Genomic DNA, 49,555 nt, shown 5'->3' with positions numbered 1-49,555 from the left:
GGTATTCCAAGAGCATCATCATCAAGGGCGCGCGCTCGCCCGAGCGGCTGCTGGACGAGGTCACGCTGTTCCTGCACAGCGTGGAAGCATCCTTGCCGTCCGACCAGCAGCGCCTGCTCAAGGAGGCCCGGCAGCGCGACGCCATGCTTGATGGACGCAGCGTGCTGCTGGCCGAGGACGACGTCAGGAATATCTTCGCGCTCACCAGCGTGCTGGAGCCCCTGGGAATAAAGCTGGACATCGCCAGGAACGGCCTGGAGGCACTCGAGCGGCTGGAGCAGGGCGAACCGGACCTCGTCTTGATGGACATCATGATGCCCGAGATGGACGGGCTCACGGCCATGCGGCGTATCCGCGCCGACCCGCGGTGGAAGGAGCTGCCCATCATCGCGCTGACGGCGAAGGCGATGGCCAACGACCGGGAGTCGTGCCTGGAGGCTGGTGCGAACGATTACATCGCCAAGCCCATCGACATCGACAAGCTGGTCTCGCTTTGCCGCGTATGGTGCTCGCGGCGATGACCGACGAAACCACCGAGCTCTTCGATATCGAATTGAAGTTGCTTTTGGAGGCGGTGTACCTGCGCTACCACTACGACTTCCGCGGGTATGCGATGAGTTCGCTGCGCCGGCGCATGCGTCATGCCATGGCGCGGTTCGAGTGCGGGAGCATGGGCGAATTCCAGCACCGCATCCTGCACGAGCCGGCCTTCTTCGCCGAGTCCATGCAGTATTTCACCGTGCAGGTCTCGGAAATGTTCCGTGATCCCTCCTATTTCCAGGCCCTGCGCGACCACGTGCTGCCGATGCTGAAAACCTATCCGTCGATCAAGCTGTGGGTGGCGGGGTGCAGCAGCGGCGAGGAAGTCTGGTCCCTGGCCATCCTCCTGGCCGAGGAAGGATTGCTGGAGCGCTCGCTCATCTACGCCACCGACATCAACCCGGAGGCGCTGGCGAAGGCGGAGCACGGCACCTTTCCGGCTGACCGGCTGCCGCTCTTCAGCCGGAACTACCTGGCCGGAGGCGGGCGCCGTTCGCTATCGGATTACTACACCTCGGCCTATGGACACGCCATGTTCGACCGCCGGCTCAAGAAGCCGATGGTGTTTGCCGACCATAGCCTGGCCACCGATTCGGTGTTTTCCGAGGTGCACCTGGTGTCGTGCCGCAACGTGCTGATCTATTTCAATCGAGAGCTGCAGGATCGGGCGGTCGGGCTTTTTCGCGACGCTCTGGTGAGGAAGGGTTTCCTCGGTTTGGGCAGCAAGGAATCACTCCAGTTCGGGGCGCATGCGGAGATGTTCGCCAGCTTCGTTCCGCATCAACGCATCTACCAGAAAGTGGCGTCGTGAACGTCGTTGCCGAACTGCCGCACCGCCTGGCCGCGGTCGTCATCGGTGCTTCGGCCGGTGGCGTCCAGGCGCTGCGCGCCGTCCTCGAATGCCTGCCGGCGGATTTCGAAGCGCCCGTCTTCGTCGTCCAGCACGTACCCAGGGACCAGCCCAGCGGCATACCAGCACTCCTGGCCGGCTATTGCGCCTTGTCCGTCATCGAGGCCGACGACAAGCAGCCGGTCCTCGGCGGAAGGGTCGTCTTCGCGCCGCCCGATTACCACCTGCTGATTGAAAACCGCGACACCGTCGCGCTTTCCATGGATGAGCCCGTCGTGTTCTCGCGTCCTTCCATCGACGTGTTGTTCGAATCGGCCGCCGCCGTCTTCGCCGACGAGCTCCTGGCGATCCTGCTGACGGGCGCGAGTTCCGACGGCAGCGAGGGCCTGGCGGCCGTCCGACGGGCAGGCGGGAAGGCCTGGGTGCAGTGCCCGTCGGAGGCGGCCGCGCCCGCGATGCCACGTTCGGCGCTGGCTCACGCAGGTGCCGATGCCATTCTTCGGCTGCAAGAGATGTGTCACCGGCTTAAGGGGAGCGCGGAATGAATCTGGAAGTAGAGCGGGCCGTCGAGCCCTCGTCCGCGCAGGGCGTCACCCATATCCTCATCGTTGACGACGTGCCGCAGAATCTTACGGCGCTCGAGGCCCTGCTCGCGGACGAGCGCGTGGGTGTCCTGAAGGCGGGTTCCGGAGCCGAGGCTTTGGAGCTGCTGCTCCGCTTCGACGTGGCGCTGGCACTCCTGGATGTGCAGATGCCGGAAATGGACGGCTTTGCCCTGGCCGAGTTCATGCGCGGCTCCTCGCGCACACGCCACGTGCCCATCATCTTCCTTACCGCATCGCCCGACGATCCGGCGCGATCGTTCAAGGGTTACGACTCCGGCGCGGTCGATTTCCTGCATAAGCCCATCGAGCCGCGCATCCTGCTGGGCAAGGTGAATGTCTTCGTCGAACTGCACCGGAAGGGGCTGGAGCTGAAGGAACGAAATGAGCGCCTCGAACGCTCCCTGCAGCTCAATGAAACGATGGTCGCCGTGCTCACCCACGACCTGCGCACCCCGCTGTCGGCCATTACGCTCTGCGCGGAGCGGCTCAGGGATGAAGCAGAGGGCACGCCGCTGGCACGGACGGCCTTGCACGTCGGCAGCAGTGCCTCGCGCATGGCGCGCATGATCGATCAGTTGCTGGACTTCTCACGCATCCGCTCCTCGATCCTCACCCTGGACTTTCGCCGCGGGCAGCTCGGACAGGTCTGTGAGGAAGTGGCAGCCGAAATGCGCCGCGCGCATCCCGGCCTCGAGATCGAGCTGGCCATCACCGGCGATCTCGATGGCATCTTCGACGTGGTCCGCATGGAGCAGGTCCTTGCCAATCTTCTGGGCAACGCCGCGCAATACGGATCGGGAGGACCGATCAGGGTTCATGCGGACGGCAGCGAACCAGACTGGTTGATCCTCTCGGTCCGCAATCCGGGACAGCTTGCCGATGCCTTACTCATGCGCATCTTCGAGCCCTTCAAAGGCGGCTTCCATTCGAGCCGGGGCCTGGGGCTCGGACTCTACATCGTCGACCAGTTCGTTCGCGCGCACGGCGGCACCGTCAGGGCGGAAAACGAAGCGGATGGCGTGTGTTTCGAGCTCAGGCTCCCGCGCTTCGGCGCGGCGGTGTTCGCTCCGGACGCCGCCTGAGCGAACGGTTACATCGTGCGGAGAGTTCACGCTGCCTTCGGCCTGGGCGATCTTCCGCGTATCCGTGATATCGGCCGGGGTATCGTTACTTACGTCCGCAGCGCACGTGGCGCCTGGAGCGGCAGTCAAGATGCTGGCGCAGGAACTTCCGCTAATTGTGTCGAACCTCGTGCATGTCGCCACGATTGCACTGATTTTTAGTCGCCAAATCTAATCGTTCGCGTTGAAGCGCATCTGCGCTGGTCCTTTGAAATCCGTCGATGACGCGGCTCGAAATACGTTCATGCAATGAACTTGCGTGGCAAGTACTACCTCATGCCGACACCAGTTCGTATGCGTGGATTGCGGATGAGGTCACATAACTAAATTGATTGCATTGACGGCAACAATGTGGCCTGTAACGATTTGCCTGACAAATACATCGTCATACAATGATTTTGTTCGGGTGTCTGTGTTCTGCGTCCCCACCTCGCTCAGCACAGCGCCAATGTGAGTACCCAGGAACTGCGGCTCAAGGATTAGATATGGCTAGCTGCGCAAAGAAGCACGTCACGACGACCCGCCTTCGTTTCTACCGATTATCTGCTTGCTCAGATACGGCATGAACATTTCTTTATCCACCAGACACTGCCTAGGCGTGGACTAGGCGGAAACTCTCATCTGGAACCGGCACCGACACCAGCGCCTTGGCGCGATGGTGCGGGGAGTTTCGCCTGCGTAACGAGAGAAGCCATGCGTTTGATCTGGTCCACCGGCGAGTTCAGGCTTAGGGGTGCTGTGTATGAAGGATTTCCCATCCTGCTCGACTCTCATCTGGTCGGCATCGCGTCGGCCAATGCGTTCCTACGGTTTCATCTGCTTCGCGGCAACCGGATCGCGTCACGAAGAACGTGGGCGATCTATGGGAAGTCCTTGTATGACTACTTTCGCTTTCTCGAGACCCATGAACTTCCGTGGAATTGCTGTGAACTCGTGACGGAACCTTCTGCCGTGGCCTTATATCGGGCGCATTGCCTGTTTGTCAGGAACCTGAGCAAGAACACCGTCAGGCAGCGTGTCGGCCTCGTATGTCGATTCTATCGTCACGCGCTGGAGAAGCAGTGGATTTCCCGGATGCCGTCCTCTGCGGAAGAACCACGGGACGGCCAGGACGACGAATGGCATTCCCGCGACGTGGAAGTGCGCACGCGCGTCCTGCGTGCTTTGACTCGCTGGACGGAGGCTCTGCGATGGCGCTGTTCTGACGAAGGGGCCGCCGGAGCAGCATGAACAGACGGCGTCTCCCGTCCACGGAGCGAGGTAACCAGCTCAGGATGGCCATAGCAAGGATCGAACGGGGGCAGGCTGCGACAGGCGCGACCAAACTCACGTTCGCGGCGGTGGCGAAGGAAGCGGGCGTCAGCCCTTCGCTCATCCACAACCATCACAAGGAGATCGCTGACCTGATCCGCGCCAGGCAAGGGCGATCGAGCCGCTCCAGCGCAGGATCGACGAGCAGCGGAGAGCGTAAGGGAAGAAATGACAATGACAAGCTTCGACGGGTCATAGAGGAGCTGAAAAGAGAGATCGCGAGGCTTGCATCGATCAACGAACTCCAGGCGATGGCGATCGATGACTTGCAGGCACACGTCAACTGTAAGCGAAGCTGATCGGTAAGCCGCTTCGGCGGTAGTTAGCCAGAACCGCGTAAACGAAGGGTTCGCTCGCGCAAACGCGAGCCACAACAGACCACGGCCACTAGCGCAGATCGCGCTCGGTGCGACGCCTAACGCCCGCGCTGTGACACCTCTTTGCGATGAGCAGAACGGTGTTCCATTCGTGGTGCTCAATCGGAGGAAATGGCATGAACAAGACCCACGGCAAAGTGTGGAATCGCGCTCTGAATCAACTCGTGGTCGTATCCGAAATCGCAAGCCGCCGACGCGGGGGATCATCGGGGCAAATGGCGGCGCCCCGCTTATCGTTCCGCGATCTGGGTGCAAGGATCAAACTGATCCTCCTGGCGATGGGTGTCGCTGCCTTGCCACAAATCACGAGCGCGCAGAACTACCAGGCCGGGGGTGGAACCGCGACCGGAGGTAACTCGGTATCCATCGGCCCCGCCAGCCAGGTGACTACGTCCAGTGGCGCCGGTGTGGCGATCGGGGCCAATGCCACCGCGGTCTCTACTTCAGGTGGCGGGTCGCCGGTCGCCATCGGTCCCGGAGCGATAGCCAGCGGAGCCGCGGGCACGGCGCTTCCCAATGGGTCGACGACTTTCGAAGCGCTCGCCATAGGCAACAGTTCCCAGGCGATGGGGCAGGCCAGCACCGCTGTGGGCGTCGTCAGCGTGGCCACGGGATACCTGTCCGCGGCCATGGGCAGCTTTGCAAACGCAACGGCGTTGCAATCCACCGCCGTGGGCGGGTTGGCGCAGGCCACCGGCGCATACGCATTGGCGGCCGGCTCGGGCGGCGCCAGCGCCGCTACGGCCGTGCGTGCATCGGGCGCAGGCGCGCTGGCGCTCGGCGGTGACGCCACAGCTGGCGCGAACGCCTCGGCGGCCAACGCGATCGCGCTCGGCGGGCAATCCAACGCGACACAGGCCAATGCCATTGCCGTGGGACTGACATCGGCCGCGGCTGGAACCAATTCCGTGGCACTTGGCACCCAGGCAAGCGCGGCGGCGAATTTTTCATTGGCGATCGGTGACCAGGCCGCCGTGGCGGCGACCGGCGTAGACGGCGTCGCCGTCGGCCACCAGGCGCAAGCCGCAGGCTCGAGCGGCGCCGCGTTCGGCCCTGGCGCAAATGCCTCGGGCAACGGTGGCACGGCATCTGGCCTGCACGCGGCAGCGACGGGCGTAAGCGCCACGGCAAATGGCGCTTACGCCTCGGCCTCTGGGGCTAACTCGACGGCCATCGGTAGCGGCGGTGACCTGTTCGGCGCGGCCCCCACCCGCGCGTCGGCCGCCGGTGCGATCGCCATCGGCGGTAATGCGACCGGCGGCGCGTCCGCGCTTGGGACAAATTCCATCGCGACGGGTGGGCAGTCCCTCGTCGCAGCCGCGGCGACCTCTGGTATTGCCATAGGACGCGGCGCGACGGTCAACGGCGTGTTCGGGATCGCTCAGGGCGATGGCACCGTGAGCGGTGCGACCGGCCAGAACGTGGCGATCGGATCTTCCGCAACCGCCGCAAACTCCAGTACCGCCGCGGGCGGGGCAGTGGCAATCGGTCGGGGCCAGAAGGCGACGGGCGACGGTGCCGTGGCCATCGGCGACCCTAACGTGACCAATGGCAACGGTGCCGTGGCGATGGGCGCGAACAACATTGCAGCGGGCAATGCCGCAGGCACGACGGCGGCGAACGGTGCAGTCGCCATCGGCAATGGCAACCAGGCGCTAGGGCAGGGTTCGGTGGCGCTTGGCAATACAGCCAGCGCGCTGGCCGCCGGTACGATCGCCTTGGGCAATCTGGCCACGGCGAACAATGTAAACGATGTGGCACTGGGTTCCGGCTCGACCACGGCGGCTGCCGTCGGCACGGCAAATACGACGATCAACGGCACCACCTATACCTTCGCAGGCCAGGCCCCGGGCAGCACGGTGAGCGTGGGTGCGGCCAACGCCGAGCGCACGGTCACTAACGTGGCCGCCGGTCGCATCAACGGCGCCAGCACCGATGCGATCAATGGATCGCAGCTGTTCTCGACCAACCAGGCCGTCGGCACGATGGGCACCATCGTGACCAATCTTGGCGACACCATCGCCACCAGCATCGGAGGCAACACGACTTACGATCCGGCAACGGGCACCGTGAGCACCAACATTACCTACGGCGGAAACACCTTCAATTCGCTGCAGGATGTCTTCAACCAGATCGGTGGTGCCGTGAACGGAGGCGGCATCAAGTACTTCCACGCCAATTCCGTCCTGGCAGATTCCGTTGCCGGCGGTACCGACAGTGTGGCCATCGGACCGGTTTCCAACGCAACCACGGCCAATGCAGTCTCCATCGGCAATGGCGCCACCGCGGGTGCCAACGTGGGTGACGTGGCACTCGGCGCCGGTAGCAACACGGCTGCCGTCGTCGCCACGCCGGGCGGTACCATCGCCGGTACGAGCTACACCTATGCCGGCGTATCCCCCACGTCGACGGTGAGCGTTGGCACCGCAGGCGCGGAGCGCACCATTACCAATGTCGCCGCAGGCCGTGTCAGCGGGGCCAGCACCGATGCGATCAACGGTTCGCAGCTGTTCGCGACCAATCAGGCACTCGAGACCTTGAACAACACGGTAGTCGCCGGCGCCACTCACTACTACAGTGTCAACGACGGGGGCACGCAGGGCGGCAATTTCGCCAACGATGGTGCGACGGGCTTGAACGCACTGGCGGCGGGGGTGGGCGCCAGTGCATCGGGTGTCGACGCCATCGCGATCGGTCATGGCGGTTTCGCGTCAGTGGATGGTGGCGTGGCACTGGGTGCGGGAGCAGTCTCCGACCGGGCGATCGCGCCGACTTCCGGCACGATCACCGCCGGTACGGGCATCGTTCCCTTCAACACGACCGACCGGAATTTGCGGGGTGCGATTTCCCTTGGCAATGCGGCCGACTTCCGCCAGATCACGCAGCTGGCAGACGGTACGGAAGACCAGGACGCGGTCTCGCTGCGCCAGTTGAAAGGCGCACTGAGTTCGTTCGCCGTCACCCCGGCCAAGTACTTCCATGCCAACTCAGCCGCTACCGACTCGGCAGCGATCGGTGCGGAGTCCGTGGCGGTCGGTCCGCAGACGATCGTGAACGGCGACAACGGCATAGGCATCGGTAACGGAGCGATCGTTCAGCAGACCGCCCCGGGCGGCACGGCAGTCGGCCAAGGTGCCACGGTGAACCTCGCCGACGGCGTGGCCGTGGGCACCGGCGCGACATCGAACGGCATCCAGGCCTTCGCGCTGGGCGCAGGCACGCAGGCAAGCTTCGCCGGCAGTGTCGCCTTGGGTGCGGCCTCCACGACAGATGCAGCGGTAGGCACCAGTGGCGTCACGCTGAACGGTACGAACTACGCCTTTGCCGGTGCTACCCCTGGCTCGACGGTGAGCGTGGGCAGCGCCGGGGCCGAGCGGACCATCACCAACCTCGGCGCCGGCCGAATCAGCGCCACCAGCACGGATGCCATCAACGGTTCGCAGCTCTATGCGACCAACCGTACCGTAGAGCTGCTCGGGTCGCAGATCATCAGCCTGTCCAATACGGTCAACAATTTTCCGACAGGGACCGGCGGCGGCAACAGCACGAATAACACGTACAACAACAGCGCTGATAACAACGCGCCTTCAACCGCGACGGGCAACAACTCGACGGCTGTCGGCGCAGGATCCAGTGCAAGCGGCGACAACAGCGTCGCCATCGGTGCCGGTTCGGTAGCGAATGGCCCCAACACGGTGTCGGTGGGTTCGGTCGGTCATGAACGCACGGTCACCAACGTCGCGAACGGAGTAGCTCCGACCGACGCCGCGAACGTCGGGCAGTTGAACCAGGCGATCGAGGAAGCCAAGAACTGGTCGAAGGATTATGTCGATCAGCGTTTCCAAAGCGTGGACCACGACCTGAATCGCATTGGTAACCGGGCAAATGCAGGCGTCGCTTCGGCAGTGGCCATGGCGGGGCTCCCGCAAGCCTACCAGCCTAACCAGAGCCTGGCGTCCATGGCCGTGGGCACCTTCCATGGCGAGACCGGGGTGGCCATTGGCGTCTCCACCATTACCGAGAGTGGCCGCTATGTGCTGAAACTCAACGGCAGCACCAACTCCCGTGGCGACGCAGCGGCGAGCGTGGGCGCAGGTGTGTCTTGGTAAGGCGGATACATCCGATGCATAACAATCAAGGAGTCCGATCCATGTCCACTTTCTCCAAGGCGATCGCCGGCATCTGGCTCAGCGCCGCGCTGGCTGCTTGTGGCAATGTCAGCCATGACATCGCGAAAGACGGCCAGTCTGCGGGTGAAATCGTATGGCCCACGCCCGATGCGGTCACACCCATGCACAAAGGCGGCACGTATCCCAACCTGTCCAACCTGCGGCACGTCCGTGATGGCCTGAACAAGGCGCAGGTCGCCGATCTCATAGGCTATCCCCATTTCCTCGAAGGGGTTTGGGGCGTACGCGAGTGGAACTACCTGTTCAACTTCCGTGTGCCCGGCAGCAGCGAAGTGATGGTCTGTCAGTACAAAGTGCTTTTCGACGAGAACCGGATCGCGCGAAGCTTCTACTGGAAACCCGATTCGTGCGCCTCCGTCCTGGAGGAACGCGCGGCTCAGGTCCCGCCGCAAGTCGCGGCGGTTCCGTCGAAGGAAGTGGTCACCTTGTCGGCGGACGCATTATTTCCCTTCGCCATGGGAGGCGTGAAAGACATCACACCTGCCGGTCGCGCACAACTGGATGCGCTGGCGGCCCGGCTGCGCGGCAAAGGCGACGAGGTCCAGGCTATCCACGTCGTAGGCTATACGGATAGCATCGGGAGCACGAGGTACAACCAGGAACTGTCCGAACGCCGCGCGAATGCCGTTCGGGAGTTTCTGGTCGACGCAGGAGTGCCGTCGGCCAAAGTGACAGCCGAGGGGCGCGGGGAGGCCGACCCGACGACGCATTGCGACGAAGCGACCCGAGCGGCGCAAATCGCCTGCCTTGCGCCCAATCGCCGGGTGGAAGTGCGGGTAGAGACCACCGAATGAGGGTAACGGGTCGTCATCTCTCGTGATGACGACCGTCCTTAAGATCCGACGACAACCGGCAGCCCGGCTTCTTACTGGTGCGGAGCGGTTTTCCGCGTCCGCATCAGCTCATGATAGCCGGGCGCCGTCACCGCCCGCTGTTCCAGCGACGTGCGGTAGTTGCCCTGCATCACCAGCGAAACCTGGCCAAGGCCACCGTCATGCGCGGTACTCCAGGCGGCGATGGCAATGGTGTTGTCGCCGCGCTGGTTCAACAGGCCCGACGGCAGTTCGAAATCGGTCTGCGGTCCGACGTCGCTGATGTAGCGGCCGATCTGCCAGCCGTTGATAAAGACGATCGCCCGGTAGTGGCGGGGCACGAGGTCGTGGATGCGCAACGCGATCGGCACGTCCTGCCCGGCAGGTAGGTCGAGATGGAAGCTCGTGCGGTACCAGTCGACGCCGGGCGTATCGGTGTCGTGCGGCAGCGTGGTGGCCTTCCATCCCGCATCGGCAAATCCGGGCAACTGCCAACCCATGCGCTCGCCGTACAAGCCGCCGGCATTGAACGGGCCACGCACGGGATCAGGCAGGTCTTCGCCGCCGGTGTTGCCCTGGATCTTCCAGTGGATATCGGGAGAGGCACCGGCGAAGGTCGCCGATATGAGACCGCGCGGCTCGCGGAACGTGCCGCTGCGCTCCTCCTGGAGATGACCGTGATTGTCGACCAGCACCGAGATGACATTGTCGCCGCTCTTGTTCAGCCAGCCCGGGTCGATGGCGAACTGCTGCGCGCCACTGGGGTTGTTGCCGAGGAAATGGCCGTTGAGCCAGGCGGTGAAGATGCCATGGTTGCCAAGGTGCACGCCGGTGTTCGCGGACAAGCGTATGCCGTATTCGTGGCCCGTTGCGCGGAAGTGGCCGCGATACCACACGTTGCCGTGGTGGAAACCGTAGGCATCGCTGTCGAGGATCGGCAGCTGGTGGTTCCAGTACGGGTTCGGCGAACTCCTGCGATCGGCGGCGAGCCAGTCGCTGTCATTGAAGGCCGGCGCGATCTCCGGTGCGCCATCGTGAACGCGCCAGTCATCCAGCCGGGGCAGGGACACGGGTGCCGGCCCGTCGACGCGGCCGAGCAGGCTGGCAGATGCGGTCGCGCTCGCGTCGACCGATGCGCCGTTCCAGGAGAAGCCCCGCGTGCCGGGAAAACCGAATAATTCCACCTCGGTCGCCTGATCGGTATCGCCCGCGAGTGCGATCTTGTCGCCTGAGCGAACGGCCCCGCGCACGAGATAGGGGCCGCGGACCAGCACCGGGCCGTCCGCCGTGTCCAGTTGCCAGAAGCGGATCGCCGCCGCGTTGTCCCCGATCAACAGGAGCAGTGAGGTGTCGCCCTGATCGATGGCGACCCGGGCCAGGCCATCGTGGCGGTAGTTGAGCCGCAGCGAATGCGCGGCCGCATCCCAATGGGTTGTGACCTTACCCTCGAGGACACGAGTCGTCGGCTTGGCCGCATACCGCAAGACCGTCTCGCCGTCTTCGCCGTGGCGGCCATAGAAAAGGGCGAGGTCTCGTGTGCCGAGGTGCAACTGGGTCATCAGTTCCGACGTGGAATAGGCGAGGCTCTGCTTCCCGAAGCGGTAGTCGGCCAGCAATACCTTGGCGTCGCGACCGTTGATATGGATTGCGGTGCCAGGCTGTTGCGGAACCGTGGTGAGACCCTTGCCGTCCAGTGCGATCTTCAGGTGCGTGGCATCGTCCGTCGTATCCTGGGCCTCGGCATGGCGCAGGAAATAAAAGCGTGTGCCGTCGTCGGGATTGATGCGCGCGCTGACCTGAAGGCGGCGGTTCTCCGGCACCGGCGTGCCGGTCGCATCGGTGCGGGCCAGTGGCGCCACGGCGCGCGCCATGTAACCAATGAGCTTCTGCTGGTCATACTTGGGCGTGAGCTGGCGGCTGGCGGTGATCGCGGCGCCGTAGTCGTACGACGTATAGACCCCTGGCGACGACAGCCAGCCCCAGTTGATGCCGCCGTAAGTCATGTAGAAGTTCTGCATGGTCGACCCGGACGCCATGGTCGATTCGTAGAACACCCGCTCGAAGGCCGGACCGGTGAATCTGCGGCAGGCCTCGTATCCAGGCCCGCCCCAGACGTCGAACGCGCCGCCCTGGTATTCGGGGAAGAACAGGGGCGTCCGTGTCAGCTCGCGGCGTTCGGCGCTGAAGTCGTAGATGGCATTCCAGCGTTCCGGGCGCGTGCAGTCGAAGTCCAGCGGGTAGGAATCCTGGCCCGGTATATCGGTGGCGCCCAGGCCTTCCACGAAATTGCCGTTGTGATTGCCGGTGAGCGGCACGGTGATGCCATCGGCTCGCGCCTTGTCCTCGAGCGCCTGCATATAGCGGCGGGTGTCGTCGGACTCGTCGTAGAGTTCGTTCTCCACCTGGTAGAGCAGGACGGTACCGCGACCGTCGGTGACCTGATGCCGCGCAATGATGCGGTTGATCTGCGTCATCCATTCACGGTACGCCGCGGTGTATTCGGGAGAGTCCGAGCGTGGCTTTCCCGCGGTCGTCACCAGCCATCCGGGGAACCCGCCTGCGTCGGTTTCCGCATTGATGTACGGGCCCGGGCGCGCGATGACGTAGATGCCGACGTCGCGGGCCATGTCGAGCAGCCGGTCTACGTCGCGGATGCCGGAGAAGTCGTAGACGCCGCGCCTGGGCGAGTGATAGCCCCAGTGGAAGTAGATTTCCACGGCATTGAAGCCGGCGGCCTTCATCTTCTGCAGCACGTCGAGCCAGAGGTCGGGGGAGGGCAGGCGCCAGTAATGGAACGAACCCGACCAGAGGTACGTGGGTTTGCCGTCGACGATGAGCGAGTAGCGGTCGTAGGTGACGGTATGGCTGGGCGTCGCGATGGCACTCGATGCGCCCAGTACCGCCAGCACGAGACCAGCCCAACGAAACGAGACCATACCCACCCCTCCATCGAAGACAGCGCGCCATGCGGCGTCGGCGAAGGATGGGTGACTTTGGGTAGTTATGCAACTTTGTGGGGTTTGTGCCTGAGCTGGGTGGCCGGATCGGGGACGTACAGCGTGCACAGGCCCGCGATGAGCAGGCTGGCCCCGCCCAGGCCGAGGGCCGCGATGGGCTGTCCGTGGAAGCACAGGCGCAACAGCAGGCCCAGGATGCTCGCGGCGAGCACCTGCGGAATCACGATGAAGAAATTGAAGATGCCCATGTAGACGCCCATCTTCGTCGTCGGCAGATGGTCCGACAGCAGCGCATAAGGCAGCGACAGGATCGACGCCCAGGCAAAGCCGACACCGACCATGGAAGCGAGCAGCCAGCGCGGGTCGCGGATGTACAGGAACGACAGCAGGCCCGCTCCGCCAAGGCACAGATTGATCATGTGGCTGATGCGCAGGCCCCACCGGCGGACCATCAGCGGAATGACCACGGCGGCCAGCGCGCCGAACCCGTTGTACGCGGCGAACAGCACGCCGACCCAGTTGGCGCCCTCGTTGTACGCGGATGAACCGGTGTCGGCGGTGGCGTAAATCGTCTGCGTCACTCCCGCCGTCGTATAGATCCACATCGCGAACAGTGCGAACCAGGAGAACAGCTGTACGCCCGCCAGCCGCCGCATCGACATGGGCATGCCATAGAGGTCGCCCATCACCTCACGCAGCATGCCGTGGCTGCGGGTACGGCTGAGCCAGGTGAGCAGGAGGCCGAACGCAAGCAGCCCGCCGGCCAGCAGGTACACCTCCTTCTCCAGCGCGAAATGCCTGATCGCGAACAAGACCGCGATGCCGGCGGCCAGCAACAGCACGCCCGGTCTTCCGGCGCGCGCTACATCCACCGACGGCCCTTCAGGCACGTTGTCGGTGAATGCACGCAGCTGCGCCGGCGGGTATTCGCGCGTGGTCAGCATCGTCCAGAGCACCGCACCCAGCAGTACCGCACCGCCGCCGTAGAACGCGTACTTCACCGTATCGGGGATGCCTCCGTCCGGCGCAACGTTGGCGACGCCGAAGCGTGCCAGTACCCAGGGCAGGATCGAGGCGACCACGGCACCGGCCCCGATGAAGAAGCTTTGCATCGCAAAACCGGTAGGGCCTTGCTGCGTGGGCAACTGATCGCCGACCAGGGCACGGAACGGTTCCATCGAAACGTTGATGGACGCATCCAGGATCCAGAGCAGGCCGGCGGCCATCCACAGCGCCGGTGCGTTCGGCATCCACAGGAGCGCCAGCGAGGCGAACACTGCCCCGGCGAGGAAATACGGGCGGCGCCGGCCGAGCCGGTTCCAGGTGCGGTCGGAATAGTGACCGACGATCGGCTGCACGATCAGCCCGGTCAGCGGCGCGGCGATCCACAGCGCGGGAATGTCGTTCACGTCCGCACCCAGGGTCTGGAATATGCGGCTGACGTTGGCATTCTGCAGGGCCAGGCCGAACTGGAGGCCAAGGAAGCCGAAGCACATGTTCCATATCTGCCAGAACGTCAGGGGCGCCCGCTCCCTCATCGGCGCCCGACCTTCATGCCCGCGAAGTCGTGGCCTGCGGCAAGCTCCGTCGGCGATAGGCTCAGCATGCACGCAGCCGGTCTGCGCGTTGGTTGATCCAGGTCATGGGTAGGTCCTCCAGCGACAGTTATGTCATGGGGCCGGGCTTCCCGCATGCTGCGCCCGCAGCATCCGCGGTTCCCATCACCCTTGTAAACGGGGCGGTTCCGGCGGCATAGTCGATCGACAGTGTGAGGAAAGCGGAGAATCCATGCGGGTACGCCTCGAAGATGTGGCGCGCGCAGCGAACGTATCGCCCAAGACCGTCTCGCGCGTGCTTAACGACGAGGCCAACGTGACGGAGGCCACGCGGCAGCGTGTGCGCGCCGCCATGGAGGCGATGGACTATCGCCCGCATCCGTCGGCGCGCAGCCTGGCCGGCAACCGCTCGTTCCTCGTGGCGATGCTGTACGACAACAACGACAATCCGTCCTCGACCTACCTAGCGGAAATCCAGGACGGCGTGCTCGAGGCGTGCGACGCGCATCGTTACAGCATGATGGTCCGGCCGCTGCGCATGCGCGATGGCGATTTCATCCGCCGTTTCGACGCGCTGATCTCGGACCACCATCCTGACGGCGTGGTGCTGACGCCGCCGATTACCGACTATGCGCCGCTGCTGAAACGCCTGCGTGAGCGCAACGTACCGTATGCCAGCGTGTCGCCGTTGCGACGTGGCAAGACCCTGGGCGTGACGATGGACGAGCAGCGCGCGGCGCGTGCCGTCGTGGAGCATCTACTGGAGCTGGGCCACCGGCGGATCGCCCATGTGGTCGGCATCGCTAATCATGGCGCCAGTCGCTGGCGGCTCGCCGGTTACCGCGAAGCGATGACGGCCGCAGGCATCGCCGAGGATCCGGCCCTGGTGGTGCAGGGTGCTTTCACGTTTGCCTCGGGCGTGGCGGCGGCGCGACAGCTGTTTTCGCTGGCCGCGCGTCCGACGGCGGTATTCGCCGCCAACGACGACATGGCCACCGGCGTGATGTGGGCCGCGAGCGAGTACGGCCTGAAGCTGCCGCACGACCTGTCCGTCTGCGGTTTCGACGACACGCCGCTGTCTCGCCAGCTCTGGCCGGCCCTCACCACCGTGCAGCAGCCGAGCCGCGAGATGGGAAAGATAGCCGCCGAGCAGTTGCTGAGCGAACTGCGCAATCACGGCGCCGGCCGGCTGGTCCAGGTGCCTTTCTCCCTGCAGGTCCGCGGCTCTACCGCCCCCGCCCCCTGAGCATTCGTCGGCGCGACCGGCGAAGTCGATGTTGCAAAGCAAATTGACAGCGCTGTCATTCCTGCCACCATGCGCTCCGGAAGCGTGCCGCCGGTACGCCAGCCTGGAGCCTTGACGTGCCGTTGCTGCAGCGATCGAGCGTGTTCTTGCGAAGCCTTTCCGTGGCCCTGACCCTTGCCGGTGCCTTGCCGATGACCGTTCCAGCCCAGGCGGTCGATACCGCCGTCGCGCATCCCGACAACTGGCCGAAGGCCAGGTCGCCGCTGCCGCCGGACCCTGCCATCGAGTCCCGCGTCCGGGCACTTCTGATGAAGATGTCGGTGGAAGAGAAGGTCGGCCAGATGATCCAGGCCGACATCAAATACGTGACCCCGGACGATGTGCGCGAGTACCGGCTGGGCTCGGTGCTGGCCGGCGGCAACTCGAAGCCGCCGGGACAGCCATACCCGGTCGCCACGCAGTGGCAGGCGCTGTCGGATGCGTTCTACCGCGCGTCCATGGATACGTCGCGCGGAGGGAAGGCGATCCCCGTGTTGTTCGGCATCGATGCCGTGCATGGCCACAACAACCTGGTCGGCGGCACGCTGTTCCCGCAGAACGTCGGCCTGGGCGCCGCGCGCGATCCGCAGCTGATCCACGACATCGGTGCGGTGACCGCGCAGGAGCTGCGCGCCAGCGGCATCGGCTGGACCTTCGCGCCCACGCTCACCGTGCCACAGGACGGACGCTGGGGGCGTTCCTACGAGGGCTACTCGCAGGACCCGGCACGGGTGGCGGAATACGCCGCCGCCGTGGTTGGCGGACTGCAAGGCAAGCCGGGCACTCCGCAGTTCCTCGACGCCAGTCACGTGATCGCGACGGCCAAGCATTTCCTCGGCGACGGCGGCACGCAAAACGGCAAGGACCAGGGCGATGCGCGGATCAGCGAAGCCGTGTTGCGCGACATACACGCAGCCGGCTACGTGCCCGCGATCGAGGCAGGCGTACAGGTGGTGATGGTCTCGTTCTCCAGTTGGAACGGGGTGAAGATGGCCGGCAACAAGTCGCTCATCACCGGCGTGCTGAAGGAGCGCATGGGCTTCGATGGCATCGTGCTCGGCGACTGGAATGCGCATGGGCAGGTGCCCGGATGCACCAACGAGGATTGCCCCGTCGCGTATAACGCGGGGCTGGACATGCTGGAAGCGCCCGATTCCTGGAAGGGGCTGTACAAGAACACGCTGGCCGAGGTGAAGGCCGGGGTGATCCCGATGAGTCGGGTCGACGATGCGGTGACCCGCATCCTGCGGGTGAAGATGCGCCTGGGCATGTTCGAGGCCGGGCTGCCGTCGGCCAACACGCTGGCGGTCAGGTCGGCGGAGGTGGTGGGCAATCCGTCGCACCGCGCGCTGGCACGCCGCGCCGTGCGGGAATCGCTGGTGCTCCTGAAGAACAACCGTGGGGTGTTGCCTATTGATCCGCGCAAGCATGTCCTCGTTGCCGGCGATGGCGCGGACAACATCTCCAAGCAGAACGGCGGCTGGACGCTGACCTGGCAGGGCACGGGTCTGACCAATGCGAATTTCCCAGGGGCCACCTCGATCTGGGCCGGCCTGCAGGCACAGGTGAAGGCGGCTGGCGGTACCGCCGAGCTTTCGGTGGAAGGCGACTACAAGCGGAAACCCGACGTCGCCATCGTGGTGTTCGGTGAAGACCCTTATGCGGAGTTCCAGGGCGACCGGCCGAACCTGGCATACCGTCCAGGCAACGACCGTGACCTCGATCTGCTGCGCAAGCTGCGCGGGCAGGGCATTCCGGTGGTGGCGGTGTTCCTGACCGGCCGGCCGTTGTGGATGAATCGCGAGATCAACGCCTCCGACGCGTTCGTGGTGGCGTGGCTACCGGGAAGCGAAGGGGAAGGTATTGCCGACGTGCTTCTGCGTAGCCCCCAGGGCAGCGTGGCGCATGATTTCCGCGGCAGGCTTGCCTACGCGTGGCCACGCAGCGCCGTGCAGATACCGGTGGCCGCCGCCGCACGAGGGGAGCAGGCGCAGTTCCCGCTTGGCTTTGGCCTGACCTATGCCGATCGGGCGGACACCGGTACCTTGCCCGAAGATCCGGGACTCGTGCTCAGCAACGAGCAGGCCGGCGTCTACTTCACCCGCGGCAAGCCCGCGCAGGATTTCATGCTGCGCCTTACGGGGGCAAACGGCGTGGGTATCGATGTCGCCGCCGTGCCGGCCGCCACCGCGGACGGCAGCCTGCGCATCGGCGCGCTCGATTACAAGGCCCAGGAAGACGCACGCAGTCTGAGCTGGACCGGCAAGGGCGCAGGCACCGCGCGCGTCGAACTCGTGGCGCCGGCGCCGCTCGACGTGGAGCGCGAGACGAACGGCGACGTGCTGCTCGTGACCACGTTGAAAATCGATGCGGTACCGCCAGGGGATACTTCCACCGTGGGGATCGGCTGCGGTGCCGGGTGCAGCGGTAGCGTTCCTGTCGGACAGCAGCTTTCCGCCTTGCCCAAAGGGCAGTGGTTGCGCGTCGGCGTCCCCTTGAAATGTTTCCGCGCCGCCGGTGCGGACATGAGCAGGATCGACAGGCCCTTCGAGTGGTCCAGTCATGCCGGTGCATCGATTGCCATTACCGACGTGTCGCTGGGCACGGTCGCGGACCGGACGCTGACGTGTCCGGCTCAGGGAGGGAAGCCATGAGGGACTTCGTCGTGGACATGCTGCCATGCGGCAAGCATTCGTCGTCCGGGGGTTCTATGATCCAATAATGACAGCGCTGTCATTTCGGGGTTGGCGGCGTACCGGTCTGAGAGTTGGGGAAATCTTTGTCATGGCCGGCACAGGCGGCCGACAACACGTATTCGAACGCTTGATGGGGAGAGCAAGATGAGTCTGCATCGCAATCTGTTGTATGTCGCCATATCGCTCGTGATCGCTCCGGGCACGCTGCTCGCAGCGGACCAGGAGGCCACGGGGCAAGACCCGTCGTCGAAGAATCCAACGGCCGCCGACAGGAAGGTACAGAACCTGGATGCCGTGTCGGTGACCGCGACCAAGCGCGAGACGCCGCTGCAGAAGACGCCGGTGGCGGTTACGGCGATCACCGTCGACACGCTCGACAGGGAGCGCGTGATGACCGTGCAGGATCTGACCAAGCTCGTGCCGGGTCTGCAGGGCACCTCGCAGGGCGATCATGGCGTGGTGACACTCACCCTGCGCGGCATCGGCAACGACAGCGCCAAGACCGAGTACGCCGATCCGGAAGTCGCGACCTTCGTCGACGGCGTGTACGCGCCGCGCGCCGAAGCCGCGTCGGGCCTGTTGCTGGACATGGAAGGCGTCGAGACGCTGCGCGGCCCGCAGGGAACCTTGTGGGGCCGCAATTCCACCGCCGGCGCCATCAGTTTCCAGACGGCCAAGCCTGACATCGGTGCTGGCTTCTACGGCAACGCGCAAGTGGAGGCAGGCAATTACAACCAGACCGGCGCGCGCGCCGCGTTCAACCTGCCGATCAGCGATACCTTCGCCATGCGTGTCGCCGCGGTGCACCAGCAGCACGACGGCTACGTCGATTATCAAAGGCCGTCGGGCCAGCTGCCTTCGCTGGCGCAACAGCAGCAGGCATACCTCGCTTCTCCGGCCTCCGGTGGCACGCTGGCCAACTTCAGGCCGATCGATCCCGGGCAGTACGTGCAGGGCGGCGACAAGTACAACGCTCAGGACCAGTCCGCCGCGCGCGTCAGCGCGTTGTGGCAGCCCAGCGACGCGTTCAAGTGGAACCTGTCGTACGAGTATTTCACCGATCGCGGCACGCCCAGCCTCAGCCTGATGCAGACGCCGCGCCAGGGCCAGGATTTCTGGTCCGCGCTGATCGACACCGCGCCCTATCTGGACCGTACCTCGAAGACGGTGCGCAGCCGCATGGACTGGAACATCAGCGACGGCGTGCAGCTCAGCTACATCGCCGGCTACAACAAGTATTCGGGCAAGAGCGACTTCGACCAGGACGTCGGCGTGAGCGTGCCCACCAGTTTTACGACCAATGGCGTGTACCAGGACGACCGCACCAACGACTCCAACTACAAGAGCTGGAGCCAGGAAGTGAACCTGAAGTCCGTGGGGGAGCAGAACGTGGACTGGATCCTCGGTGCGTACTACGGCTACGAGGACAACGACATCCGTTTCGACATCCCCATCATGAACGGTACGCGCTACGGCACCGTGAACTGGCAGGGTTCCTTCATCCAGCCGAAGGAAACGGTGAAGTCGTACGCCTTGTTCGGCCAGGCCACCTGGCATCTCAGCGACCACTGGCGCCTCACCGGTGGCGCGCGCTGGTCGCATGACACCAAGGAGAACAAGGGTGGCATCAACTGGGGCTGGGCGTACGATCCGGCCGTGCCGCAGGTGCCGATCTCTCCGGACGTGTACCCGGATCCGTCGAACGGCTTCGCCATCTCGCAGCGGAACACCGCCAAGTACAGCAAGAGCAAGCCGACCTGGTTGCTGCGCCTGGATACCGACGTCAGCGAGAACGGCTTGCTCTACGCCAGCGTGTCCACCGGCTACAAATCGGGCGGCACGCAGGACGCGGGCACGCTGTACAAGCCCGAGACGTTGACCAACTACGAAGTCGGCAGCAAGTTCACCTTCCTCGATGGCCACATGACCTGGAACTCGGCTGTCTATTACGAGGACTTCAAGAACTTCCAGCTCTCCGCGCCCATCGTCTATCCGGACGGCAACCACGGCCTGGGCTTTTCCAACGTGGGCGGCAGCACCAAGGTGCTCGGCTTCGAAACGGAACTGGCGTATCAGCAGACGGACGACCGCTTCAACCTGATCTTCTCGGCGATCCCGAAGAAGGAACTGGGAAGGCTGGTCTACGCCGGTTCGAACGACTATCAGGGCCTGCCGGCGTGTCCGCCGGAGTCCAACCTCGCCAACTGCATGAACGTGACCGGCAACGACCTGCCGCATGCGCCGAATATCTCGCTCACCGGCATCTACGAGCACACCTTCCACCTTGCCAACGGCGGACGGCTCACGCCGCGCGTCAGCGCGCAGTACCAGAGCTCGCAGTGGCTGAGCTACTTCAACCTGGGCTCGGGCGACCGGCAAAAGGCGTATACGCGCGGCGACGTCTCGTTGCGCTACAGCGAGCCGGGCGACAAGTGGTGGGTCAATGCGTACGTGCAGAACGTGTCGGACGGAAAGATCCGCACCAGCGCCGGCCGCTTCCTGATGTCCGACGGCTCGCTGCAGTACGTGTCGCAGTACCTGGCACCGCGTACCTACGGCGTACAGTTGGGTGTGTGGTTCTGACGTTTGCCGTTCTGCCTGTTCTCCCAATGAATGGCTTTTGCCGGGTCCGCGTGGGGCGGCCCGGCATTTCTTCTCAGCATTTGCGGGACACATCATGGCGCGCCTGAAGAAAGTATTGATCGTGGGCGGCGGCACCGCCGGCTGGCTGGCGGCCTGCTACCTGGCCAAGGCCGTCAACGCGGCCGATCCCCGCAGCGTGCAGGTGCATCTGGTGGAATCCCCGGACATCGGCCTGCTTGGCGTGGGCGAGGCCACCTTTCCCTCGATCCGCGGCACGCTGTCCGCCATCGGGCTGGATGAGCGACGTTTCCTGGTCGGCGCCACCGCGACGTACAAGCAGGGCATCCACTATCGCCACTGGGTGCGGCCGCCGGGAACGCCCGGGCCCGATCACTTCTTCCATCCGTTCAACGTGCCGAGCCAGCGTCCCGGCGGTCCGGAACTGCTGCCGTACTGGCTGCTCGGTGTCGCGCCGGAGGGGATGCCGTTCGCCGATGCGGTGTCGATGCAGAGCACCCTGGTCGATCACTCGCGCGCGCCAAAGCGTGCAAGGGATGGGGATTACCAGGGACCGATGAACCACGCGTTCCACTTCGACGCCGCCTGCTTCGCCCGCGTGCTCGCCGAACACGGCCAGCAGGCGCTTGGCGTGGTCCGGCATGTGGCGACGGTGGAGCGCGCCGAGCTGGACGAACATGGCGCCATTGCCCGGGTGGTGACGAAAGAGGAGGGCGAGCTCACCGCGGACCTGTACGTGGACTGCACCGGCCTGCGCGGCATGCTGATCGGCAACACGATGCAATCGCCGTTCCGCAGTCGTGCCGACGTGCTGTTCGCCGACCGGGCGGTGGCCATGCAGGTTCCGTACGACACTCCCGATGCGCCGATTCCCTCGTACACCATCTCTACCGCCCAGGAGGCTGGCTGGATCTGGGACATCGGTCTGCAGAAGCGGCGCGGCGTCGGCTACGTGTATTCGTCACGGCATACAACCGACGATCGCGCCGAGGACATCTTCCGGCACTACCTCGGCCGTGCCGGCGAGGGCCTGAAGGCCATGCACATCAGGTTCGAGACGGGATACCGCCCCGAGCACTGGCGCAAGAACTGCGTGGCCGTTGGCCTGGCTGGGGGCTTCGTCGAGCCGCTGGAATCCACCGGCATCGCCTTGATCGAACTGGCGACCTACCTGCTCACGCACCTGCTGCCCGGCGATACCGGCGACATGGAAGGCGCGGCGCGTCATTTCAATGAAATGATGGTCGCACGCTACGACCGCATCATCGACTTCATCAAGATGCACTATTGCCTTAGCCAGCGGCGCGATTCGTCTTTCTGGATCGACAATGCCGATCCGGCAAGCATCCCGCACACCCTGCAGGACAAGCTCGCGAAATGGAAGCGACGTCCGCCGCACCGGCTGGACTTCGTCACCGACCTGGAAATGTTCATGACCGCCAGCTGGCAATACGTGCTGTACGGGATGGAGTTCCAGACCGACCTCGAGCCCATGCGCAGCGCCTATCCCCAGGTGGAAGCGGCGCGGCAGGAATTCGCTATGATCCAGCAGGCCGCCGCCCGGGCGCTCGACGATCTGCCCGACCACCGCGCGCTTGTCGAACAGCTGTGCGACGACTCACCTCGGCGTAAGGTGGTACAGGCCGCCCGGTGAGCCGTCTTCCAGCATCCAGAGGGATCCATCCGGCCCTTCTTCGATATCGCGGACACGCTTGCCGACATTCCAGCGCTGGACCGCGGTGGCTCCGCCCTTGTGATCGAACGTGACGCGAACGATGCCAAGGCTGACCAGGCCGCTCAGCAGGGCGCTGCCATTCCAGTCCGGGAACAGTTTGCCCTTGTAGAACATGAGATTGCCGGGAGCGATCACCGGGTCCCAATAGATGACCGGCTTGACGAGGTCGGGGCGCGTATCGGGGCTGGGAATAGGTACGCCGTTATAGTTGATGCCGTACGAGACCAGCGGCCAGCCGTAGTTCTTGCCGCGCTGGATCAGGTTCAGCTCGTCGCCACCGCGCGGGCCGTGCTCGAGTTCCCACAACCGGCCGTCGGGCGCGAAGGCCAGGCCGTAAGGCGTGCGGTGGCCGACGCTCCAGGTTTCAGCCGGCGTGAGGTTCGGACCGGGGAACGTATAAGTGCTGACGACGGGCGCCGTCTTGGCCTTCTCGGTATCTGATGCCGGATCGATCAACGGGATGCTGCGGGCACCGACCTTTCCTGCCCATGGATTGCCCGGCGCGGGTTTACCGTCGAGCGTGAGCCGCAGGATCTTGCCCACGGGCTGGTCGGGATCCTGCGCGGGGGTGAAGCGCTGGCGATCGCCAAGCGTGAGGAAGAGGTACTTGCCGTCCGGCGAGAAAGCGATCTGGCCGCCAGGCTGGCCGCCTTTGCCCGTGGGTACCTGCCGCCACAAGACCTGGAAGCCTTCCAGCCGCGGTTGCTTGTCGTCGAGCACGAGCCGGCCGCGGCCCAAGGCCACCCCGCCGCCGTAGTCGCCGGGTTCGACATAGGTGAGATACACGTTGTGGTCGGTGGCGTAATGAGGCGAGAGGAAGACGCCCAGCATGCCGTTCTGACCTTCGAAATAGCTGGCCGGTACACCTCCAAGCTCGGTCTTCGCGCCCTCCGGAGTGATCAGGGCAACGCGGCCCACTTTCTCGGTCACGAGCATGCGGCCGTCGGGCAGGAAGGCGATGCGCCAGGGCAGGTCGAGGCTCGCCACCCTGGTGATGGTGAAGGGAAGGTCGGCGTCCGGTTTTTGGTCGCCTGCATTGGTCTGGGCATGGGCGACACCCGTCAGCAGCGTTGCAAGAAGGACTCCGTTCGCCAGCTTCATCATTTCCACGTTTCCCCGCATCCGAATGATTCGGACATCTTAGCGTTGGGGTTGGGGGCGGGGCATGACGGTTTCTTTATCCGAAAGAAACACGCGGCGCGCCGCTTGCAAACCGCGGAAGCCTGTCCTACAGTGAACCATATGGTTCACTATAAAGCGTCTCTCGACACCACGTTCGCCGCGCTCTCCGATGTCACCCGGCGCGGGGTTCTGGAACAGCTTGGTGGGGCGGACGCCTCGATCTCCGATCTCGCCCAACGGTTCCACATGACCCTCACGGGCATGAAGAAGCACGTCAGCATCTTGGAACAGGCAGGGCTGGTGGTTACGGAAAAGGTTGGCCGCGTGCGGACCTGCAAGCTCGGGCCCCGCCGGCTGGAAGAGGAGGCGGCCTGGATCCAGCGGCATCGCCAACTCTGGAGCGCACGCTTCGACGCGCTGGACGAACTGGTCGAGCACCTCAAACGCAAGGAGAAGACAGATGAGCACAGCAAGCGAAGGTAATCAGGGCACCGTGAACCGCACTGCCGTCGAACGCAAGTCCGACCGCGAACTCCTCGTGACGCGAACCTTCGATGCGCCCGTGCACATCGTCTTCGAAGCGTGGAGCAACCCGGAACTGTTCAAGCAATGGTGGGTTCCAAAGTCGGCAGGCATGTCGCTGGTTTCGTGCGACATGGATATTCGCACCGGCGGCACCTATCGCCTGGTGTTCCGCCATCCGGCCTTCGACCAACCGATGGCGTTCTTCGGCACGTACAAGGAAGTCACGCCGCAGAAGCGCCTCGTCTGGACGAACGAAGAAAGCGAGCAGGGCGCCGTGACCACCGTGACGTTCGAAGAGAACGCCGGCAGGACGCTGGTCACCCTCCACGAAATCTATCCCACCAAGGCGGCTGCCGACGAAGCCATTGCCGGCTCGGCGGAAGGCCTGCCCGAGCAGTTCGCGCAGCTGGATGAATTGCTCGCTGAGAGAACGTGAGGCCGGTAGCCTTGCCGGCGCCGGATCAAGTACTGAAACCGCTCAAAGGAAGTCCAGGATGACCGTGGTACGTGTGGTGCTCAACGTCGAAACGGAGCGGCCCGACTCCGCGAAGGCGTTCTACGAAGACATCTTCGATATGACCGTTGGGATGGACCACGGGTGGATCGTGACGCTGATCGGCGGGGGAACCAGCATCCCGCAGATCAGCTTCGCGAGCGAAGGCGGCTCGGGCACGCCGGTACCGGATATTTCGATCGAGGTAGACAACCTTGACGAGGTCCTCCGTCGTCTGCAGGCCCGGGGTCACCAGATCGAATACGGTCCGACGTACGAGCCGTGGGGCGTGCGCCGGTTCTTCGTGAGGGACCCGTTCGGTCGTCTTCTCAATGTGCTGGCGCACGGCGTTCGTCCTTCCGGCTCTGCAACGGACCAGGCATAGTCAGTCATCGTTGGCTTCAGGGACATGTCGTGGGCTACGAACTTCACATCACTCGCAACAAAGATCTGTTTGACGAGGGTGGGGAAAATATCTCTCCGGTGGAATGGAAAGCTTATATAGCTTCCGACCCTGAAATGCGCCTGGACGGTTATGCTGAGGCGAGCGTAGCGGGTGGCATTCTTCGCGTAGAAGACGACACACTGGCGGTATGGACGGCTTACTCCGGACACGGCGTCGGCGGCAACATGGCGTGGTTCTATCTCGGACCAAGCGGGATAATCGTCAAGAATCCGGACGAAGAAATCCGCCGGAAGATGTATGAGATTGCCTGTGCACTCAACGCGTGGGTCATCGGCGATGACGGCGAGGAGTACGGGGCAGACGGTGAAATCGTTGCGCTGGACGATGACGTCTTTGCGTCAGACGATGACATCGGATCTCAACACGCAGCTGAAACGAAAGCACCAGCGCGCCGTTGGTGGAAATTTTTCTGAACACTATCGTCAGGCGCGTGCTGCTTTCGCTGGCAGCCGGGGCGGTTGCTACGTGCTTGCTCATTGGCGCGTCGTCCGCTGCCGATTCCGTAGGTTTTCCTGCTATCGCCAAAGCACTGTTCTGGCAGAACACGCTGCTGCAGGGTTGCATCCCGTTGCTCAACATAGGCACCGCAGCGCGTCCGGCCCACGAGGGGTCACCTCTCAACATCCTCGCTTTCCTGGCGAGTATCCCGCTCGGGCTCATCATTTACAGTGCCGTGGCATATTCGTTGATTGCCAAGGTGCGTCGCCGGGGAAACCCGGCCGGGACGCGCCCGTGAAAATCCATCGAGGCAGCAGTAGTTCGCCCGAAATGGTATGCAGAATGGCTGTCCATAAGGGGTTTCCTGGCCTGAGGATCGCCATGAAAATATGGATTATTGCCCTGTGTCTCGTGGCAGCCGGCGCCATGGCCTGGCAGCCCACGTCAGGCCAGACCCAGATGCCCCTGTGGCAGGGTAAACCACCGGGCGCCAGGCCGATGCCGGGGCCTGAATACACCAGGACAAGCACCAAGCTGATCGGCGGAAAAGCCGTGGTCAGCGTGAGCAATGTGTCGCAGCCGACGATGACCGTCTACGAACCCAAGGGAATCAACACGGGCACTGCCGTGGTGGTGTTTCCCGGTGGCGGCTTCGAGCTCCTCGCGATGGACCTCGAAGGAACCGAGGCGTGCGACTGGCTGACCTCACAGGGCATCACCTGCGTGCTGCTGAAATATCGCGTGCCGAGTCTGCCGTACGTACCGGAGTGCGACTGCCGGCCGCACAATCTCGCCTTATCGACGCCATCCCTGCAGGACGCGCAAAGAGCGATCCGTCTGACGCGCCTCCGGGCGGCCCAATGGCATGTCGACCCTCACAGGATAGGCGTGCTGGGCTTTTCGGCGGGCGGTTTCCTCGTCGCGGAAGTCAGCACGACCTTCCATCAGAAACTGTATGCACCCGTGGACGACGCCGATAAGGAAAGTGCCCGGCCGGACTTCGCCATCCTGGTTTATCCCGGCCATCTCGCGACCAAGGATGATAAGTTCAATCCGAATCTGCCGGTGACCGCGGAGACCCCACCGTCCTTTTTGGTACAAGCTGAAGACGACTACACGGACGGCGTGCATCAGTCGCTGGCCTACTACGCCGCACTGGCCAAGGCGCATGTGCCGGCGGAGATGCATCTGTACGCGCACGGTGGCCACGCATTCGGACTGCGGAAGACGAACTCACCGATTGGCGATTGGCCTGCGTTGGCCGGCAGCTGGATGCGGACCATCGGTGTTATCAAGCACTGAGCGGTGCGTGTTCAGGTCTGCAGCTGTCTACAGCCGAACTGTGGAGCGCCGACCGGGGACAATCTGCCGATGGACGAGTGCTATAGATGGTGGTTGAATTGAATCAATTCCGCCGCATGACGGTCGGGCGCGATGCTTAGATGAGGATTTCCGGTGAAGATGATGAGTGCTTTGCTGATGGTGATGGCTCAAGGAAGCGGCTCAACCGCTCCCGCACAAGTGGTGCACCCGGCTACGCCTTCCGAAGTTGCGGTGATAGCACGAGGCCTCCAAGCCGATCTTCCCGGAGTCACGGCCTCAAGCCTGTCGGACTTCCTGGTGTCGGACGCGAGCCCTGAAAGCGGGGAGGCTTGCGGATTCGTGACCGCCAGACTCCCGTCTGAAGGCGCCGTCCGGAAGCATCTCGTTCACGTGCAACTGTTCGCGGACGAAAAAAAGGCGTGGCACGCCTATATGTTCTCGTTGGATGACGCGCTCAATCGCACCTCGTGCGAAGCGCTTCGGCTTGCGCCAACCCGGGACCACTCGTGATTGATATGACTCTGCCAACAAACGCTCGAAAGTACCTTTTGAGTCTGGCCATCGTTGCGACCGCCATGCCGGAACTACCCAGCGTGGCGGCCCCAGCGCCAACGCATGCCCCGCCGGCGGTCGATCAGGCATTGCGTCGCGAGCCGGTGTATCCTGCCGCGGCTGCCGCGCGTGGGGAGGAGGGGACCGTCGTGCTTCGGCTGACCGTGGCTCCGAATGGGAAGGTCGAGGACGCCGAGGTCAAAACCAGCAGCGGTCATGCCGAACTGGACAGGGCAGCACTTGACGCAGCGCAGTCGTGGTCATTCAAGCGGGGTGAACTGCCGCGACGGTCTTCCGCCAATCCGTGGCTACTTGTGCCCATCACCTTCGTACACGACGGACTCAAGGTCTCTTCACCGCTATGACGATTCGCGTCTGGGTGCTCTGCCACACCGGACGCGGCCAACGCATCGTCCGCGCCGAATGATCAGTGCGACGGAGCCGCCACGGTGTCCGGATTAAGCAGGCGCCGCAAGGTGCCCTCTACGCAGGATCGGCCTTCGACCGACCGGACTGTTTAAGAAGTTGCGTCCCACTGCAACCGAGGGCATCACCTGCATACTTCTGGGCAATCGGAATGATCCGGTACTGAGGAGGGCTTCCGTCGCGTTCTGAGGACCTGGCGGTGGCCGAGTCAGGCGAGCACCGAGCCCGCGACGAAGTCAATGGCCGCGTCGATCACCGACGGGTGATCCAACAAGCGGTTGTGGCCGAGTCCTTCCGTGCTCATCATCTGCGCATGCGGCCACAGGCTCGCGTAAAGCCGGCCGTGTTCCCATGGCGTCATCCGGTCCAACCGGTCGTGAATAATCAGCGCCGGGCGGTCGATGTGCGGGATGCGGCGTTCGGCATGGAAGTTGGCGAAGCGCTCGCCGGTGTAGTCCTGGAACCAGTCTTCGAAGGGCTCGAACACCCGCGGCGAGAAATTCATCGCAACGAAGCCCAGTCGTACGCTCTCCTCGGCAGAGAACATTGGCGCGATGAGCACGAACCGCTCGGGACACCAGGCAGGCTCCTCGGCGAACACGATGGACGACGCGCCCATCGAGTGTCCAATAAACGCGTTGGGTCGTCCGAAGCGGCGCCCAATGGTGCGCAGAGTGAGCACGAAGTCCGGTAACGAGCTGATGCGTCCCTCGCTCATGCCGTGCGCACGCTGGTCGAAACCGACGACCGCATAACCTAGCGCACGCAGCCGCGGTATCCAGGCCGCGAAGCGCAGGGCGTAGCTGGACCATCCATGGCTGAGCAGCACGTACGGTTCGGTTGCCGGATCGCCCCACTGGTAGGTGACGAGCCTGTCGCCTTCGACGTTCACTTCACTTCGCCTCACGGAGGGAACCATGGCCAATGCCTCGGCGGCACGCCGCTTGCCACGCGGGTCCGGCGTGAGGAATCGTTTCGCCAGCGCACGTGCGGTGATCGTCGGCAGCAGGTGGCTCATGTTATGCGTGCACAGGCCCAGCAATCGCCGGTAGAGCGGGTGGCGTTTTGTCTTCACGGGAACTCTCGGATAAGACGGCGATGGCGTCAGGGCTTAGATGCGCAGAGGCCCCAAAGCACAAGGCACGTGGCGACGGTGATGGCGAGCGAACCACCCGCGATCAACGCCGTGACCACGGCTTCACGCGGCGGGCTGGCTTGGTGGCCGGCACCTGCGATAGGCAGGGAGCGGCTGGCGCCCCACAACGCGGCGAGGAGCATGCTGACGAAGATGGTGTAGAGCCCCGCGATGGCAAGTACCTGCGTCATGCGCTGCGCGCCGACCGGCAGCGTGACGTGCTGCCACATCAGGCCAAGCGCCCATAGCGCCAGTCCGCTCTCCAATCCGGTGGTATGCACAGACACGCCCATGCGCGGGTTAGGCAGGGCAGGTATGACTATGCCAACGAGGAGGCTGAGGAGGAACAGCACCGTGCCCCAGATAAGAAGCTGCTGCGGTATGGAAGTCATGGCGTTTCTCTGCAGGTCTCACTCGGCAGGTCCTATTTTCCGCCTGTCAAACCCCACATATAGAGACACTTCGAGCATGCGTGGGGAAACTGTACTGGCCGGAGTTCCAGTACGGAATGGACACACTTCGAGGCTGGAAAATAGGTACACTTCGTTAAGGTCGTACCGGTGAGATGCGATGCGTACACTCGACGGTAACAAGCGAGTCACGCGTACCGAGGTGGCGATGGCGGCCATCCGCCAACGGATCGCTGTCGCGCCCGGTGCCCGGCTCCCTTCGATCCGAAGCCTCGCGGAGCAGCAGAAAGTTTCCAAGTCGACGATTGTGGAAGCGTATGATCGCCTGCTTGCCGAGGGCGAAGTGGAAGCGAGGCAGGGCTCCGGTTTTTTCGCCACGTCCCGTCCACGATCGCTCCACCTTGCGCATGAACGCATCCGTCGCGATGGCGCAATCGATCCTTTATGGCTCATGCGCCAGGCGCTGGCCTCACGCCATGACGTATGGCAGCCAGGTTGTGGCTGGTTGCCTGAGGATTGGCTTCCCACCGATATGTTGCGGCGCGTGTTCCGCAGTGTGATCAGTCAAGAGAACGCCAACCTCACTGCCTACGGCTTGCCGCAAGGCTTTCCACCGCTGCGGGAACAACTGGCACGGCGGCTCAACGAACGCGACATCGGAGCCGACCCCGACCACCTGCTCATCACCGATTCGGCGACGCACTCGATCGACATCGTGTGCCGGTTTCTCCTGCAACCCGGCGACACTGTACTCGTCGACGATCCGGGTTACTTCAACTTTCGCGCGTTGCTGGAAGCACAGGGCATACGGTTCGTCAGTGTCCCGTACGAGCCTGACGGGCCCGATCTCGACCGTTTCGCGGCGGCGTGCGTGGAATATCACCCGAAGCTCTACCTGACGACCTCGGTGCTGCACAACCCCACGGGGATCAGTCTGAGCGCGGCTTCGGCCCATCGCCTGCTGAAACTCGCCGAAGCGCACGACCTCATCATCGTGGACGACGGCATTTCCGCCGACCTTGAAGCGCATCCTTCACCCGGGCTTGCGTCACTGGATCGTTTCGAGCGCGTCGTGCTGGTGGGGAGCTTTTCGAAGACCCTGGGCGGAGCGGTTCGTTGCGGTTTCGTCGCGACGCGTGCGGACTGGATCGACGGGCTGACCAACCTGTCGCTGGTCACCAGTTTCGGTGCGGACGAAATGGCATCGCAGACCATTCATCGTCTTCTCGTGAACGGCAGCTATCGACGCCATCTCGATGCGCTGCGTCCGCGCCTTGCCCATGCGATGGGTTTCGCGGCGGAACACCTGGAGCGGCTGGGCTTCACGCTGTGGAAGCGGCCAGAGGCTGGCATGTTCCTATGGGCCCGATTACCGGGCGAACTCGACTCCGCCGAGGTCGCGATGCGCGCACTCGACCACGGGATGATGCTTGCGGCGGGTAATGCTTTCAGTCCCACGCAGACCTCGGGCCGCTATCTGCGTTTCAACGTCGCCCAGTGTACCGACAGGCGCCTATTCGACGTGCTCGGCAAGGTCATGGAAGGTTTGGATGATTTATGACGATGTAACGCAGACTATCGGGTGGACACCGCTCGTCAGGTTGGCGAGGCTTGCCGACGGGCTTTCCGGGCACTTGCTTGCAAAGATGGAAATGCTCAATCCGGGAGGCAGTGTGAAGGACCGCGCCGCTCTGGCGATGATTGAGGACGCCGAGGCTAGTGGGCGCATCTTCCGGGTGCCACGCTTATTGAAGCGACTGCCGGCAACACAGGTATAGGCCTGGCGGTGGCAGCCACCGTCAAGGGATACTGCTCCGGGGGTAGGGCGGGGCAGCATCGTATCCCCGGTAAACGCCATCGTGACGATCTTGCCGGATGCCGGCGATCGCTATGCGAGTTCGGGGCTTTTCGAAGGGACTTTAGCGACTCGATCTGAACGCTATGGGCTCTCGCGCTGCGATCAGTGCGACGGAGCCGCCGCAGCGTCCGGATTGAGCAGACGCCGCAAGGCCCCCTCTACGACCTGAGTGAACTTCTGCGGCTGGCCGTAGGCGCGGGCGAGGATCATCGCACCGTACACGGTGGACATGAACGACTCGGCCTCGGCGCTGGCGGCGCCCTTCAATCGGAAGACACCGCGTTGCGCGCCGGCCGTGAGCACCGTTTCCAGCCAGCAAGACAGGTCGCGGAAGTGCTCGCGCACACTCTCGGCAAGGTCGCCGGGCAGGGTATCGAGTTCGCTGGCAAGCATGCCTGCGACGCAAAACGGCGCAGAGGCATCGGCGATGCACTTCTCCCAATACCCGGTGTACGACTGCAACTGCAGCAGCGGATCGAACGCCTCGCTCTCCATCTTCCGTATCTGGTCGCGGATCATGCCGCGCGACTGTTCGACCACTGCGCGGGCCAGATCCGACTTGGCGGGGAAATGATGGTGGATGGATGCCTTGCGGACCTCGACCTGTGCCGCGACGTCCGCGTAGCTGAAGCCGCTGTAGCCGCGGGTCTGGATCAGGTAACGGGCGGAATCAAGAAGCTTTTCACGGGTGCTCATGCCGTAAGCCTACCATTAGGTAGGTGCAGTTTTCAAATGGCTACCCCTCAAAATGCCGTGGCTAAACAGTCCTTGACAGGATAGCCTACCTACTAGTAGGTTATGAGCTCCACTAGAGGACAAACCGATGAATTCCCTGACGAGCTACTATTACCTTCGTGCCGCCGTCTCTTTCGGATGGGCGGCCCTGGTCGTGCTTTTCGCCCAACTCCATCTGCCGTTCGCCCTGAGCGCCACCCTGCTGGTGCTCTATCCGGCCTGGGACGCCGTGGCAAATGTCCTCGACGCCCGACGCTCCGGCGGCTTGCACGCGAACCCCGGTCAACGCATGAACGCCGTAACCAGCACGGCGACCACGGTCGTGCTGGTGGCTACCCTCATCATCTACGGGACGGCAGGCGGCATCCTGGTCTTCGGGATCTGGGCGTTGCTGGCAGGACTGTTCCAGCTGTGGGTGGGCATCCGTCGCCGCAAGCTCGGCGGGCAGGTGTTCATGATGCTCAGCGGGGCGCAATCCGCGGCTGCGGGCATATTCATGACGGTTCAGTCCTTCACTCACGAACCGAGCATCGCCGGGCTGGCGCCGTACGCCGCGTTCGGCGGCCTGTACTTCCTCCTTGCCGCACTGCGCCTGAGCTTCCGCACTGCCCGGGCATAATCCGGCAGTGGTCGACCGCCTCCCTGCGTCGACCAGCCAACCAGGACATCTCATGACGATCGAAGTACGGAACAGGACGGCACTCGTTCTGGGTGCGACAGGCGGCATCGGCGGCGAAGTCGCTCGTCGGCTGGTGGCGGAAGGATGGCAGGTACGGGCGCTCACGCGTCGCAGGGAGAACTCCGGCAAGGTCGTGGACGGCATCACCTGGCTCGCTGGCGACGCCATGAAGAGCGCCGACGTGAACCAGGCTGCCGACGGCTGCTCGACGATCGTGCACGCGGTCAATCCGCCTGGCTACCGGCACTGGGCCGAACAAGTCATCCCCATGATCGACAACACGCTTGCCGCGGCGGTCTCGCAAGGCGCGACGGTGTTGTTGCCGGGAACGGTATATAACTTCGGGCCCGATGCGTTTCCGCTGTTGCGTGAAGGTGCTCCACAACACCCGGTCACGCGCAAGGGCGCCATTCGCGTCGAACTGGAGAACAGGCTGCGTGATGCCACCTCGCGCGGCGCGAGGGCCATTGTCGTGAGGGCAGGGGACTTCTTTGGCCCGCGGCCAGGCAGCAGCTGGTTCTCGCAGGCGCTCATCACCCCTGGCAAACCCGTGAGAGTGGTACGCTCGCCTACGCGGCCCGGGGTGGGGCACCAGTGGGCCTACCTTCCGGACGTGGCGCGAACGATGGTTGCACTACTGGAACGGCAAGGTGACTTGCCGCCGTTCTGCGACGTGCATACCCAAGGCCATTGGGATGACGACGGCACGAAGATGGCGGCATCGATCCAGCGAGTGGTCGCCAGATACGGCAGACCTCCCGTCATCAAGGCGTTCCCATGGGGAATCATGCCCTTCATCGCACCGTTCGCTCCCACCGTTCGCGAATTCCTGGAGCTTCGCTACCTCTGGAAGACGCCTGTTCGCATGTCCAACGAGAAGCTCCTGGAGATCCTTGGCCAGGAACCGCACACGCCATGGGACGAGGCAGTGGAGGAAACGCTGATCGGACTCGGGTGCCTGCCCAGTCGCTCATCTCGATAATGCCGCCCGACCACGCGGCGGATGCACGTTGATGACGCGAACCCGAAGCATGAAAATTCCCCAGCGGGCGATAGCCTTTCCCGAGTCCATCAGCGCGGAGGCACGGGCGGCCCTCGAGCGTCTCGTCGCCGATGACGGGACGCCCCTGTACGCAAGCTACGTCATGCCGTCTCCTGACGATCATGCGGCCTGGATGAGCATGAAAGCCGCGGCCGATGCGCAATATGCCGGCGCGATGAAGGCCCTTGCGGGAAGCATCCATGCCACCGTCACGACAGTGCACGTGGGCGATGCGACGGTCCACGTTGCGACACCGGACGCCCCATACGATGAGCATCACGCTGTCATCGATCTTCACGGCGGAGCCTTCGTGTTTGGCGGTGGCGAAGCGTGCAGGGTTGGCGCTTGCCGGCAGGCCGACCGGCACGGCGTTCGCTGCTACGGCGTGGACTACCGGATGCCGCCCGAGCACCCCTTTCCCGCCGCCCTGGACGACTGCATCGCTGCCTATCGGCTCGTCCTGGAGCGCCACGCGCCATCCCGGGTTGCCGTGTGCGGCAGGTCGGCTGGGGGCAATCTTGCTGCGGCCATGCTGCTGAGGGCACGCGACGAAGGTCTGCCGATGCCGGCTTCCCTGGTCCTCCTGTCACCCCAGGTCGACCTCACCGAGTCGGGCGACAGTTTCCAGACCAACCAGATGATCGATGTCGTGCTGCCTCGATCACCGGGGCCGAACAACCTGTTATATGCCGACGGCCGTGATCTCACTGATCCGTACCTGTCCCCGCTTTTTGGCGATTTACAAGGCCTTCCGCCCACGTTGTTACAAACAGGCACCCGTGACCTGTTCCTCTCGAACACGGTCCGAATGCATCGGGCGCTGCGGAAGGCAGGCGTGGCCGCCGAGTTGCATGTCTTCGAGGCCATGCCACATGGGGGATTCGGAGGAGGAACGCCGGAAGATCGCGACCTCGAGGAAGAAGTGCGCCGGTTCGTTCTCGGGAACTGGACTGCGCTCTGAGAAGATCGTCGGGCGCCTTCTTGGATCGGCGTAATAGCCGTGCTAACGTGCCCGTGTCGGAAAAGGCAGACTTGGTTTGGTAAGCCCAAGTCCTTTCGGTAACGAAAGCTCTGGTCTTTGGCTTCGTGCCTGAGATCCCCGCGACGGATATCGGACGCCATGCGCGTCCCTTCATTCGTCCGTGGGGGTTCTGGTACCGAGGAACGCTCCGGTCGAACATCGAGTCGACACAGGAGTCGTTCATGCATAGCCGCTATCCGAAATCCCACGATGTCGTTATTGCCGGCGCCGGTCCCGTCGGATTGTTTCTCGCCTGCGAACTCAGGCTTTTCGGCCTGTCGGTCGTTGTGCTGGAGCAGGCCGCGGATCCACGCTCGCCTTTCAAGCGATTCCCGTTCGGCAGGCGGGGCCTATGGGCGCCCACCCTCGACGCGCTTTACCGGCGCGGGTTGCTGGACGCCGTCAGAGACGCGCAGCCGTCGAGCGAGGTTTCCGGAGCCATCCCGACGGCAGCTCACTGGATGCAGGGGACAAAACGCCCCGCAGGTCATTTTGCCGGCATCCCGTTCTTCGACGAGCAGATCGACAGCTCACGTTGGCCTTACCGCCTGCCGAGCCCCGCGGGCACCGGCCTGATGGTGGAAATGGAGGCCTTCGAAGCCGTGCTTGCGACCCGCGCAAGCGCCTTAGGCGTCGATATCCTCCGCGGCGTTGCCGTGGCGGGATTTGTCCAGACGGAGGAGGAAGTCATTGTCCACACTGGATCCGGAACCTTCCAAGGCCGCTGGCTCGTCGGATGCGATGGCGGCCGCAGCAAGGTGCGCAATGTGGGTGGCTTCGACTTCGTGGGCACGGCCCCGGAGTTCACCGGCTATTCGGTCGAAGTCGAGATGGAAGATCCGGATGCATTGCAGCCGGGCCGCACATACACGCCGACGGGCATGTACACCTACGCCAGGCCCGGTGTCATTGCCATGGTGGAATTCGATGGCGGCGCCTTTCACCGCACGCAGCCAGTCACGCTCGAGCATGTGCAGGCGGTGCTGCGTCGCGTTTCCCAAACGGACGTGACGTTGAACGCCTTGCAGCTCGCGACCACCTGGACCGATCGGGCGTACCAGGCAACGACGTATCGCAAAGGGCGGGTCCTGCTCGCCGGCGACGCCGCGCACATTCATTCGCCCTTAGGCGGTCAAGGGCTCAATCTCGGGCTCGGCGACGCAATGAATCTCGGGTGGAAGCTCGCTGCCACGCATCGCGAGGACGCGCCTGCCGGTCTGCTCGATAGCTATTCGGTCGAGCAACATCAGATAGGAAAGCAGGTTCTGGACTGGTCACGCGCCCAGGTCGTGCTCATGCGACCAAACCCAGGTTCGCGTGCGCTCGAAGCCATAATCCGCCAGCTTGTCGACACGCGAGACGGTGCGACTTACTTCGCGGGGCGCGTGTGGGGCGTTGATCTCTGCCATGATCTCGGCGTTGATCATCCATTGGTCGGACGTAGCGTTCCTGACTTCGTGATGTCCAACGGCGTGAGGGCCGGTACCTTGCTCGCGCAAGGGAAGGGGCTGTGGCTGGATTTCGATGCTCGTGCGCCGTGCCGGGACCTCGCTAGCCGCTGGAACGATCGGGTCATGTATCTTGCGGGCGAGGTCGAGGAAAGCCTTGGCCTGCAGTCGGTGCTTGTGCGTCCCGACGGCATCGTTGCATGGGCCGGGGAAGGGGGTTTTGACCCTGAGGAAGCGGCTCGGATGGCGTTGCGGTGGTTTGGTGAACCCGCGTAGCGCGCTTTGTATCCGTACTGCAAGCAGCGGGCTCGGATTGCTCTCGGCTGCCTATTGATCTCTTGCGAGGCATCCGGCAAATCGCGAAGATACGCCGTACGGGAGAAGGACTCTCGACGTATCCAGGGGAAACATGCGCGCTTTACTTCTTTCCATGACGGCGGCCGTCGGTATGCTGGCGACCAGCGGTGCACTCGCAGTAGACCAATGTCCTTTGGCCTTGTCTCTTAAGATAGCTCCGGACGCGCTCGTTGCCAAACTAAGTGAGATGCCATCCTTTCGCACCGATCGGAAGCCGCAGAACCCTTTTCTCGCAAAGTGCACTTATCAGGCGTCCAGCTTCGTGCAGTTCGCCATGCCGCCGAATGGCCTTTGCTCTGTCGAAGGTCAGCCAGCGGTCGGATCGATGGTTGAGATCCTAGACAGCGAGGCGACCGTGATTTCATACACTTTCCTGGTGATCAGGTCCGATGAATCACTGGCTGCCGTGCGTTCTGCATTGGCCAAGATCGCTACCCCGGTAACACCGCAGGCCGACCCTGGTGCTTGGAAAACGGACCACTACACAGTCATCGATGGCGTTTTTGCGCATGATGACGACATGTGGATAGTCTCGCATAAGCTGACTGACCCAGGCGTCGTGCGGACGGCTCCCGACGTGCTTATGGTGACCCACGTCCGTCGAAATTGGCTCGACTTTGCGCGGCGGGATCTCAATAGCTGCAAGGAACTGCCGGCGGAGAAGCAATGATTTCTATTGGAGGATCCGGCCATCGGCGCGTCGGTGACGTGATAGGCAGGTGCGCTATCCAAAGCCGCCTCAGCCTCCGTCGACTCCTGGACCTCAGGGAGGTTCATTAGAATGAGTATTCAAGTGCCAATGGGAATGGAGCAAGCCCGTCGGTCATTCTTTCTTGAAGATGAGGCGGCCGAGGACAGAAGTGGATTTGTGAAAGACGGCTGGCGCGGGGCCGTCCTTGACCGCGACAAGTATGATTGGCACGCGATGCCCCGATTCCTCTGGGAAACCTTGCAAACGGCGGCGGAAGATTCGCGCTGGTGGATTTGTGGCTACGCTGCGGAGGGGGCGCCTCCAGAGTTCGCCGTCTCGTTTTCCTTCGACTGGGACGCCTTTCTCGCGTTACCTGACAATCCGGCTCGGGAATCTCCTGAATGGGTTGCATACAACGAGTCCCAGACGATTGCCATCCTTGCTGAGTTTGACGTCACAGTCGTAGGCGCGTCGCGGTCGATGGCTGACGATATCGACATGATCCTCCGGACATCTAATACGAGCTTGCGAGAGATGACGTGGGTGGATTTCCCCGAACCTGAGCGCCTGGCGACTTTCATTAAGTAGTGACCAAGTAGCGCACGGCCAGCCAGGGCCGTTGAGCCACAATGGTCGTTATGCACCAGCTGATGCAACATTCCACGTTAGCGCCGCCAGTAGCTCGTGCGTCTACCGGATGCCGTGGCTAAGCGAAAGACGCAGGTCGGACTTCACGGGAGTCCGTGTAACGGAATTTGTGAGGTCAATTGTGTCGTAACCGATTGATTTAACGTATTTCAGCGCCGTCAACTCACTATATTAGTTGGACATGCCGCAAAGCAATTGTGTGAGCCCTGGCGAGAGCAGACCAATTCAGTGAGTTTCTGCGGTTGGAAGCAAGCCTGTGGCACTATGGTTTCGGACAGGTGCAGTCGGCGTAACGGCTTCGCCTAGGCCTGAAACGCGCGGATCGCTTCGAGGTCGTCATACGACACTACGGGTGCCGCCTCAGCGCGCGCGCGCAAGCGGGCAACGACCGCGCTCAGCGAGTCATCTGTGGCCCCATCTTGGAGATCAAGCAACTGCTTCTCCAGTTCACGAGACACCCAAGGGTGAAACGAGACGCGTTGCTCCCGTTCCGGGGTCATGCGCCCATCGTAGTCAGGGGCGTTGTATCGAAGGGTCGCATCGCCTGCGGCGTCGAAAGCCATGTTGTATGCGGCCTGTCGGATCTCGACCAAGCGTCTTTCATCCCGGCTCCGGGCGAAGTCTACGAGCAACTGCAGTGCTTCGAGGAACGATTCAGCGTACGGGGACTCTAACGTGACGGGGCCATCCGTTGAGGGATACAGCCCCTCGACCTCATCCATGGGAGGAAGCGGTTTAGCTTCAACGACAAAATCCCATACGCAACGCAGAAGATCTTCGCTCGAGGCGCGGCCGCCGGCCTGGGACGCCCAGACGGCATAGCCCACACGCATCCGGTCTAACGCAGCCGCGGCAACCGCAATCCGCTTCGCGGGATCAAGTCGCGCGAGGTTCGCCTTGTCGTGCTCTTCATCGAATTGCATGCTCATTGGCTGTCGCGAAGTTGCGTTGTGTGTATCGATGAGCTCCCATATCGCTGAGTAATCTCGTTCCGATACATCGTGCAAATGTACCGATATCGAAAATCCACACAAGGGTCGCCCAAGACTCACGCGAAACCCTCGACACCCGGTCTGCTATTCGCGCTGCCTCTCTTCTACCATACCGATAGTCTGCTCCGAGAGAATGGGTTCATCAGCTGCTTTCATGCGCAGAGTTGCGACTAGGCCCGGCAGGTCATCCGAAAGGCGTGCGTTCTCGAGGTCGCGCATTTGCCTTTGCAGTTCGGATTCCACCCATTCGTGGTTGTTGATCTCACGCTGGATATCGGGGCTCACCAAACCGTGGAAAGATGGATCGCTGTACGGAATGAGGAATTCACCAGCCGCGTGGTCTGCCAGGTCGCACGCCGCCTGGAGCACATCAACCAAGCGCTCCAATGCATCTTCGCCGAACGAAAGAAGGAAGAGGTCCACAGCCTCGAGGAAATTTTCGGCGAACGCGGATCTGAGAGTCACCGTGCTCTCTGGATCTGGGTAGTAGCGGCCGAGGTCGCGAAGTACCTCAGGAATTACCTCGTGATCAACCAAGTTCCAAACCGCATCGCAAATCGTTGCGGCGTCCGGCTGCCCCGGAGACGCGCCGATCCAGGCGTCGTATACAGGGCTCATCCGCTCAATAGCGGCTGCGGCGACAGCCCTCTGCTGCGGAAGGGCAAGAGTGGAGAGTCCCCGGCCAAAAATTTCCCTTGCGGTTCTGGCGTCCATAGTCTTACCACGCCGCATTATGGCTATCGAGTAGCGTACCAGAGCGATTGACCGTTTCCTCCGTGCACATCGGGCACCGCGCCGCCATGCTCGAGCTGCCAGTTCACCGCTGATAAACTCGGAGTAAAGATCGTTCAGCCGCTCTAAGGTGTCGTTATGAATTTCGCCCACTGTCGTCCAAGCTCGCCAGAGGAACTTGCATCTCTCGTCGAGAGATTTCTCGCTCTAAAGAGATCTCCGCCTGACATGCGGACCGTACCGTACATTGCACTGGCCTTTTGTAAAGCCTCTGGTATCACAGTAGACAGTCGGCAGCGGAGGGCACTCTAGGTTGCGTCAAAGTTTCTCCATGGAGACGACGGCGATCATGCGGCTTGTCTCGACGAGTTTGCCCAGCACATGGATAGAACGCCGCACGACAAGACCATTGGTCCGGTTGAAAAGGCCTTAGATCGGCTTGTTTGGTGTGCGCTAGTTACGAACACAGAGCTGTCCGGTTACGCATGCGAGTTCGTGATTGGCCTTGGAGCTGATGTCGGTATCGGGATCGATAGCATGACCGACATTGTGGTCCGGGCGATTCCGGGGATGGCTGATTGGTGTAGTAACGGTCATTGACGGCTCGTTGCGGAACGCCCTGTAATTAGGCGCCACCACGCGGGCGCACGTATGTGCATAATCGTATTCTTGGTAATTTCGGATGGTGTTGCGTAGCGATTCCTTCGCAATCCAAGGCTTCCAGAACGCACTTGCAGCGTTTTTCTGTTGCAGCCCCGACTACAACCTGTCTGTTGCGCAGGGCTGGTGGGACACGCAACGCTTTTGCGCAGTGCTGCTGCGAATTTCCGCCCGTGTGTTGCGCCGCCCTAGGTGCGCGAACCGTGACTAGCGAATCTCTCAGATGCATTTCTTGCCGAAACGGCTCATATGGGAATAGGGAGCTGGCTTTGCTGTGGACGGTTAGTGCCCAATACGGTGACTCGGTACCTTGACAGCTGGTGGAGAAGACTGGCAGTCGGCTAGCGGCAAAGCGGGCGAGTGCCGCGTCGGCCTCGCGGAGCCATATAGAGAGTGAAATGGCATCGGAATGAGCCTCTATAGCGAACGCCCGAGCCGCACTGGCCGACGATGCCGAGGCTCTCCAGTCACGCCTCCTTGAAGATGGGCTCGCCGCTGCGTCCCAGGCGAACCAAGCGCGTCTCATCGCCGAGCAGCGTCTGGAGGATCTGACGGGTGTCGCCGCTGAACTGCGCTTGCAGCTGACTTGAGCCACGACCTCGCTTGACGCTGCCGAGGCACGCGCTAACAGTCTGCAAGACGAACTCAGGGCCCACGTTCAGCAACTGCAGACATGGGAAATCGATTTTCCGAGGAACGACGCCTTCAAGCGGAGCATTTGCGTGGGGTGGAGAATCGCGCGCATACGGAAATTGACCGCAAAATTAAGTGGGTCCCGACACCCGACACCGACGGCCGGCGGCGCGCGTATGTGTGTATACGCGCGCATAATGTATATTATGTAAAATAACGAATCAGCATCACCAGCATCCGTGCAGCCATCTCGGCCGTGCCCTTCAGGCCTTAGGAACTCCGGCTGCCCCACACAAGGCACGAGCAGAAGCCAGCAACACGTCGGTGGCCTCCTCTGGCTTGAGCACGCCGGCGCTTACGAACGCGCCGTTGATCAGCAAAGCGAGTTGTCCGCCGAGTTGCTGCGGATTTGCCACCGCCAGCCGGTGCGCCAATGCATCCATGACGTTGCGTAGCGCCCGCATGTGCGCTCTGGCTACGAGGCGAGCCGAATGATCCGGATCGGCGAACTCCGCCGCGACGTTGATCTGGGGGCAACCGCGATAGTTCTCGCGTTCGAGTTGCTTTCCTATCCGGCGGATGTGTGCTTCCAGTTCGCTCATCGGATCGCTGGCGTGCTTCCGGGCATCTGCTTCCCACGCTGACCAGAAGTCCACGTCCTCGCGCTCGAGGAAGGCCACGATCAGGTCGTCTTTCGTTGGGAAATAACGATACAGGCTGGTCTTGGCCACGCCGGCTTCGCGGATGACCAGGTCGACGCCCACCGCACGCACGCCCTGTGTGTAAAAGAGTGTCGAGGCGGTTTGGAGGATGTGCTCTCGCAGGTCCTGCGGTGGATTAGCGCGGGATCTGCGGTCGGCTTCGGCGGGTTGTCTGGTGACCATGGAAAGAAATCCAAAAAATTTCAGTTGACATGATACAGACCCGTCCGTAGCTTAGCGAACAGACCGGTCTGTAGCATCGGGAGCAAGGGAGCTTTAAGTGAGTGATATGCAGACTGCCGTCGCGGTCTATGGTGCAGGCGGCCACACCGGTAGGTTCGTCGTTGCAGAGCTGCGTCGCCGGTCGATTCCGGTCATCGCTGTTGGCCGGGACCCTACCCGATTTCCGCCTGGCTTCCCTGGACGTGTGGCCGTACTCGACGATCCGGCGGCGCTCGACCGTGCCTTTGCCGGATGCGCCGTGGTCATCAATTGCGCCGGACCGTTCCTGGACTCAGCCGAGCCGGTGGTGAGTGCCGCGCTGCGTGCTGGGTGTTCCTATCTGGACGTCACTGCCGAACAGGCCAGTGCCCAGTCCACGCTGGATACGTTCGACGGTGCGGCTTCAGAAGCCGGCGTGGTCGTCATCCCCGCAGCCGGTTTCTATGGCGGGCTTGCGGATTTGCTCGCCACCGCGCTGATAGGCAAAAACACCGTGGACGAGATCGTTACCGCGGTCGCGCTCGACCACTGGTGGCCTACTGAGGGCACCCGCAAAACCGGCGAACGCAACCAGGTGCCGCGCGTGGCCGTTGAAGAGGGTCGACTCGTGCCCATCAATCTTCCGCCCTCCAGCATCGCATGGACTTTTGGAGCCCCTCACGGAACGCAGCCGGTGGTCGAGGTGCCCCTCAGCGAGATCATCACGCTTTCTCGTCATTTGCCCGCGCGAAGGATTCGCAGTTATCTCGGGACTAATGCGCTGAGCGACCTGCGTAATGAAGATACCCCTGCACCGTTGCCTGTCGACCCGCAGGGACGCTCCGCGCAGCAGTTCGAGATGCAGGTTGTCGCCGTTGGCGCGGCCGGCACCGGAAGAGCCGTTGCCCGTGGCCAAGACATCTACGCCGTTTCGGCTCCCCTGGTAGTTGAGGCGGCAGCGCGTATTCGCGCTTCGTCGTTCGACCGCACCGGTGCGCTTACGTTGGGTCAAGCGTTTGATGCCAACGACTTTTTGGTTGCTCTCCGTCCCGCTCTCATCGCGCTCGAATTCCAGCGCCCCACTTCTTCGCTCTCGAACTTCCGATAGGGGAACCCCAATGCAACAGAACGAACTCGCCCACCGCCTGGCTTCCCTCCACGTCAGAGGGAATCCTCTGCAGCTGTACAATGCCTGGGATGCCGGCAGCGCCAAGGCCATTGCCCAGGCAGGTGCCGCAGCCATCGCAACGAGCAGTTGGGCCCTCGCCGCGACGCAGGGCTATGACGACGGAGAGTCGATTCCGTTGACGCTCGTGGAACAAATCTCCGCGCGCATCGCCGCCACGGTCGACGTGCCCGTGACGGTCGATATCGAAGGCGGCTATAGCGACGATCCGCAGACCTGCGCAGCGAACGTTGCACGCCTTCTTGACGGTGGCGTGGTCGGTATCAATTTCGAGGATCGCATCGTGTCCGGCACCGGGCTGCATGAAATCCAGGCCCAGTGTGCGCGCATCGCCGCCCTTCGTGCCATGGCAGTTGCCCGTGGAATCGCGCTCTTCATCAATGCGCGAACGGACCTGTTCCTGGACCCGGGCCTTGCGCCGATGGAGGGATTGCACGAAGCGCAAGCACGCGCGGCCGCCTACGCACGAGCGGGTGCCTCTGGATTCTTCGTTCCAGGTCTGGTCGACGGTCGGGCGATTGCGGCGCTGTGCGGGAGCATCGATCTGCCGGTGAATGTGATGGTTGGCAACGGCCTTCCGGAATTACGTGCTTTGGCCGACGCTGGGGTCGCGCGGGTCAGTCAGGGGCCCGGCCCCTACCTCGCGACGAGCGAAGCGGTGCGCGCCGCAGCGCAAGACTTTTATGACCGCTCCAGATTACCCCAAGCTGCATAACTCTCATCGTCCATCCTTCGGCGAGTGCGGCGGCAAGCACTCCAGTGGCATACCTCGATCGTGTCGTTCGCGACATCATTGAGGACATCCGGACACCGAGAGTCTGCTTTCACCCTTCGGTAGAAGGAATGTATCCACGGCAGGTTCATACAAGCCCCAGGCCACGCATCACCGCGACACTCGTGTTGTTCCCGCTTGCAGGGGCGCGCGACTTCCGGAGAATGCTCGATGGACAAGCCCAAGCTCGACCGCAGGCAATTCCTCTTGGGAAGTGCCGTTGCCGCCACTGCCGGTGTTGCCAGCGCCCTGGGGGCCAAGATTCATGATGGCGAGTTAGGTGCGCCGCCCAGGACTTACCAGGGAGGCGTGCCATGGCAGGAAGGTCTGGCCGATGCGCCGCCGGGTGTTTCCGGCACCGACTTCAAGTTCTTCACGCCGGCTGAGCGCGAATTTATCGAGGCCGCCGTCAGCCGCTTGATCCCCAACGACGAAGTGGGACCCGGCGCCGTCGAAGCCAACGTACCGTTCTTCATCGACCGGCAGCTGGCAGGGCCCTTCGGCCGTGGCGATCACTATTACCTCGGCGGCCCATGGGCCAAGGGTGCGCCCGAGCAGGGTTACCAGAGCCGGTTTTCGCCTGCGCAGATGTATCGCGCGGCAATCGGCGCCATCAACAAATACACGCATGCCAACCATAACGGCGCGGACTTCGCCAGGTTGTCCGACGACGAGCGGGACGCGCTGCTCAAGGACATGGAAGCGGGCAAGGTGCAACTGGAAGACGGTGTCGACGCCAAGACCTTCTTCACCATGCTGCTGCAGAACACCAAGGAAGGATATTTCTCCGATCCCATCTACGGCGGCAACAAGGACATGGGCGCCTGGAAGATGATCGGCTTTCCCGGCGCGCACTACGACTACCGTGAATGGGTCAGTCGCCATGGCGAGCCGGTGCCCTTCCCGCCCGTGAGCTTCAAGGGCCGTCCTGGCTGGAATTCGGAGACCTGAGCATGGTAACTACCCTCAAACCGGTTGATGCGGTAATCGTCGGATTCGGTTGGACAGGCGCCATCATGGGTCAGCAACTGGCCGATGCCGGGCTTGAAGTGCTCGCGCTCGAACGCGGGCCGTGGCGCGACACTCCCACCGATTTCGCCACCGGCTTCGCGCAGGATGAGTTGCGCTACATGTGGCGCCACCACTTGTTTCAGAACGTGGCCGACGACACGCTCACCATTCGCAACAACACCAGCCAGACGGCACTGCCGATGCGCCACTTGGGTTCGTTCCTGCTGGGAACGGGCGTGGGCAGTGGCGGAGTGCACTGGAACGGGCAGATCTGGCGATTCCTGCCATCGGACTTCTTGACCAAGAGCCACAACGAGCAGCGCTACGGCAAGAAGTCCGTCACCGACTACGACCTCACCGTGCAGGATTGGGGCGTGACGTACGAGGACCTCGAACCGCACTACAACACGTTCGACGTGCTCTGCGGTACGAGCGGCAAGGCCGGCAACCTCAATGGCCAGATCCAGCCGGGCGGCAACCCGTTCGAAGGCCCCCGCTCCGCGGAATATCCCACTCCGCCGATGCCCCAGACGTACGGGCCGACGTTGTTCGGCAAGGCAGCGGCCGAACTCGGACGACATCCATTCCCCCACCCCACGGGTAACCTCAGCCAGCCTTACGTGAACAATTTCGGTGCACAGCTGGGTGCGTGTACCTACTGCGGCTTCTGCGAGAAGTTCGGCTGCGGCAATTATTCCAAGGCCAGCCCGCAGACCACCCTGCTGCCCTACCTCATGGCCAAACCCAACTTCACCCTGCGCACGGAGAGCGAGGTGCTGAAAGTGGAACTGTCGCCGGACAAGAAGCGAGCCACCGGCGTTACGTACGTGAATAGTGCCGGCGAGGAGTTCTTCCAGCCCGCGGACATCGTGATCCTGTCGTCGTACATCCTGCAGAACGTGCGTCTACTGCTGCTGTCGGGCATCGGCACACCGTACGATCCGGTCACCGGCCAGGGCGTCGTGGGCAAGAATTATGCCTACCAAACGATGTCGTCGGTGAATGTGTTCTTCGACGACAAGCTGATCAATCCCTTCATCGGTGCCGGTGCGCTGGCCACGGTGGTGGATGATTTCAACGGCGACAACTTCGATCATTCGGGGTTGGGTTTCATCGGCGGCGCCTATATCGCCGGCATGATCACCGGCGGCCGCCCCATCGAGATGATCTACACCCCACAGGGCACGCCTGCGTGGGGCAAGGCCTGGAAGCACGCAGCGGCCAAGAATTACCTGCGCTCCTTCAACCTTAGCGTGCATGGCTCGTGCATGAGCCATCGGGGCAACTACCTGGACCTGGATCCGACCTACCGCGACATCCATGGCCGGCCGATGTTGCGCATGACCTTCGATTTCACCGACAACGAACACAAGATGTCCGACTACCTTACCGATCGGGCCGCGGAAATCGCCAGGGCCATGAACCCGCGCGAGATCAAGCTGAATCGGCGCACCGGTTCGTGGAGCGTGGTGCCCTACCAGACCACGCACAACACGGGCGGAGCGATCATGGGCGATAGCCCAGCCAACAGCGTGGTGAACAAATACCTGCAAAGCTGGGACGTGCACAATGTGTTCTCGATGGGCGCGGGGGCTTTTCCACAGAACGCAGGCTACAACCCCACGGGCACCGTGGCCGCGCTGGCGTACCACTCGGCGCAGGCGATCGTGCAGCAATACCTGAAGGATCCTGGCCCCCTGGTACAGGCGTAGATGTCATGCGAACCCTTATCCGTATCGTACTGGTACTGATCGTGCTGGGCATCGTCGGCGGTGCGTTCATGCTGTGGAACCTCAGCCGTGCCGCTGCGCTGCCGTCAGGACCCGTTACTTCGGCCGCGGCCGCCAAGATCATCACCCAACCCATCCCCGACGGACCCAACGCCGAACAGCTGCGGCGCGGGCAGTACCTGGTGCGCATGGGCGATTGCCTGTCATGCCACCTGCGCGCGGGTGGCGAGCCATTCGCAGGAGGGTTGGGCCTGAATACGCCCTTTGGCGTGATCTACTCCTCGAACATCACCTCCGATCCCACCAACGGCATCGGCAACTGGACGCCGGACCAGTTCTACAAAGCCATGCACGACGGCATCGGCGGGCGTGGTCAGCACCTGTATCCGGCCTTCCCTTACCCGTGGTTTCGCAACCTGGATCGCGCCGATGACGACGCGCTGCTTGCCTACCTCAAGACGACGAAGCCGGTGGCTTATGAGCCTCCGGAAAACGATCTTGTGTTCCCCATGAATATCCGTTTCATGGTGTCGTTCTGGAACGTACTTTCCTTGCACGACGCACCGAAGTCGCAAGCCCCGGCCGGCGCACCGCCCGACTGGAGCCGAGGCGAGGCCCTTGTGCGCGGCGCCGGGCACTGCAGTGCGTGCCACACCGCGCGCAACATGCTGGGCGCCGACAAGAAGGGGCATGATTTCGAGGGTGGCGTGCTCGATGCCTTCGTTGCCCCGGACCTCACCGGGAACCAGCGCACCGGGCTTGGACGCTGGAGCGTGGACGACATCACCGAGTACCTGAAGACCGGTCGTAACGAGCGTTCGTCTGCCGGCGGCCCAATGGGTGACGTGGTGACCTATTCCACCTCGTTGATCACCGATGAAGACCGCCACGCCATTGCGGTGTACCTCAAATCGCTGCCCGCGAGTCCGGATGTCGACATCGCGCCCGCCGATGGGGCGGCTATGAAGCGCGGCGCGGCGATATTCTCCGACGCATGCACCGCCTGCCACCTTGAGAACGCCGTTGGCCAGAAGACCTTCTTCCCGCCGCTGGGAAACAACGCCGTGGTCCAGCAGAACGACCCCACCGGCGTGCTGCATATCATCCTGGCCGGCATGCGCGTTGGGCCATCGCCAACCCGTCCCTCGCCACTTACGATGCCCAGCTTCGCCTGGAAGCTTACCGACCAGCAGGTAGCGGACGTGACGACTTATCTGCGCAATAGCTGGGGTAACCGGGCATCGCCGGTGAAGGCGGATCAGGTGGCCAAGCTGCGCAAGAAACTCGATCTGGTCAACGTGCGGCTTACCGACAACTCAGGCGACCAGCCATGATGGCCGCCCCTCCCCGTGACATCATTCGCCGGATGCCCTCGCCGGCATGGAGCAAGCCATGAAACGCTTCCGTTCGATCGTCCTTGCCGCCATCGCCTTCACTCCGGCGATGCCGTTGTTTGCCTTGGCACAAGCCACTGCGCCGGCACCGTCCAGCGCACAAGGGGCGCCCATCCGCGCACTACTTGAAACCCGGGACGTCGCCGGCGTGCCGGGCAAGCAGCTGGTGCTCGGCACGGTGAAAATGCCACCCGGCGCCGTAGTGTCCTGGCACACCCACCCGGGCGACGAAGCCGGCTACGTGCTCAGCGGGACCTTGATCCTGAAACAGAAGGGCCAACCCGACCGCACCCTGCATGCCGGCGATCATTTCTTCAATCCCAACGGCATGGTGCACGAACTCTTGGCCGGCCCCGGCGATGAGGGCGGCAGCGAGGTTTCGACCTGGGTGGTGGACAAAGGGAAGCCCATGGCGACGCCTGCGTCGCAGCCCTAACTCGACGCAAAGCCGCTTTGAACGAAGTTCGTGGCCTAATGCGCTACCTACTAGTAGAATGGCGATTTCCCAGGTCGCCACAGGCATGCGCTCTTCCCATCCCAACTCCCTCCCCTACCTCACGATTTTGGCCAGTCTGGCCGCCCTGCCCGCCACAGCCGCCCCGGGCGCTGTGGCTCGCCCCGCACAATTAGACGTCACACTGGCTATGACCCAGCAAGAGACTGGACATGCCGACGGCATGGCCATCCGTTACACGTACAAGCCTGTCGCCGCGAGCGCTACGCCGATGACCCTCGCTCTCGACACACTCGAGCCCGGCCTCGAGCGCAGCACGGACAAGGTCACGGATCTCGCGCTCACTGACGATCGTGGCGCCCTGCCGGTCGGCGCAGCCGTTCGTCGAAAGCAAGGGCCACGAACATTCGAAACATGGACGACGACGCGTCCCGTGGTTGGCACCGTGCACGTGTCGTACCGCATGCCTGTGGCACCTGGCAAAGCGTTGAAACGTGGTCCGCAGTATGACTTGCAGGCAGCAGCCGGCGGCGTGTCGGGAGGCTACATCAGCATCTTCGCCTTACCGGAGACGACGGTCCCGTTCGCTACTCGCGTGCACTGGGAGTTGCCTGCGGGCGCTATGGCGGTGACCTCGTATGGGGAAGGCGATTACACGGGTACCTTCACCGCAGACGAGTTCACCGGCACACTGTTCCTGGTGGGACACGTAAAGTCGTACCGGCCGGCTGGGCAGGCGAAGGACACGGGGCTCGAGGTGTATGGGCTCGGCGTTCCGGAACGGCAGCTGCAGGCGGCCGGCGGTTGGGCTGCCGCGGCTTATGCCGCCGAACTGAAGGCGTTCAAGCTGGACGGCCAGCCCTACCGTTTCATGATCCGCTCGTTTCCCGGTGGCACGAACGCCAGCGGCCGCGCGGCCGAACACTCCTTCATGCTCTACGTGCCGCCGGGGGACGACCCCGATACGACCAAACTGCATTATGTAGTCGCCCACGAAATGGTGCACAGCCTTGCACGCTACCTGGAAAAGGAAGACGTCGAAGGTGACTGGTATACGGAAGGTCTGGCCAACTACGTCGCGCTC

General features: G+C 63.2%; 43 protein-coding genes and 1 pseudogene. 35 read left to right on the top strand and 9 right to left on the bottom strand.

The features are described 5' to 3' along the window. The 9 genes and pseudogenes from ACR9ZH_RS13660 to ACR9ZH_RS13620 all read left to right on the top strand — a co-directional run. Positions 1 to 521, top strand: a 521-nt coding sequence (locus tag ACR9ZH_RS13660) for a response regulator (RefSeq protein ID WP_481291300.1), incomplete at its 5' end; no start/stop codon positions are given. Further along, the gene (locus ACR9ZH_RS13655; protein ID WP_481291299.1) at positions 494 to 1,351 is read left to right on the top strand and encodes a CheR family methyltransferase; all 858 of its coding nucleotides are present in this window, start codon (positions 494 to 496) and stop codon (positions 1,349 to 1,351) included. The genes ACR9ZH_RS13660 and ACR9ZH_RS13655, both read left to right, overlap by 28 nt. After that, on the top strand, positions 1,348 to 1,935 hold the full coding sequence (locus ACR9ZH_RS13650) for a chemotaxis protein CheB (RefSeq protein WP_481291298.1): 588 nt from the start codon (positions 1,348 to 1,350) through the stop codon (positions 1,933 to 1,935). Before ACR9ZH_RS13655 ends, ACR9ZH_RS13650 begins: the two co-directional genes overlap by 4 nt. Then, complete coding sequence (locus ACR9ZH_RS13645) at positions 1,932 to 3,077, top strand: hybrid sensor histidine kinase/response regulator (protein WP_481291297.1); 1,146 nt, start codon at positions 1,932 to 1,934, stop codon at positions 3,075 to 3,077. Before ACR9ZH_RS13650 ends, ACR9ZH_RS13645 begins: the two co-directional genes overlap by 4 nt. A gap of 732 nt (positions 3,078 to 3,809) precedes the next feature. Beyond that, on the top strand, positions 3,810 to 4,346 hold the full coding sequence (locus tag ACR9ZH_RS13640; RefSeq protein ID WP_481291296.1) for a hypothetical protein: 537 nt from the start codon (positions 3,810 to 3,812) through the stop codon (positions 4,344 to 4,346). Further along, positions 4,343 to 4,726, top strand: coding sequence for a hypothetical protein (locus ACR9ZH_RS13635; RefSeq protein WP_481291295.1), 384 nt, complete (start codon positions 4,343 to 4,345; stop codon positions 4,724 to 4,726). The genes ACR9ZH_RS13640 and ACR9ZH_RS13635 overlap by 4 nt, the downstream gene beginning before the upstream one ends. 146 nt (positions 4,727 to 4,872) lie before the next feature. After that, positions 4,873 to 5,016 (top strand): annotated as a pseudogene (locus tag ACR9ZH_RS13630) (ESPR-type extended signal peptide-containing protein); the annotation flags it as partial. 81 nt (positions 5,017 to 5,097) lie between these two features. Next, positions 5,098 to 8,913 (top strand): YadA family autotransporter adhesin, encoded by a 3,816-nt coding sequence (locus ACR9ZH_RS13625; protein WP_481291305.1) that lies wholly within the window; start codon positions 5,098 to 5,100, stop codon positions 8,911 to 8,913. A 41-nt stretch (positions 8,914 to 8,954) separates the two neighbouring features. After that, positions 8,955 to 9,788 (top strand): OmpA family protein, encoded by an 834-nt coding sequence (locus tag ACR9ZH_RS13620; RefSeq protein ID WP_481291294.1) that lies wholly within the window; start codon positions 8,955 to 8,957, stop codon positions 9,786 to 9,788. Between the two features lie 71 nt (positions 9,789 to 9,859). On the opposite strand, the gene ACR9ZH_RS13615 is transcribed toward ACR9ZH_RS13620, so the two are convergent. Beyond that, entirely contained in the window at positions 9,860 to 12,742 is a 2,883-nt protein-coding gene (locus ACR9ZH_RS13615; protein ID WP_481291293.1) for a beta-galactosidase, read from the bottom strand. Between the two features lie 65 nt (positions 12,743 to 12,807). Next, entirely contained in the window at positions 12,808 to 14,301 is a 1,494-nt protein-coding gene (locus tag ACR9ZH_RS13610) for an MFS transporter (RefSeq protein WP_481291292.1), read from the bottom strand. A 250-nt stretch (positions 14,302 to 14,551) separates the two neighbouring features. On the opposite strand from ACR9ZH_RS13610, the gene ACR9ZH_RS13605 reads away from it, so the two are divergent. From ACR9ZH_RS13605 to ACR9ZH_RS13590, 4 genes are all read left to right on the top strand, one after another. Beyond that, the gene (locus ACR9ZH_RS13605) at positions 14,552 to 15,565 is read left to right on the top strand and encodes a LacI family DNA-binding transcriptional regulator (protein WP_481291291.1); all 1,014 of its coding nucleotides are present in this window, start codon (positions 14,552 to 14,554) and stop codon (positions 15,563 to 15,565) included. Between the two features lie 191 nt (positions 15,566 to 15,756). Next, a complete protein-coding gene (locus ACR9ZH_RS13600; protein WP_481291304.1) occupies positions 15,757 to 18,258 on the top strand; it encodes a glycoside hydrolase family 3 protein in 2,502 nt (833 codons plus the stop codon). A gap of 186 nt (positions 18,259 to 18,444) precedes the next feature. Next, entirely contained in the window at positions 18,445 to 20,883 is a 2,439-nt protein-coding gene (locus ACR9ZH_RS13595; protein WP_481291290.1) for a TonB-dependent receptor, read from the top strand. A 94-nt stretch (positions 20,884 to 20,977) separates the two neighbouring features. Beyond that, positions 20,978 to 22,555: a tryptophan halogenase family protein gene (locus tag ACR9ZH_RS13590; RefSeq protein WP_481291289.1), complete on the top strand. Its 1,578-nt coding sequence runs from the start codon at positions 20,978 to 20,980 to the stop codon at positions 22,553 to 22,555. On the opposite strand, the gene ACR9ZH_RS13585 is transcribed toward ACR9ZH_RS13590, so the two are convergent. Next, positions 22,520 to 23,740, bottom strand: a complete 1,221-nt coding sequence (locus tag ACR9ZH_RS13585) for a PQQ-dependent sugar dehydrogenase (RefSeq protein WP_481291288.1) — start codon at positions 23,738 to 23,740, stop codon at positions 22,520 to 22,522. The two genes, ACR9ZH_RS13590 and ACR9ZH_RS13585, sit on opposite strands and share 36 nt — an antisense overlap. A 138-nt stretch (positions 23,741 to 23,878) precedes the next feature. Here ACR9ZH_RS13585 and ACR9ZH_RS13580 point away from each other — a divergent pair, with 138 nt between their 5' ends. The 7 genes from ACR9ZH_RS13580 to ACR9ZH_RS13550 all read left to right on the top strand — a co-directional run bounded on the left by ACR9ZH_RS13580 (position 23,879) and on the right by ACR9ZH_RS13550 (position 27,920). Then, positions 23,879 to 24,241, top strand: coding sequence for an ArsR/SmtB family transcription factor (locus ACR9ZH_RS13580; protein WP_481291303.1), 363 nt, complete (start codon positions 23,879 to 23,881; stop codon positions 24,239 to 24,241). Further along, positions 24,219 to 24,719 carry an SRPBCC family protein gene (locus ACR9ZH_RS13575; RefSeq protein WP_481291287.1) on the top strand — a complete coding sequence of 167 codons (501 nt, stop codon included), beginning with the start codon at positions 24,219 to 24,221 and terminating at the stop codon, positions 24,717 to 24,719. Before ACR9ZH_RS13580 ends, ACR9ZH_RS13575 begins: the two co-directional genes overlap by 23 nt. Before the next feature lie 58 nt (positions 24,720 to 24,777). After that, positions 24,778 to 25,161 (top strand): VOC family protein, encoded by a 384-nt coding sequence (locus tag ACR9ZH_RS13570; RefSeq protein WP_481291286.1) that lies wholly within the window; start codon positions 24,778 to 24,780, stop codon positions 25,159 to 25,161. 29 nt (positions 25,162 to 25,190) lie between these two features. Then, a complete protein-coding gene (locus tag ACR9ZH_RS13565) occupies positions 25,191 to 25,655 on the top strand; it encodes a hypothetical protein (RefSeq protein WP_481291285.1) in 465 nt (154 codons plus the stop codon). After that, positions 25,640 to 25,978 (top strand): hypothetical protein, encoded by a 339-nt coding sequence (locus ACR9ZH_RS13560; protein ID WP_481291284.1) that lies wholly within the window; start codon positions 25,640 to 25,642, stop codon positions 25,976 to 25,978. Before ACR9ZH_RS13565 ends, ACR9ZH_RS13560 begins: the two co-directional genes overlap by 16 nt. An 83-nt stretch (positions 25,979 to 26,061) precedes the next feature. After that, the gene (locus ACR9ZH_RS13555) at positions 26,062 to 26,982 is read left to right on the top strand and encodes an alpha/beta hydrolase (protein ID WP_481291283.1); all 921 of its coding nucleotides are present in this window, start codon (positions 26,062 to 26,064) and stop codon (positions 26,980 to 26,982) included. Between the two features lie 536 nt (positions 26,983 to 27,518). Continuing rightward, positions 27,519 to 27,920, top strand: coding sequence for an energy transducer TonB (locus tag ACR9ZH_RS13550; RefSeq protein ID WP_481291302.1), 402 nt, complete (start codon positions 27,519 to 27,521; stop codon positions 27,918 to 27,920). Positions 27,921 to 28,189: 269 nt separating this feature from the next. Here the strand turns inward: ACR9ZH_RS13550 and ACR9ZH_RS13545 are convergent, their stop codons facing one another. Next, positions 28,190 to 29,056, bottom strand: coding sequence for an alpha/beta hydrolase (locus tag ACR9ZH_RS13545; protein ID WP_481291282.1), 867 nt, complete (start codon positions 29,054 to 29,056; stop codon positions 28,190 to 28,192). Between the two features lie 29 nt (positions 29,057 to 29,085). Continuing rightward, entirely contained in the window at positions 29,086 to 29,508 is a 423-nt protein-coding gene (locus tag ACR9ZH_RS13540; RefSeq protein WP_481291281.1) for a hypothetical protein, read from the bottom strand. A gap of 178 nt (positions 29,509 to 29,686) precedes the next feature. Between ACR9ZH_RS13540 and ACR9ZH_RS13535 the strand changes: the two genes are divergently transcribed. Both ACR9ZH_RS13535 and ACR9ZH_RS13530 read left to right on the top strand, forming a co-directional pair. Next, positions 29,687 to 31,087, top strand: a complete 1,401-nt coding sequence (locus tag ACR9ZH_RS13535) for an aminotransferase-like domain-containing protein (protein ID WP_481291280.1) — start codon at positions 29,687 to 29,689, stop codon at positions 31,085 to 31,087. Continuing rightward, a complete protein-coding gene (locus tag ACR9ZH_RS13530; protein ID WP_481291279.1) occupies positions 31,077 to 31,304 on the top strand; it encodes a pyridoxal-phosphate dependent enzyme in 228 nt (75 codons plus the stop codon). The genes ACR9ZH_RS13535 and ACR9ZH_RS13530 overlap by 11 nt, the downstream gene beginning before the upstream one ends. A gap of 182 nt (positions 31,305 to 31,486) precedes the next feature. Here ACR9ZH_RS13530 and ACR9ZH_RS13525 read toward each other — a convergent pair whose 3' ends face one another. Continuing rightward, the gene (locus ACR9ZH_RS13525; RefSeq protein WP_481291278.1) at positions 31,487 to 32,080 is read right to left on the bottom strand and encodes a TetR/AcrR family transcriptional regulator; all 594 of its coding nucleotides are present in this window, start codon (positions 32,078 to 32,080) and stop codon (positions 31,487 to 31,489) included. 127 nt (positions 32,081 to 32,207) lie between these two features. Here ACR9ZH_RS13525 and ACR9ZH_RS13520 point away from each other — a divergent pair, with 127 nt between their 5' ends. The 6 genes from ACR9ZH_RS13520 (at position 32,208) to ACR9ZH_RS13495 (ending at position 37,945) form a co-directional block, all read left to right on the top strand. Continuing rightward, entirely contained in the window at positions 32,208 to 32,738 is a 531-nt protein-coding gene (locus ACR9ZH_RS13520; RefSeq protein WP_481291277.1) for a hypothetical protein, read from the top strand. Between the two features lie 52 nt (positions 32,739 to 32,790). Further along, entirely contained in the window at positions 32,791 to 33,780 is a 990-nt protein-coding gene (locus ACR9ZH_RS13515) for an SDR family NAD(P)-dependent oxidoreductase (protein WP_481291276.1), read from the top strand. A 49-nt stretch (positions 33,781 to 33,829) separates the two neighbouring features. After that, the gene (locus ACR9ZH_RS13510; RefSeq protein WP_481291275.1) at positions 33,830 to 34,801 is read left to right on the top strand and encodes an alpha/beta hydrolase; all 972 of its coding nucleotides are present in this window, start codon (positions 33,830 to 33,832) and stop codon (positions 34,799 to 34,801) included. 242 nt (positions 34,802 to 35,043) lie between these two features. Next, entirely contained in the window at positions 35,044 to 36,585 is a 1,542-nt protein-coding gene (locus ACR9ZH_RS13505; protein WP_481291274.1) for an FAD-dependent oxidoreductase, read from the top strand. A gap of 133 nt (positions 36,586 to 36,718) precedes the next feature. Next, positions 36,719 to 37,336 carry a hypothetical protein gene (locus ACR9ZH_RS13500; RefSeq protein WP_481291273.1) on the top strand — a complete coding sequence of 206 codons (618 nt, stop codon included), beginning with the start codon at positions 36,719 to 36,721 and terminating at the stop codon, positions 37,334 to 37,336. A 111-nt stretch (positions 37,337 to 37,447) separates the two neighbouring features. Beyond that, complete coding sequence (locus ACR9ZH_RS13495; RefSeq protein ID WP_481291272.1) at positions 37,448 to 37,945, top strand: hypothetical protein; 498 nt, start codon at positions 37,448 to 37,450, stop codon at positions 37,943 to 37,945. A gap of 362 nt (positions 37,946 to 38,307) precedes the next feature. Here the strand turns inward: ACR9ZH_RS13495 and ACR9ZH_RS13490 are convergent, their stop codons facing one another. From ACR9ZH_RS13490 to ACR9ZH_RS13480, 3 genes are all read right to left on the bottom strand, one after another. Continuing rightward, complete coding sequence (locus tag ACR9ZH_RS13490; RefSeq protein ID WP_481291271.1) at positions 38,308 to 38,934, bottom strand: hypothetical protein; 627 nt, start codon at positions 38,932 to 38,934, stop codon at positions 38,308 to 38,310. 147 nt (positions 38,935 to 39,081) lie between these two features. After that, positions 39,082 to 39,711 carry a hypothetical protein gene (locus tag ACR9ZH_RS13485; RefSeq protein ID WP_481291270.1) on the bottom strand — a complete coding sequence of 210 codons (630 nt, stop codon included), beginning with the start codon at positions 39,709 to 39,711 and terminating at the stop codon, positions 39,082 to 39,084. Between the two features lie 1,574 nt (positions 39,712 to 41,285). Next, complete coding sequence (locus ACR9ZH_RS13480) at positions 41,286 to 41,906, bottom strand: TetR/AcrR family transcriptional regulator (protein ID WP_481291269.1); 621 nt, start codon at positions 41,904 to 41,906, stop codon at positions 41,286 to 41,288. A 106-nt stretch (positions 41,907 to 42,012) separates the two neighbouring features. On the opposite strand from ACR9ZH_RS13480, the gene ACR9ZH_RS13475 reads away from it, so the two are divergent. From ACR9ZH_RS13475 to ACR9ZH_RS13445, 7 genes are all read left to right on the top strand, one after another. Then, on the top strand, positions 42,013 to 43,032 hold the full coding sequence (locus tag ACR9ZH_RS13475) for a saccharopine dehydrogenase family protein (protein ID WP_481291301.1): 1,020 nt from the start codon (positions 42,013 to 42,015) through the stop codon (positions 43,030 to 43,032). Between the two features lie 10 nt (positions 43,033 to 43,042). Further along, on the top strand, positions 43,043 to 43,825 hold the full coding sequence (locus tag ACR9ZH_RS13470) for an isocitrate lyase/PEP mutase family protein (protein WP_481291268.1): 783 nt from the start codon (positions 43,043 to 43,045) through the stop codon (positions 43,823 to 43,825). Between the two features lie 228 nt (positions 43,826 to 44,053). Then, positions 44,054 to 44,833, top strand: a complete 780-nt coding sequence (locus ACR9ZH_RS13465) for a gluconate 2-dehydrogenase subunit 3 family protein (RefSeq protein ID WP_481291267.1) — start codon at positions 44,054 to 44,056, stop codon at positions 44,831 to 44,833. 65 nt (positions 44,834 to 44,898) lie between these two features. Further along, positions 44,899 to 46,605 (top strand): GMC family oxidoreductase, encoded by a 1,707-nt coding sequence (locus ACR9ZH_RS13460; protein WP_481291266.1) that lies wholly within the window; start codon positions 44,899 to 44,901, stop codon positions 46,603 to 46,605. 41 nt (positions 46,606 to 46,646) lie between these two features. Beyond that, positions 46,647 to 47,957 carry a c-type cytochrome gene (locus tag ACR9ZH_RS13455; protein WP_481291265.1) on the top strand — a complete coding sequence of 437 codons (1,311 nt, stop codon included), beginning with the start codon at positions 46,647 to 46,649 and terminating at the stop codon, positions 47,955 to 47,957. A gap of 58 nt (positions 47,958 to 48,015) precedes the next feature. Next, on the top strand, positions 48,016 to 48,453 hold the full coding sequence (locus ACR9ZH_RS13450; protein ID WP_481291264.1) for a cupin domain-containing protein: 438 nt from the start codon (positions 48,016 to 48,018) through the stop codon (positions 48,451 to 48,453). A gap of 241 nt (positions 48,454 to 48,694) precedes the next feature. After that, positions 48,695 to 49,555, top strand: an 861-nt coding sequence (locus ACR9ZH_RS13445) for a hypothetical protein (RefSeq protein ID WP_481291263.1), incomplete at its 3' end; no start/stop codon positions are given.

Source organism: Luteibacter sp. SVR4-7G (assembly GCF_056755555.1).
Note: the sequence above shows the minus strand (reverse complement) of the source record. Positions and strands in the feature narration are given on the sequence as shown.

Bases quoted from the DNA above. Each gene is read 5' to 3' on its own strand.
- ACR9ZH_RS13645 (WP_481291297.1), top strand. From the start codon at position 1,932: ATGAATCTGGAAGTAGAGCGGGCCGTCGAGCCCTCGTCCGCGCAGGGC.
- ACR9ZH_RS13640 (WP_481291296.1), top strand. From the start codon at position 3,810: ATGCGTTTGATCTGGTCCACCGGCGAGTTCAGGCTTAGGGGTGCTGTG.
- ACR9ZH_RS13635 (WP_481291295.1), top strand. From the start codon at position 4,343: ATGAACAGACGGCGTCTCCCGTCCACGGAGCGAGGTAACCAGCTCAGG.
- ACR9ZH_RS13620 (WP_481291294.1), top strand. From the start codon at position 8,955: ATGTCCACTTTCTCCAAGGCGATCGCCGGCATCTGGCTCAGCGCCGCG.
- ACR9ZH_RS13615 (WP_481291293.1), bottom strand. From the start codon at position 12,742: ATGGTCTCGTTTCGTTGGGCTGGTCTCGTGCTGGCGGTACTGGGCGCA.
- ACR9ZH_RS13610 (WP_481291292.1), bottom strand. From the start codon at position 14,301: ATGAGGGAGCGGGCGCCCCTGACGTTCTGGCAGATATGGAACATGTGC.
- ACR9ZH_RS13605 (WP_481291291.1), top strand. From the start codon at position 14,552: ATGCGGGTACGCCTCGAAGATGTGGCGCGCGCAGCGAACGTATCGCCC.
- ACR9ZH_RS13600 (WP_481291304.1), top strand. From the start codon at position 15,757: ATGACCGTTCCAGCCCAGGCGGTCGATACCGCCGTCGCGCATCCCGAC.
- ACR9ZH_RS13595 (WP_481291290.1), top strand. From the start codon at position 18,445: ATGAGTCTGCATCGCAATCTGTTGTATGTCGCCATATCGCTCGTGATC.
- ACR9ZH_RS13590 (WP_481291289.1), top strand. From the start codon at position 20,978: ATGGCGCGCCTGAAGAAAGTATTGATCGTGGGCGGCGGCACCGCCGGC.
- ACR9ZH_RS13585 (WP_481291288.1), bottom strand. From the start codon at position 23,740: ATGATGAAGCTGGCGAACGGAGTCCTTCTTGCAACGCTGCTGACGGGT.
- ACR9ZH_RS13580 (WP_481291303.1), top strand. From the start codon at position 23,879: ATGGTTCACTATAAAGCGTCTCTCGACACCACGTTCGCCGCGCTCTCC.
- ACR9ZH_RS13575 (WP_481291287.1), top strand. From the start codon at position 24,219: ATGAGCACAGCAAGCGAAGGTAATCAGGGCACCGTGAACCGCACTGCC.
- ACR9ZH_RS13570 (WP_481291286.1), top strand. From the start codon at position 24,778: ATGACCGTGGTACGTGTGGTGCTCAACGTCGAAACGGAGCGGCCCGAC.
- ACR9ZH_RS13555 (WP_481291283.1), top strand. From the start codon at position 26,062: ATGAAAATATGGATTATTGCCCTGTGTCTCGTGGCAGCCGGCGCCATG.
- ACR9ZH_RS13550 (WP_481291302.1), top strand. From the start codon at position 27,519: ATGACTCTGCCAACAAACGCTCGAAAGTACCTTTTGAGTCTGGCCATC.
- ACR9ZH_RS13540 (WP_481291281.1), bottom strand. From the start codon at position 29,508: ATGACTTCCATACCGCAGCAGCTTCTTATCTGGGGCACGGTGCTGTTC.
- ACR9ZH_RS13535 (WP_481291280.1), top strand. From the start codon at position 29,687: ATGCGTACACTCGACGGTAACAAGCGAGTCACGCGTACCGAGGTGGCG.
- ACR9ZH_RS13530 (WP_481291279.1), top strand. From the start codon at position 31,077: ATGATTTATGACGATGTAACGCAGACTATCGGGTGGACACCGCTCGTC.
- ACR9ZH_RS13525 (WP_481291278.1), bottom strand. From the start codon at position 32,080: ATGAGCACCCGTGAAAAGCTTCTTGATTCCGCCCGTTACCTGATCCAG.
- ACR9ZH_RS13520 (WP_481291277.1), top strand. From the start codon at position 32,208: ATGAATTCCCTGACGAGCTACTATTACCTTCGTGCCGCCGTCTCTTTC.
- ACR9ZH_RS13515 (WP_481291276.1), top strand. From the start codon at position 32,791: ATGACGATCGAAGTACGGAACAGGACGGCACTCGTTCTGGGTGCGACA.
- ACR9ZH_RS13510 (WP_481291275.1), top strand. From the start codon at position 33,830: ATGAAAATTCCCCAGCGGGCGATAGCCTTTCCCGAGTCCATCAGCGCG.
- ACR9ZH_RS13505 (WP_481291274.1), top strand. From the start codon at position 35,044: ATGCATAGCCGCTATCCGAAATCCCACGATGTCGTTATTGCCGGCGCC.
- ACR9ZH_RS13500 (WP_481291273.1), top strand. From the start codon at position 36,719: ATGCGCGCTTTACTTCTTTCCATGACGGCGGCCGTCGGTATGCTGGCG.
- ACR9ZH_RS13495 (WP_481291272.1), top strand. From the start codon at position 37,448: ATGAGTATTCAAGTGCCAATGGGAATGGAGCAAGCCCGTCGGTCATTC.
- ACR9ZH_RS13490 (WP_481291271.1), bottom strand. From the start codon at position 38,934: ATGAGCATGCAATTCGATGAAGAGCACGACAAGGCGAACCTCGCGCGA.
- ACR9ZH_RS13485 (WP_481291270.1), bottom strand. From the start codon at position 39,711: ATGGACGCCAGAACCGCAAGGGAAATTTTTGGCCGGGGACTCTCCACT.
- ACR9ZH_RS13480 (WP_481291269.1), bottom strand. From the start codon at position 41,906: ATGGTCACCAGACAACCCGCCGAAGCCGACCGCAGATCCCGCGCTAAT.
- ACR9ZH_RS13475 (WP_481291301.1), top strand. From the start codon at position 42,013: ATGCAGACTGCCGTCGCGGTCTATGGTGCAGGCGGCCACACCGGTAGG.
- ACR9ZH_RS13470 (WP_481291268.1), top strand. From the start codon at position 43,043: ATGCAACAGAACGAACTCGCCCACCGCCTGGCTTCCCTCCACGTCAGA.
- ACR9ZH_RS13465 (WP_481291267.1), top strand. From the start codon at position 44,054: ATGGACAAGCCCAAGCTCGACCGCAGGCAATTCCTCTTGGGAAGTGCC.
- ACR9ZH_RS13460 (WP_481291266.1), top strand. From the start codon at position 44,899: ATGGGTCAGCAACTGGCCGATGCCGGGCTTGAAGTGCTCGCGCTCGAA.
- ACR9ZH_RS13450 (WP_481291264.1), top strand. From the start codon at position 48,016: ATGAAACGCTTCCGTTCGATCGTCCTTGCCGCCATCGCCTTCACTCCG.